The organism is Streptomyces sp. NBC_01508, from assembly GCF_045040315.1.
Taxonomy (GTDB): Bacteria; Actinomycetota; Actinomycetes; order Streptomycetales; family Streptomycetaceae; genus Streptomyces.
This window is the reverse complement of sequence record NZ_CP109419.1, coordinates 4741736-4796960: the sequence shown is the minus strand read 5'-3', so window position 1 is coordinate 4796960 and position 55225 is coordinate 4741736. Positions and strand designations below refer to the sequence as shown.

Annotated in this window: 58 protein-coding genes, 2 pseudogenes and 1 riboswitch (2 of these 61 cut by a window edge); of the genes and pseudogenes, 33 read left to right on the top strand and 27 right to left on the bottom strand. The window is 71.4% G+C overall.

Annotation, left to right across the window (positions count from 1 at the left end; genetic code table 11):
• Both OG700_RS22405 and OG700_RS22400 read left to right on the top strand, forming a co-directional pair.
• Window positions 1–198, top strand: the 3' portion of a protein-coding gene (locus OG700_RS22405; RefSeq protein WP_405616273.1) for a 1,4-dihydroxy-6-naphthoate synthase. It extends 660 nt beyond the left edge of the window; the window shows 198 of its 858 coding nt (coding positions 661–858); its start codon lies off the left edge, out of view; the stop codon is at window positions 196–198.
• A gap of 102 nt (window positions 199–300) precedes the next feature.
• Window positions 301–1320 (top strand): questin oxidase family protein, encoded by a 1020-nt coding sequence (locus OG700_RS22400; RefSeq protein WP_405616271.1) that lies wholly within the window; start codon window positions 301–303, stop codon window positions 1318–1320.
• A gap of 79 nt (window positions 1321–1399) precedes the next feature.
• Here OG700_RS22400 and OG700_RS22395 read toward each other — a convergent pair whose 3' ends face one another.
• From OG700_RS22395 to OG700_RS22385, 3 genes are all read right to left on the bottom strand, one after another.
• Window positions 1400–2032, bottom strand: coding sequence for a class I SAM-dependent methyltransferase (locus OG700_RS22395; protein WP_405616269.1), 633 nt, complete (start codon window positions 2030–2032; stop codon window positions 1400–1402).
• Window positions 2033–2140: 108 nt separating this feature from the next.
• Window positions 2141–2974 (bottom strand): SDR family NAD(P)-dependent oxidoreductase, encoded by an 834-nt coding sequence (locus tag OG700_RS22390; protein WP_405616267.1) that lies wholly within the window; start codon window positions 2972–2974, stop codon window positions 2141–2143.
• Between the two features lie 48 nt (window positions 2975–3022).
• Window positions 3023–3421, bottom strand: coding sequence for a PPOX class F420-dependent oxidoreductase (locus OG700_RS22385; RefSeq protein ID WP_405616265.1), 399 nt, complete (start codon window positions 3419–3421; stop codon window positions 3023–3025).
• A gap of 164 nt (window positions 3422–3585) precedes the next feature.
• Here OG700_RS22385 and OG700_RS22380 point away from each other — a divergent pair, with 164 nt between their 5' ends.
• The gene (locus OG700_RS22380) at window positions 3586–4125 is read left to right on the top strand and encodes a TetR/AcrR family transcriptional regulator (RefSeq protein ID WP_405616263.1); all 540 of its coding nucleotides are present in this window, start codon (window positions 3586–3588) and stop codon (window positions 4123–4125) included.
• Window positions 4126–4365: 240 nt separating this feature from the next.
• Here the strand turns inward: OG700_RS22380 and OG700_RS22375 are convergent, their stop codons facing one another.
• Entirely contained in the window at window positions 4366–4749 is a 384-nt protein-coding gene (locus OG700_RS22375; protein ID WP_405616261.1) for a cold-shock protein, read from the bottom strand.
• 236 nt (window positions 4750–4985) lie between these two features.
• On the opposite strand from OG700_RS22375, the gene OG700_RS22370 reads away from it, so the two are divergent.
• Window positions 4986–5234, top strand: coding sequence for a hypothetical protein (locus OG700_RS22370; RefSeq protein WP_405621886.1), 249 nt, complete (start codon window positions 4986–4988; stop codon window positions 5232–5234).
• Here the strand turns inward: OG700_RS22370 and OG700_RS22365 are convergent.
• Complete coding sequence (locus OG700_RS22365) at window positions 5189–5950, bottom strand: HAD family hydrolase (protein ID WP_405616259.1); 762 nt, start codon at window positions 5948–5950, stop codon at window positions 5189–5191. The two genes, OG700_RS22370 and OG700_RS22365, sit on opposite strands and share 46 nt — an antisense overlap.
• 126 nt (window positions 5951–6076) lie before the next feature.
• Between OG700_RS22365 and OG700_RS22360 the strand changes: the two genes are divergently transcribed.
• The 4 genes from OG700_RS22360 (at window position 6077) to OG700_RS22345 (ending at window position 9488) form a co-directional block, all read left to right on the top strand.
• Window positions 6077–7111, top strand: coding sequence for a FecCD family ABC transporter permease (locus OG700_RS22360; protein ID WP_405616257.1), 1035 nt, complete (start codon window positions 6077–6079; stop codon window positions 7109–7111).
• Window positions 7108–8208, top strand: coding sequence for a FecCD family ABC transporter permease (locus OG700_RS22355; protein ID WP_405616255.1), 1101 nt, complete (start codon window positions 7108–7110; stop codon window positions 8206–8208). Before OG700_RS22360 ends, OG700_RS22355 begins: the two co-directional genes overlap by 4 nt.
• A gap of 68 nt (window positions 8209–8276) precedes the next feature.
• Window positions 8277–9077 carry an ABC transporter ATP-binding protein gene (locus tag OG700_RS22350; RefSeq protein WP_405621884.1) on the top strand — a complete coding sequence of 267 codons (801 nt, stop codon included), beginning with the start codon at window positions 8277–8279 and terminating at the stop codon, window positions 9075–9077.
• 102 nt (window positions 9078–9179) lie between these two features.
• Entirely contained in the window at window positions 9180–9488 is a 309-nt protein-coding gene (locus OG700_RS22345; RefSeq protein WP_405616253.1) for a hypothetical protein, read from the top strand.
• Window positions 9489–9649: 161 nt separating this feature from the next.
• On the opposite strand, the gene OG700_RS22340 is transcribed toward OG700_RS22345, so the two are convergent.
• On the bottom strand, window positions 9650–10777 hold the full coding sequence (locus OG700_RS22340) for a hypothetical protein (RefSeq protein ID WP_405616251.1): 1128 nt from the start codon (window positions 10775–10777) through the stop codon (window positions 9650–9652).
• A 98-nt stretch (window positions 10778–10875) separates the two neighbouring features.
• A complete protein-coding gene (locus tag OG700_RS22335; protein ID WP_405616249.1) occupies window positions 10876–11784 on the bottom strand; it encodes a nitroreductase/quinone reductase family protein in 909 nt (302 codons plus the stop codon).
• A gap of 454 nt (window positions 11785–12238) precedes the next feature.
• Between OG700_RS22335 and OG700_RS22330 the strand changes: the two genes are divergently transcribed.
• Window positions 12239–14764 (top strand): helicase C-terminal domain-containing protein, encoded by a 2526-nt coding sequence (locus OG700_RS22330; protein ID WP_405616247.1) that lies wholly within the window; start codon window positions 12239–12241, stop codon window positions 14762–14764.
• 3 nt (window positions 14765–14767) lie between these two features.
• Here the strand turns inward: OG700_RS22330 and OG700_RS22325 are convergent, their stop codons facing one another.
• Both OG700_RS22325 and OG700_RS22320 read right to left on the bottom strand, forming a co-directional pair.
• Window positions 14768–14905, bottom strand: a complete 138-nt coding sequence (locus OG700_RS22325) for a hypothetical protein (RefSeq protein ID WP_405616246.1) — start codon at window positions 14903–14905, stop codon at window positions 14768–14770.
• Window positions 14902–15618, bottom strand: a complete 717-nt coding sequence (locus OG700_RS22320; RefSeq protein WP_405616244.1) for a VanZ family protein — start codon at window positions 15616–15618, stop codon at window positions 14902–14904. Before OG700_RS22320 ends, OG700_RS22325 begins: the two co-directional genes overlap by 4 nt.
• Window positions 15619–15961: 343 nt before the next feature.
• Between OG700_RS22320 and OG700_RS22315 the strand changes: the two genes are divergently transcribed.
• From OG700_RS22315 to OG700_RS22305, 3 genes are all read left to right on the top strand, one after another.
• Window positions 15962–16936, top strand: coding sequence for a WD40 repeat domain-containing protein (locus OG700_RS22315; RefSeq protein ID WP_405616242.1), 975 nt, complete (start codon window positions 15962–15964; stop codon window positions 16934–16936).
• Window positions 16937–17095: 159 nt separating this feature from the next.
• On the top strand, window positions 17096–17368 hold the full coding sequence (locus OG700_RS22310) for a hypothetical protein (protein WP_405616240.1): 273 nt from the start codon (window positions 17096–17098) through the stop codon (window positions 17366–17368).
• A gap of 118 nt (window positions 17369–17486) precedes the next feature.
• Window positions 17487–19130 carry a DNA repair helicase XPB gene (locus OG700_RS22305; protein ID WP_405616238.1) on the top strand — a complete coding sequence of 548 codons (1644 nt, stop codon included), beginning with the start codon at window positions 17487–17489 and terminating at the stop codon, window positions 19128–19130.
• Window positions 19131–19290: 160 nt separating this feature from the next.
• On the opposite strand, the gene OG700_RS22300 is transcribed toward OG700_RS22305, so the two are convergent.
• Complete coding sequence (locus tag OG700_RS22300; RefSeq protein ID WP_405616236.1) at window positions 19291–19500, bottom strand: hypothetical protein; 210 nt, start codon at window positions 19498–19500, stop codon at window positions 19291–19293.
• A gap of 482 nt (window positions 19501–19982) precedes the next feature.
• Between OG700_RS22300 and OG700_RS22295 the strand changes: the two genes are divergently transcribed.
• Both OG700_RS22295 and OG700_RS22290 read left to right on the top strand, forming a co-directional pair.
• Window positions 19983–21992 (top strand): HelD family protein, encoded by a 2010-nt coding sequence (locus OG700_RS22295; protein ID WP_405621882.1) that lies wholly within the window; start codon window positions 19983–19985, stop codon window positions 21990–21992.
• A 14-nt stretch (window positions 21993–22006) separates the two neighbouring features.
• Window positions 22007–22879 carry a signal peptidase II gene (locus tag OG700_RS22290; RefSeq protein WP_405616234.1) on the top strand — a complete coding sequence of 291 codons (873 nt, stop codon included), beginning with the start codon at window positions 22007–22009 and terminating at the stop codon, window positions 22877–22879.
• A gap of 61 nt (window positions 22880–22940) precedes the next feature.
• Here OG700_RS22290 and OG700_RS22285 read toward each other — a convergent pair whose 3' ends face one another.
• Both OG700_RS22285 and OG700_RS22280 read right to left on the bottom strand, forming a co-directional pair.
• The gene (locus OG700_RS22285) at window positions 22941–23645 is read right to left on the bottom strand and encodes a copper homeostasis protein CutC (RefSeq protein WP_405616232.1); all 705 of its coding nucleotides are present in this window, start codon (window positions 23643–23645) and stop codon (window positions 22941–22943) included.
• 154 nt (window positions 23646–23799) lie between these two features.
• Window positions 23800–24804 (bottom strand): hypothetical protein, encoded by a 1005-nt coding sequence (locus tag OG700_RS22280; protein ID WP_405621880.1) that lies wholly within the window; start codon window positions 24802–24804, stop codon window positions 23800–23802.
• Between the two features lie 166 nt (window positions 24805–24970).
• On the opposite strand from OG700_RS22280, the gene OG700_RS22275 reads away from it, so the two are divergent.
• Window positions 24971–27295, top strand: coding sequence for a heavy metal translocating P-type ATPase (locus OG700_RS22275; protein ID WP_405616230.1), 2325 nt, complete (start codon window positions 24971–24973; stop codon window positions 27293–27295).
• 215 nt (window positions 27296–27510) lie between these two features.
• A pseudogene (locus OG700_RS22270) lies at window positions 27511–28365 on the top strand (ThuA domain-containing protein); the annotation flags it as partial.
• Window positions 28366–28409: 44 nt separating this feature from the next.
• Here OG700_RS22270 and OG700_RS22265 read toward each other — a convergent pair.
• The 3 genes from OG700_RS22265 to OG700_RS22255 are packed head-to-tail and all read right to left on the bottom strand — an operon-like array spanning window position 28410 to window position 30045.
• Entirely contained in the window at window positions 28410–28796 is a 387-nt protein-coding gene (locus tag OG700_RS22265) for an Asp23/Gls24 family envelope stress response protein (protein ID WP_405616228.1), read from the bottom strand.
• Window positions 28793–29515 carry a hypothetical protein gene (locus OG700_RS22260; protein ID WP_405616226.1) on the bottom strand — a complete coding sequence of 241 codons (723 nt, stop codon included), beginning with the start codon at window positions 29513–29515 and terminating at the stop codon, window positions 28793–28795. The genes OG700_RS22265 and OG700_RS22260 overlap by 4 nt, the downstream gene beginning before the upstream one ends.
• The gene (locus tag OG700_RS22255) at window positions 29506–30045 is read right to left on the bottom strand and encodes an RNA polymerase sigma factor (RefSeq protein WP_405616224.1); all 540 of its coding nucleotides are present in this window, start codon (window positions 30043–30045) and stop codon (window positions 29506–29508) included. Before OG700_RS22255 ends, OG700_RS22260 begins: the two co-directional genes overlap by 10 nt.
• Window positions 30046–30320: 275 nt before the next feature.
• On the opposite strand from OG700_RS22255, the gene OG700_RS22250 reads away from it, so the two are divergent.
• The 7 genes and pseudogenes from OG700_RS22250 to OG700_RS22220 all read left to right on the top strand — a co-directional run bounded on the left by OG700_RS22250 (window position 30321) and on the right by OG700_RS22220 (window position 35904).
• A complete protein-coding gene (locus tag OG700_RS22250) occupies window positions 30321–30851 on the top strand; it encodes an Asp23/Gls24 family envelope stress response protein (protein ID WP_405616222.1) in 531 nt (176 codons plus the stop codon).
• Window positions 30852–30859: 8 nt separating this feature from the next.
• On the top strand, window positions 30860–31045 hold the full coding sequence (locus tag OG700_RS22245; protein ID WP_405616219.1) for a hypothetical protein: 186 nt from the start codon (window positions 30860–30862) through the stop codon (window positions 31043–31045).
• Window positions 31042–32073, top strand: a complete 1032-nt coding sequence (locus tag OG700_RS22240) for a DUF6286 domain-containing Asp23/Gls24 family envelope stress response protein (RefSeq protein ID WP_405616217.1) — start codon at window positions 31042–31044, stop codon at window positions 32071–32073. Before OG700_RS22245 ends, OG700_RS22240 begins: the two co-directional genes overlap by 4 nt.
• Window positions 32045–32695: a hypothetical protein gene (locus OG700_RS22235; protein WP_405616215.1), complete on the top strand. Its 651-nt coding sequence runs from the start codon at window positions 32045–32047 to the stop codon at window positions 32693–32695. Before OG700_RS22240 ends, OG700_RS22235 begins: the two co-directional genes overlap by 29 nt.
• Before the next feature lie 155 nt (window positions 32696–32850).
• Window positions 32851–33672: pseudogene (locus tag OG700_RS22230) on the top strand (YihY/virulence factor BrkB family protein); the annotation flags it as partial.
• 90 nt (window positions 33673–33762) lie between these two features.
• On the top strand, window positions 33763–34509 hold the full coding sequence (locus OG700_RS22225) for a hypothetical protein (protein WP_405621878.1): 747 nt from the start codon (window positions 33763–33765) through the stop codon (window positions 34507–34509).
• Between the two features lie 87 nt (window positions 34510–34596).
• Window positions 34597–35904 carry a Cmx/CmrA family chloramphenicol efflux MFS transporter gene (locus OG700_RS22220; protein WP_405621876.1) on the top strand — a complete coding sequence of 436 codons (1308 nt, stop codon included), beginning with the start codon at window positions 34597–34599 and terminating at the stop codon, window positions 35902–35904.
• A 271-nt stretch (window positions 35905–36175) separates the two neighbouring features.
• Here OG700_RS22220 and OG700_RS22215 read toward each other — a convergent pair whose 3' ends face one another.
• The gene (locus tag OG700_RS22215; protein WP_405616213.1) at window positions 36176–36445 is read right to left on the bottom strand and encodes a DUF4031 domain-containing protein; all 270 of its coding nucleotides are present in this window, start codon (window positions 36443–36445) and stop codon (window positions 36176–36178) included.
• Between the two features lie 7 nt (window positions 36446–36452).
• Window positions 36453–36851, bottom strand: a complete 399-nt coding sequence (locus OG700_RS22210; protein ID WP_405616211.1) for a hypothetical protein — start codon at window positions 36849–36851, stop codon at window positions 36453–36455.
• Between the two features lie 144 nt (window positions 36852–36995).
• Here OG700_RS22210 and OG700_RS22205 point away from each other — a divergent pair, with 144 nt between their 5' ends.
• From OG700_RS22205 to OG700_RS22195, 3 genes are all read left to right on the top strand, one after another.
• On the top strand, window positions 36996–37913 hold the full coding sequence (locus tag OG700_RS22205; RefSeq protein WP_405616209.1) for a MurR/RpiR family transcriptional regulator: 918 nt from the start codon (window positions 36996–36998) through the stop codon (window positions 37911–37913).
• 125 nt (window positions 37914–38038) lie between these two features.
• The gene (murQ, locus tag OG700_RS22200; RefSeq protein WP_405616207.1) at window positions 38039–38998 is read left to right on the top strand and encodes an N-acetylmuramic acid 6-phosphate etherase; all 960 of its coding nucleotides are present in this window, start codon (window positions 38039–38041) and stop codon (window positions 38996–38998) included.
• Between the two features lie 95 nt (window positions 38999–39093).
• Window positions 39094–39705, top strand: coding sequence for a hypothetical protein (locus tag OG700_RS22195; RefSeq protein WP_405616205.1), 612 nt, complete (start codon window positions 39094–39096; stop codon window positions 39703–39705).
• 69 nt (window positions 39706–39774) lie between these two features.
• On the opposite strand, the gene OG700_RS22190 is transcribed toward OG700_RS22195, so the two are convergent.
• From OG700_RS22190 to OG700_RS22170, 5 genes are all read right to left on the bottom strand, one after another.
• A complete protein-coding gene (locus OG700_RS22190) occupies window positions 39775–40380 on the bottom strand; it encodes a Uma2 family endonuclease (protein ID WP_405616203.1) in 606 nt (201 codons plus the stop codon).
• Between the two features lie 144 nt (window positions 40381–40524).
• On the bottom strand, window positions 40525–41025 hold the full coding sequence (locus tag OG700_RS22185; protein ID WP_405616201.1) for an RICIN domain-containing protein: 501 nt from the start codon (window positions 41023–41025) through the stop codon (window positions 40525–40527).
• A gap of 141 nt (window positions 41026–41166) precedes the next feature.
• Complete coding sequence (locus OG700_RS22180) at window positions 41167–41556, bottom strand: RidA family protein (RefSeq protein WP_405616199.1); 390 nt, start codon at window positions 41554–41556, stop codon at window positions 41167–41169.
• Window positions 41557–41707: 151 nt separating this feature from the next.
• Window positions 41708–42697 (bottom strand): superoxide dismutase, encoded by a 990-nt coding sequence (locus tag OG700_RS22175; protein WP_405616197.1) that lies wholly within the window; start codon window positions 42695–42697, stop codon window positions 41708–41710.
• Window positions 42698–42814: 117 nt separating this feature from the next.
• Window positions 42815–43852: an NADP-dependent oxidoreductase gene (locus tag OG700_RS22170; RefSeq protein WP_405616195.1), complete on the bottom strand. Its 1038-nt coding sequence runs from the start codon at window positions 43850–43852 to the stop codon at window positions 42815–42817.
• Between the two features lie 93 nt (window positions 43853–43945).
• On the opposite strand from OG700_RS22170, the gene OG700_RS22165 reads away from it, so the two are divergent.
• The 4 genes from OG700_RS22165 to OG700_RS22150 all read left to right on the top strand — a co-directional run bounded on the left by OG700_RS22165 (window position 43946) and on the right by OG700_RS22150 (window position 47233).
• Window positions 43946–45325, top strand: a complete 1380-nt coding sequence (locus OG700_RS22165; RefSeq protein ID WP_405616193.1) for an erythromycin esterase family protein — start codon at window positions 43946–43948, stop codon at window positions 45323–45325.
• A gap of 369 nt (window positions 45326–45694) precedes the next feature.
• Window positions 45695–46588: a hypothetical protein gene (locus OG700_RS22160; RefSeq protein ID WP_405616191.1), complete on the top strand. Its 894-nt coding sequence runs from the start codon at window positions 45695–45697 to the stop codon at window positions 46586–46588.
• Between the two features lie 55 nt (window positions 46589–46643).
• Window positions 46644–46991, top strand: a complete 348-nt coding sequence (locus tag OG700_RS22155; RefSeq protein WP_405616188.1) for a Uma2 family endonuclease — start codon at window positions 46644–46646, stop codon at window positions 46989–46991.
• A complete protein-coding gene (locus OG700_RS22150; protein ID WP_405616186.1) occupies window positions 46988–47233 on the top strand; it encodes a Uma2 family endonuclease in 246 nt (81 codons plus the stop codon). Before OG700_RS22155 ends, OG700_RS22150 begins: the two co-directional genes overlap by 4 nt.
• Window positions 47234–47317: 84 nt before the next feature.
• Here the strand turns inward: OG700_RS22150 and groL are convergent, their stop codons facing one another.
• The 4 genes from groL to thrC form a co-directional block, all read right to left on the bottom strand.
• Window positions 47318–48943, bottom strand: a complete 1626-nt coding sequence (groL, locus tag OG700_RS22145) for a chaperonin GroEL (RefSeq protein ID WP_405616184.1) — start codon at window positions 48941–48943, stop codon at window positions 47318–47320.
• Window positions 48944–49353: 410 nt separating this feature from the next.
• Window positions 49354–49557 (bottom strand): cold-shock protein, encoded by a 204-nt coding sequence (locus OG700_RS22140; protein ID WP_005315736.1) that lies wholly within the window; start codon window positions 49555–49557, stop codon window positions 49354–49356.
• Between the two features lie 359 nt (window positions 49558–49916).
• Window positions 49917–50192 (bottom strand): MoaD/ThiS family protein, encoded by a 276-nt coding sequence (locus tag OG700_RS22135; RefSeq protein ID WP_405616182.1) that lies wholly within the window; start codon window positions 50190–50192, stop codon window positions 49917–49919.
• A gap of 40 nt (window positions 50193–50232) precedes the next feature.
• On the bottom strand, window positions 50233–51531 hold the full coding sequence (thrC, locus tag OG700_RS22130) for a threonine synthase (protein WP_405616180.1): 1299 nt from the start codon (window positions 51529–51531) through the stop codon (window positions 50233–50235).
• 15 nt (window positions 51532–51546) lie between these two features.
• A riboswitch (SAM riboswitch) is annotated at window positions 51547–51674 on the bottom strand.
• A 117-nt stretch (window positions 51675–51791) separates the two neighbouring features.
• On the opposite strand from thrC, the gene OG700_RS22125 reads away from it, so the two are divergent.
• The 3 genes from OG700_RS22125 to OG700_RS22115 all read left to right on the top strand — a co-directional run bounded on the left by OG700_RS22125 (window position 51792) and on the right by OG700_RS22115 (window position 54403).
• Window positions 51792–52733: a glucosyl-3-phosphoglycerate synthase gene (locus tag OG700_RS22125; protein WP_405616178.1), complete on the top strand. Its 942-nt coding sequence runs from the start codon at window positions 51792–51794 to the stop codon at window positions 52731–52733.
• 63 nt (window positions 52734–52796) lie between these two features.
• The gene (locus tag OG700_RS22120; RefSeq protein WP_405616176.1) at window positions 52797–52919 is read left to right on the top strand and encodes a hypothetical protein; all 123 of its coding nucleotides are present in this window, start codon (window positions 52797–52799) and stop codon (window positions 52917–52919) included.
• 59 nt (window positions 52920–52978) lie between these two features.
• A complete protein-coding gene (locus tag OG700_RS22115) occupies window positions 52979–54403 on the top strand; it encodes a trehalose-6-phosphate synthase (protein ID WP_405616174.1) in 1425 nt (474 codons plus the stop codon).
• A gap of 25 nt (window positions 54404–54428) precedes the next feature.
• Here OG700_RS22115 and OG700_RS22110 read toward each other — a convergent pair whose 3' ends face one another.
• Window positions 54429–55225, bottom strand: partial view of an SDR family NAD(P)-dependent oxidoreductase gene (locus tag OG700_RS22110; protein ID WP_405616172.1) — the 3' portion only. The gene runs 610 nt beyond the window's last position; the window shows 797 of its 1407 coding nt (coding positions 611–1407); its start codon lies off the right edge, out of view; it ends in the stop codon at window positions 54429–54431.

Genomic DNA, 55225 nt, shown 5'->3' with positions numbered 1-55225 from the left:
GCGTCGCGCCCGTACGTCCGCGCCCACGCGCAGGAGATGGACCCGGCGGTCGCGGACCAGCACATCGGCCTGTACGTCAACGAGTTCACCGCCGACCTGGGCCCGGACGGCTACGCGGCGGTCCGCGGCCTCCTCACCCGCGCGGCGGCGGAGGGCCTGGTGCCCCCGCTCTCCCCGGACGCGCTGGCCTTCGGCTGACCGTGCCGGGACCCCTCGGTCCCCGGTCCTAGGACCGGGGCGTACGAGCCTGGTCCGCGCGGCCGATACGCGCCCCGAACGCACCGGCATAGCGTCGTGCCCATGACCAACGACACCGGTGTTCTGGAAGAAGCCCTGGAGCGGCTGCACGCCTCCGGTCCCGAGATCGACGAGTGGCGCCTCACCAACCACGCACCCATGGTGGTCGAGGCGCTCACCACGCACGGGCAGTCGGCCGCCGTACACCGCTGGCTGGACGCCTACCAGGTCAGGCTCGACGACTTCCCGGCCCTGGTCTCCCCCGTCACCGACGCCAACTGGCTTACGGCTCTGGGCGATCCGCGCCGCGGCGCCGACTGGATCGGGTACTTCCTGCGCGCGATCGAGGAGCGGCCCTGGCGGGACGTACTCGCCGAGTGGTGGCCCCGGCTGCTGCCCGGAATGTACGGCGGGTCCACCCACCCCGTGATCCGGGTCGGCCACGCCGTCCGCGTCATCACCGAAAGCGGCGAGACCGGACCGCGCCTGACCGAACTCGCCCACGGACTCGGCTACTGGGCCGCCCGGCACCATCCGGTCTCCGGGGTCGCCCCGCTCGGCGGCGCCTCCGACGCCGACGGCGCGCTGGACGCCGTGCCCCCGATCGGCGACCTCCAGGGCGGCTTCCAGGCCCGGCTCGCACAGGTCGGCGGGCTGCCGGTCTGGTCGGCCGACGTGACCGACCCGGACGAGGCACGGCGCCGGCTGACGGACCTGGTGGCCGCGGCCACGCACCGCTACGCCACCCACGGCCACGGCAACGAGACGATGCTGGTCCACGCGGCGACGGCACCCAACGCCGTACTGCGTGCGCTGCCCGCCCTGCCACGCGCCCTGTGGGTGCCGAGCCTGCACGCGGCGTGGACGGCCACGGCGGCGGTGACGGCGATGTACGCCCCGGCGGAGCCGGTCCCGTACACACCGGTCACCGGCACCACCCCCGAAGAGGTGCTGGAACGCGCCCTGGCCCACGGCGACGAACACGTCATCAAGTTCGCCGACACGGCGGTGGCCGTGGGCGGCGAACGGGCACTCACCGCGGCGCTGCGCGCGGTCGAGCTGAGCGAACCGCTGAGCTACTGAGGCGAGCTACTGAGGCGAACTGCTGGGGCAAACCGCTCAGGACGCAGGCCGATGGGGAGAGAAAGCAGCCGTGGTCCCGTCAGACCTCGTTACGGAAGACGAGCAGATAGCGCCAGAAGAGCAGCCTGCGGATGCCGCATCCGGGCAGCAGCACCGCGGCCTCCCGGCGGATCTGGGCCAGCGGCATCGTCGGCTGCCGCACCGGCGCCTTCACCCGTCCTCGGCCGGTCGCGGCAGAGGCGGGGCGGAGCTGGTCCCGCACGGCGACGGCGAGCCTGGCGGCGGCGTTGACGGGCACGGCTGCCAGGCTCCAAGCCCAGTCGAGCCGGGTCTTCGCCGGGTAGCAGCCCAGGATCACGAGGACCCCGCCGGGCGCGAGCGCGTCACGCAGCGCGGCGACAGTGTCGAAAGGCATGTGGTGGATGCCGGCCAGGCACGAGATGAAGTCGTAGCGCCCCTTGGGCAGTTCGACTCCGGTGACGTCCGCGTGCTCGAAGCGCGGGCTCCGGTCACCGGGTATCCGCCCGGACAGCGCGCGGGCCTCCGCGATGGCCTCCTGCGACGGGTCGATCGCATCGACCTCCATGCCCAGGTGGGCAAGCCGGCACGCGAACCGGCCGGTCCCACAACCGACGTCCAGTGCCGCACCCTGGTTTCGCGGCACCTGGCGCAGCAGCAGACGGTGGTAGTGGTCGTTGTGATCGAACGGCATGGCCCGACCCTGCCACAGCGGATGCGGATGCGGATGCCGCTGTCGATGGACACCGGACGGAACCGGGCCGGCCGGCCAACTCGGCGCAGCGGGACGAGGCCCGCCGACTCAGCCCTCCGGGTGGGCGGCGAGCAGCCGCTCGGTGTGCTCGCGCAGTCGCCGCGCTTCCTCGATCGCGAACGCGGGACCGTGCGGGCTGAGCGGCTCTCCCCGTACAACGGCGCTGAGTGACGCGGCGGGCGGGTCGTCCAGCAACGTGAGGATCGGAGCCGCGGCCTCCTCGACCGACCGGGCGGATCGGCGCATCGCTTCGATCTGTGCCATGACGTCCGGGGTGTACTGCCCGGAGAAGCTGGTGCTGACCGTTCCTGGATTGAGCAGTACGTACCGCACCGTCGTCTCCGGTCGACTGTCCGCGAAGCCGACGCCGAGCAGGTCGTTGAGCCGTCCTCCTTGCGCGAGCGCCCGTTGGCCTTCGTACTCCCGTGCCAACTGAAGGTCTTCCCAGTGGATCTCTCCTCCGCCGCCGGGGCCGGCGACGTTGAGGATGACCGGGGTGTCAGCGGCTTCGAGCAGATCGGCCAGCTCGTGGCTCAGCAGGAAGCGGCTCAAGTAGAAGTGCGCGAAGGTGTTTTCGAGACCTTCGGACGTCACCAGGCGGGTGGTCCTGAAGTGCCGGGCGCACAGCACCAGGGCATCGATTTTCGTACAGATCGACCGGATCTTGTCGATCGCCGCTCTGGTCTCGGCCACCAGGCCCAGGTCGGCCCGCACGAAGTGCGCCCGCCCGGCCGCGTCATGGCGTCGCGCGGCGTCGAGCCACGCCTCGCCCTTCTCGGCGCTGCGCCCGACGACTATCACCTCCTGCCCTCTGTCCAGGTAGGTGAGGGCGAGAGCCCTGCCGATGCCGTCGGTGCCACCGGTGATGACATAGGTGTTCATCGCTGTACTCCCTCGCTGTTCGTCCGGCTCAAGGTCACAGATCACAGGTCACAGGAACCGCGCCGCGATCTTCTCGGGGACGACGTGCACGGTGACCAGTTCCGGAAGGACGGCATACGACTCCGGGTGGTGCTCGGCGTAGGTCTTGTCGGTGTACTTGACGGCCAGTTCGTCCAGCCGCTCCCCGCTGCCCGCGCTCTCGAATCGCGCGATGCCGCTGATGACCGCGTACCCGTAGGGCTCGTCGGGCGGGTTGACCGTCACGCTCAACCGCGGATCGCGCCGCAGATTGCGGATCTTGAGCTTGTCGACACCGGTCACGAAGAACAGGGCGTCGCCGTCTCGCCCCACCCAGACCACCGACTGGTGCGGGCTGCCGTCGGGCTGGAGGGTCGCCACGGTGACGAAGACCCGGGAATCGAGGACATCTTTCAACTTCTCAGACATGTGAACCGGGCTCACGCATGACTCCTGGAGTGAGGAACGGCGCGACGACGGGCGCGCCAGACAGATCAACCGCCACAACTATGTGGCACTTAATCATGGAAGAGCAATAGCCATGAGGTATTTGCTGGCCGGTCGATCCCACTCCTGCGTATGCTCCGGTCACGATGAGAGCTGACGCGGCACGCAATCTGGACGCGGTCCTGGAGACCGGAGCACGCCTGCTCGCGCGGGACCCCCGTACGAGCATCGCGGCAATCGCCCAGGCGGCGGGCGTCGACCGCCGCACCGTCTACCGCCGCTTCGAGACCCGCGAGGCCCTGATGGCCGCGGTGCACGTGGCCAAGCTCGACGCCTGCGAGGAAGTCCTCTCCCAGGCGCGGCTGGACAAGGCGCCCGTGGTGGCGGCACTGCACCGGTACGCGGAAGGCATCATCACCGTCAGCAGGCGATGGCCGGTGGACGTGCGGCAAGTACAGGACCCGGCGGCGGCCGCCCGCCTTGGCCGGCTGATCGAGCAGCTCGACGCCTTCATGGCCCGCGCGGTGCGCGAGGGTTTCGTACGCCCGGGCCTTCCGGACCGCTGGGCCCGGTCCCTGCTGGTCCATCTCAGCAACATCGCTTCGCACGAGATGCCGGAGCTGACCCCCGCGCAGGGGGCCGACATGGTGGCGCAGTCCCTGTTCACCGGACTCGGCCCCACCTGACACGGTCGGCGCGGCGGCCTGGCGCCGCGCCGACAGAAACGGGGCACTGCGCCGACAGAAGTGGGGCAGAGCCTAGGGTCTTTCGTTTGGATCAGGCCGGATGAGGGAGCGGGGTCTGGTGCCGTGGATCGCGAGGCGGAGGAGGGAGGCATGGCGGGAGCCGTGCCTGCCCTTCCGCCGTCAACGCGGCGAGGCGCGGCACCAGGGACCGCGAGCCCGGCAAGATCCAAACGAGAGGCCCTAGACGTCGAGTTGGTCCGCCACCGCGCGCAGCAGGCCCGCGATGTTCGCGCCCTGGGTCTTGTCCGGGTAGCGGCCGCGCTCCAGCGTGGGGGTGATGCTCTCCAGGAGCGTCGTCAAGTCCTGGACGATCGAGGCCAGTTCGTCGGGCTTACGGCGCTGGGCCGCCGCCACCGAGGGGGTCGGGTCGAGGACCGTGACCGAGAGGGCCTGGTCGCCGCGCTGGCCCGCGACAACGCCGAACTCCACGCGCTGGCCCGGCTTCAGTGCGTCGACTCCGGCAGGGAGGACCGATGAGTGGACGAAGACGTCGCCGCCGTCGTCACGGGAGAGAAAGCCGAAGCCCTTCTCGCGGTTGAACCACTTGACCTGGCCGGTAGGCACGTCTGTCCTCGTCCTCATGTGTGTTGGGGGCGCTGGCGCGCACAAAAACGGCTCTGGATAGCACTACAGCGGGTCGGGCGACCCGCCATCCCCAAGGCTAATGGTCCAGGGGCTGGTGACAAGACGTCGCCGGTTGGTTCCTGTCCGCAGGGAACTACCCTGGTGGAGTGACTGCTACTCCTTCATCACCCACGGCTGACCCCACCGCTGATTTCACGGCTGATTCCACCGCCGACGTGGCCGGTCCCGGGGACCGGCTGGTCCGGGTCGGGGCGATCGTCTTCATCGCCGGCGCGGTGGCCACACTGGTCACCGTGGCCCCACTGTTCCTCGGGACGGACCCGTTCCCGACGGTCGCCTACGCGCTCTCCATGCTGATGGGCGTCGGCTTCGTCATCGCCGGCGCCGGGCTGCTCCGGTCGATCGCCGCGCAGCGCCGTCAGGCCAGGTCGGCCACCGACCCGGTGACGGGCTCCGCCGCGTAGGACGCCGCGCGGGACCGCAGCCACTCCGGGAACGCCAGCAGGTCCGGCAGCACCACGTCCGCGCCCGCCGCCCGCAGTTCCGCCTCGTCGCAGGGGCCCGTCGGCACCGCGACCGAGAGCGCGCCCGCCGTACGGGCGCCCCGTACATCGCCGGTGTGGTCGCCCACGTACACGCTCGCGCCGTGCTCGCGCAGCGCCTCCGCCTTCGCTTCCGCCCACAGCCCGCCGATGACCGCGTCCGGCTCCACGCCGAGGTGCGCCAGATGCAGCTTCGCGTTCGGCTCGTGCTTCGCCGTCACCACGATCGCCCGCCCGCCGAGCGCCTGAACTGCGGCGACGGCCTCGCGGGCACCGTCCATCAGCAGCGTCGGCGCGATGGCGTGTGTGGGATAGATCTCCCGGTACCGGTCACCCATCGCCGCGATGCGGTCGGCCGGGAACCAGTGCGCCAACTCCTGGTCCAGCGGCGGACCCAGCCTGGTCACGGCGAGGTCGGCGTCGATCGCGACACCCGTCTCGGCCGAAAGCGCGAGGAAGGCGGCGTGGATGCCGGGCCGTGAGTCGATGAGGGTCATGTCGAGGTCGAAGCCGACGGTCAGGGGTCGCGCGGCCGGGGCCGGGGCCGGGATCGGAGCCGGGGCCTGCGTCGGAATCGGGGCCTGTATCGGAGTCAGGATCGGGGCCGGGTCCGGAGTCGGGAGCGGGAGGGCAGTCATACAAACATTGTGCCTGCACCCCTCCGCCCGACTGTGGCTTGATCTCGGCACCTAGACTTAGCCAAGCCTTACCAAGCCACGCCGTCGTGCCCCCCAGAGCCGGCGCCCTGTCCCCGATTGGTCCCGATGCCAGCCGCCGCCCCGACGACCCACCGCACCAGACGTGCCCTCGTCGCCCGCCGCGCCGGCTGGACGGCCGCCGCGGCAGCTGCCCTGCTGCTCGCGGTGCTGCTCAGCCTCGCGGTCGGGGCCCGCGCCGTCGCGCCGAGCGCCGTGTTCGACGCCCTGCTCAACGGGGGTCACAGCGAGGACGCCGAGGTCGTACGGCAACTACGGGTCCCCCGTACCGTCATCGGCCTGATGGTCGGCGCCGCGCTCGCGCTCGCGGGTACGGTCCTCCAGGGCATCACCCGCAACCCCATCGCCGACCCCGGCATCCTCGGCATCAGCCAGGGCGCGGCGGTCGGCGTCGTGATGGCCATCGCCTTCGCCGGGGTGCACACGCTGACCGGATACGTGTGGTTCGCGTTCGCCGGGGCGGCCGTCGCCTCGGTCGCCGTGTACGCCATCGCCGCCCGTGGCAGGGGCGGCGCGACGCCGGTCAAACTCGCCCTCGGCGGCGCCGCGATCAACGCGCTCCTGGTGTCCGTGACGATGGGCATCCTGACGACGCGGGCCGCCGCGCTGGACGAGTTCCGCTTCTGGCAGGTGGGCTCGGTCGCGGGCCGGGACGCCGAACTCGTCGGCCAGGTCTGGCCGTTCCTCGTCGTCGGCACGGTCCTGGTGCTGAGCGTCGCCCGCGGCCTCGACGCGCTCGCGCTCGGCGAGGACGTCGCGAAGGGCCTCGGGCAGAACGTGGGAGCCGTCCGCGTCGTGGGCGGCGTCGGCGCGACCGTACTCGTCGGTGTCGGGGTCGCGGCGGCCGGGCCGATCGCGTTCGTCGGCCTCGCCGTCCCGCACATCGCCCGCGCGATCGTCGGCAACGACCACCGCTGGCTGATGCCGATGGCCGCGCTCGTCGGGCCGGTGATGCTGCTCGTCGCGGATGTGCTCGGCCGGATCCTGTTCCCGCCGGGCGAGGTGCCGGCGGGTGTGATGACGGCGCTGCTCGGTGTGCCGTTCCTGGTCGCTCTCGTACGCAGGAAGGCGGTACCGGCATGAGCGCGACGCTTGTCGACCGGAAGGTCACCGGAGCGCGCGCCGGCGTGCGGCCCGCCGGGTACTCCCTCATACGCACCCGGCTGGGCGCCCGGCGCGTGTCGTTCCTCGTGCACCGGCGCGCGGCCGTCGTCGCGGTCGCCCTCGTGCTGCTGCTCTGCCTCACCTGCGTCGCGTACCTCAGTGTCGGCGAGAGCTTCGTCGCGCCCGCCGAGGTCCTGAAGGTGCTCTTCGGGCAGCCGTCGCCGGACGAACTCGTCGTCGGCACCCTGCGGCTGCCCCGCATGGTGGTCGGTCTCCTCGTCGGCGCCGCCTTCGGCGTCTCCGGCGCGCTCATCCAGACCGTCGCCCGCAACCCGCTCGCCAGCCCGGACATCATCGGTGTCACGCAGGGCGCGAGCGCGCTGACGGTCTTCGCGATGACGTACGGAGTCACGTCGTTCACCGTGCTGCCGTACCTCTCGGTCACGGGCGGCATGCTGGCGGCCGTGCTCGTGTACGTCTTCGCCTGGCGCGGCGGGCTGCACGCCACCCGCTTCGTGCTCATCGGCATCGGTTTCGCGATCGCGCTGCGCTCGCTCACCACGCTCTTCATGACGAAGGGCGACTATCTCGTCGCCCAGCAGGCCCAGGTGTGGATGACCGGCTCGCTCAACGGCCGCGGCTGGGACGAGGCCACGCCGCTGGGCTGGGTGCTGCTGATCCTGCTGCCGGCGGTGGCGTGGGCGGCGTACGCCCAGCGCACGGTGTCGATGGACGACGGTACCGCCACCGCGCTCGGCGTGCGCCTGGGGCACATACGGCTCGGGCTCGTCCTGCTCGGTGTGGTGCTCGCCTCCGTCGCGACGGGCACGGCGGGGCCGGTGGACTTCGTGGCGCTGCTCGCGCCGCAGATCGCGCGGCGGATGACGCGTACGGCGCAGATTCCGCTGCTCTGCTCCGCGCTGCTCGGCGCGGTGATCGTCGTGCTCGCGGATCTCTTCGCGCGCAAGCTGTTCGCGCCCACCGAACTGCCCGTGGGGGTGCTCACGGCGGCGATCGGCGCGCCGTATCTGATCTGGCTGATCATTCGCAGCCGTACCGCGGGAGCTGGAAAGTGAGCAAGGGCATGGACAAGTCCATGAGCACGGCCATGAGCAAGGGCATGAGTTCGGGTATGAGCACGGGCATGAGCAGGCTCACGGCGCACGAGCTGACGCTCGCCTACGACGACCGCACGGTCGTCCACGACCTCGAACTGGCCATCCCCGACGGGCGGGTGACCGTGATCGTCGGCCCGAACGCCTGCGGCAAGTCGACCACGCTGCGCGCGCTCGGGCGGCTGCTGAAGCCGAAGAGCGGTTCGGTGCTGCTGGACGGGGCGGAGCTGGCGAGCATCCCGACGCGGAAGATCGCGCAGTCGATCGGCCTGCTGCCGCAGTCACCGTCCGCGCCCGAGGCGATCACCGTCGCCGACCTGGTCTCGCGCGGGCGCCAGCCGCACCAGCACTGGTGGCAGCAGTGGTCTCAGGAGGACGAGCGGGCCGTCACGGACGCGATGGCGCGTACGGACGTGACCGAGCTGGCCGAGCGGCCGGTCGACGAACTGTCCGGCGGGCAGCGGCAGCGCGTATGGATCGCGATGGCGCTGGCGCAGGAGACGGATCTGCTGCTGCTGGACGAGCCGACGACGTTCCTGGACATCGCGCACCAGGTGGAAGTCCTCGACCTGGTGCGCCGGCTCAACCACGACCAGGGGCGCACGGTCGTGATCGTGCTGCACGACCTCAACCAGGCGGCGCGGTACGCCGATCACCTGGTGGCGATGAAGGAGGGCCGGATCGTCGCGGAGGGCGGGCCGGGCGAGGTCGTCACGGCGGAGCTGGTACGGGAGGTGTTCGGCCTCGAATCGGTGGTGGTCCCGGACCCGGTGACGGGGTCGCCGCTGGTGGTGCCGGGGGCACCGTACCGGCCGGGGGGCGGGGCGTAGTTCTCCTGGTCGCCGCGTAGTCGTTGTCTGCCGGGGCAGCCGGAGAGGGAGCCGACGCGTGACGAGCGCGTCGACCGGCGACGGGAGATGACAGTCATGGCGATGGAGGAGCGGGGACGGGAGTACGCGAGGAACGGCGGGCCGGGTGACGGGCCGGCGGGCGAGCCGGAGCCGCTGTCGGAGCTGGAGCGCGGCACCGTCCAGCGGGCCCAACTCCGCACCCGTATCGCGGACATCGCCTGGACGGCGCTCATCGTCGTTCTCGGCGCGTGGGCGTTGTGGAGTGCGGTCGGCATCGCGCGGGAGACGGCGAACGCGTGGGTCTACTGCGTGATCGGCGCCGTCCTGTTCACCGTGGCGCTGTGGGCCCGGCTGTCGACCTTGAAGGCGCGTGCGCGCACACACTTGTAACGCGCTTGTCGTGGGGTGAAGCGGCGAACGGGGCGGCCCCCGAAACGCGGCCCGTTCGCCGCATGACGCCGCTCGACACCGCATGACGCCGCTCGACACCGCTTGTCATCGCTTGTCATCGCTTGTCATCGCTTGAGGGCACACCGGCGAAGCCGCAGGCGTCAGCGGACGGAGCGGGAGCGCCACACCAGGAACAGCGCCGAGCTGACCGCCGCCACCCGTACGACCAGCGGCCACGTCTCCGAGACCGCCGCGCCCATCGCGTCCTCCGGGATGGCCTCGCCCCAGCGCTTCGTCATACGGCCCCAGAGCCAGACCCCGCCACCGACGGCGGCCACGATCGGCAGCCCGAAGACCGCCAACTTCGCCTCGAAGACCGACAGTCGACGTGAGGCGTACGCGAGGACCCAGCCGCCGGCGAGCGCCAGCCAGGAACCGAGGACCGCGCCGACGACAAGAAGGGCGGCGGCCAGCAGCAGGAACGGGTTGGTGAGCCGGAGCCCGGGGCGGGCGGCGGTGTCGGCAGGCGCGGGCGCGGGCTTCTTGCCGCGGCGGAGCAGCCGTGGCAGCAGCCCGCCCCGGCCGGGCGGCGGCTCCGCCGCCTCCACCGCGTCGTCCTCGGCCGCCTCCTCCTCCGCGAGCCGGGCCGCCCTCTCGGCGCGTTCCTCGGGCGTGGGCGGCGGCTTCAGTATCTCGGGGATCTCGACGCCACCGACGAACCCGGAGACCCCGGTCGCCGCGCCCAGCGGCTCGGGGTCGACACGCCACCAGTCGGGTTCGCCGCCGGACGGCCCGAGTTCGTCCGTACCGGCCAAGTGGGGTGGGGACGCGGTGGGTCGGGCGGGCTGCTCGGGTACGGCCCGGCGTGTCTGCTTCGGCAGCGAGGGTTCGGCCCGCCCCTCTCGGGGACCACCGAGCCCGAGCCCCAACCCCAGCCCCAACCCCCGGCCGCGCTTGCCGCGTTGCTTCGGCAGCGTGCGCCCGGGCGAGGGGGCGGGCAACGGCTCGGGCGGAGGTTCCCGGTCGGCGTACGCATCGGCCGACCCACCACCGGCCCCACCGCCCGCCGCCGCCGCGCCCACCACCTGGTCCGGCGAACCGAGCCGCCCCAGGATGCGGCGGACGGCGGCGGGGCTGTCGGCGCCGAACTTCCCGCGCTGCTTGTCGATCTCGCCGCGCAGCGCCGAGACGAGTCTCATCCGTTCACCGGAGGGCAACTGCCGTTGCTGGGCCACGTCTCCGACCCGGCTCAGATAGTCGTAGACGAGCTGGTCGCTCTCGATCCCCACACTGCCCTCCGCACATGCGCGCCGTACCTGCGGCCGATGGTGTCGCGCTCGTCCCCGTACGTCCAGTACGGCACGGACGAGCGGACCCGGTCACGGCATCAGGCAGGAGGAGCCGGCGGCCACGGCACCTCCGCCACGAGGGGCAGGATCGTCTCCTCCTCGTAGTCGAGGTGCGCGGTCAGCTCCGCCGTCAACCGCGCCAACTCCCCACGGAAGTAGGGCGGATCGACGGCGCCGAGGTCGGCCGACAACGCCACCAGCCCGTTTTGGAGGCGCGCGACCGTACGGTGTTCGGCGCGGAGCCGGTCGAACACATCGGTCAACCGCGGGTGGTAGCGGGCGATCCCGGGGAACAGATGCCCGTCCTCGCTGGTGTGGTGGAACTCAAGCGCCTGACAGAACGCCAGGCAGCGCTGCCGGATCTGGAGCCCGAGGCCCGGTACCGGCGGCGCACCGGGACCCTCGTGCGCGGCGAGCGCCGCGAGGTGCGCGTCGACGTCCGCCGTCACCAGCCTTAGCTGGACACGGAGTTGGTCATGGACTTGAAGGATCTTGTCGGCGAGGGTCCGCACCTCGCGCGGGCTCTGTCCGTCGTCGGGCACGGCGGGCTCCAGCACCACGACCGGCAGGGTGCGGGCGGTCTCGGCCTGGTGGTCGCCGTAGCGGGGGGCCTCGCGTACGACACGCGCGAACAGCTCGTCGCGCCCGGCCCCTTCGGCCGGGACCGCGAGGGCCTGGTAGGCGCGGGTGCCGATCTCGACGTCCACCACGGGGTGGGCGAGCAGATTGCGGTACCAGTGGGGGTGGCCGGGGGCTCCGAGGTTGGACGCGACGATCAGGAGTGAGCCGCCGTGGCGGACGTACCCGAGGGGGGTGGTCCTGGCGGTTCCCGATGTCGCGCCGGTGGTGGTCAGCAGGAGGAGATTCCCGCCCTCGAAGGGGCCACCGACCTGTCCCCCGTTGGCGCGGAACTCCTCGATGACGGATTCATTGAACGACGTGGGCATGCGTTTCTGGTTCTCCGGAGGATGAAGGCAGCCGCGTCGGCGCACGGCAGAGCCGGGGCCGGGGACCGCGAAAGAGCGAAAGAGCGAAAGATGAGAAGCGCGAGGCGCGAGGCAAGAAGCGCGAGGTGAGAGGCGACGTGCGTGCGGTGGCGCTCGTGTGCGCCGGCTCGCTACGTCACGCGGTCACACGGTCACGTATCGGGTCGCGGAGTAGGTACTCATGGCGGATCCCTCGTATGAAGGGTGCTCGCCCGGTCACCGGCCCGCCCACTGCTCTTCGGCCGGCACCACGCGGCACCACTTCCATTACATGCAGCTGTCCAGCGCCTGTCAACAAACCCGGGACACCCCGGGGACGCCGCACGCCCCCTCGACGGCCGACACCCCGGTCAGGCGTCCCACAGGGGCTAACGTGGGGCGGATGGGAACCAGCTAGCCGCCCCTGGAGGCGCACGTGTCCGAACGAACCGGCGGAACGCCCCCGCGTACGCTCGCGGAGGCCCTGCGCACCCGCGACAACGACGCGCTGGCCGCCCTGCTGCGCACGCGTCCCGACCTGCTGAGCCCCGTACCGAACGACCTCAGCCAGCTCGCCACCCGGGCCGGCACCCGCGCCTCCGTCATGCGGGCGCTGGAGCGCCTCGACCGCTTCACGCTCCAGACCGCCGAGGCGCTGGCGGCCTCGACCGACCCCGCGCCGTACGACGCCGTACGCGCGCTGATGACCGGCGACGAGGGCGACCCGCGCGTCGAGGCGGCCCTGCCGCTCGCCGTCGCCGCGCTGCGCGAGCAGGCGCTGATCTGGGGCGCCGACGACCGGCTGCGGCTGGTCCGTACGGCCCGCGAGATCCTGGCCCCGTCCCCCAGCCACCCCTCCCCGACGGGGCTCGGCCCGACCGTCGCCGAGGCCACGGCGGGGATGTCGCCCGGCCGGATCCAGGAGATCATCACCACCGCCGGTCTGCCCTCCACGCACGACCCGGTCTCGGCGGTCACCGCGCTGGCCGCGCTGTTCACCGACCGCACCCGCATGGCGGCGCTGCTCGACACGGCCCCGCCCGACGCGCTGACCGTGCTCGACCGGCTGGTGTGGGGGCCGCCGTACGGAGAGATCACCTCCAAGCCCGCGCCGCCCGTGCAGTGGCTGCGTGACCACGGGCTGCTGCTGCCGACCTCCACGCGCACCGTCGTGCTGCCGCGTGAGGCCGCGCTGCATCTGCGCGGGGGCCGCGCGCACCGGCACGCCGAGCCCGAGCCGCCGGCGATCCTGCCGCACCCCTCCGCGTCGTTGCCGTCCGCGAGCCGTCCACAGGTTGTGGACAGCGCGGCGGCGGCGCAGGCGTACACCGCGCTGGAGACCATCGAGGAGCTGGCCAAGGAGTGGAACGAGGGCGGCCCGAACGTCCTGCGCGCCGGCGGCCTCTCCGTACGCGACCTCAAGCGCACCGCCGCCGCACTGGACGTCACCGAGCCCGTGGCCGCGTTCTGGGTCGAACTCACCTACGCGGCAGGGCTGTTGGCGGCGGACGGCGAGGCGGACGAGCGGTACGCGCCGACGCCCGCCTACGACCAGTGGCCCGACCTGCCGCCCGCCGAGCGGTGGGCCCGGCTGGCCACGGCCTGGCTGGGCGCCACCCGCACCGCTGGCCTCGTCGGCGGCCAGGACAGCAAGGGCCGTACGCTCGCCGCGCTCGGCCCCGACCTGGACCGGGGCGCCGCGCCGGAGGTACGGCGCCACGTACTGGACCTGCTCGCGAGCCTCCCGGAGGGCACCGCCCCCGACCCCGAGAGCGTGCTCGCCCGGCTGCGCTGGGAACGCCCGCTGCGCGGCGCGGTCGCCGGGCGGCCCGAGGATCTGCGGGCGCGTATCGCCGCGTGGACCCTGAACGAGGCGGAGATGCTGGGCGTGACCGGCCGCGGCGCGCTGTCGTCGCACGGCCGCGCGCTGATCGCGGCGGACGGCGGGGCGATGGGATCGTTCCCGAAGCCCGCCTCCCGCGCCGCCACGGGCGCGGAACTCCCGGCCACCGGCCTGCAAGCCGCCCGCGCCCTCGCGCCACACCTCCCCGAACCGCTGGACCACGTCCTCCTCCAGGCCGACCTCACCGCCGTCGCGCCCGGGCCGCTGCTGCGTCCGCTCGCCGAGACGCTGTCCGTGATCGCCGACATCGAGTCGCGCGGCGGCGCGACCGTCTACCGCTTCACGCCCGCGTCCGTACGCCGCGCGCTCGACGCCGGGCTGTCGGCGTCCGACCTGCACGCGTTCCTCGCGGCCCACAGCCGTACGCCGGTACCGCAGCCGCTCAGTTACCTCATCGACGACATGGCGCGGCGGCACGGACATCTGCGGATCGGCTCCGCGTCGGCGTACGTACGCTGCGACGACGAGGCCGTCCTGGACGAGATCCTGGCCGACCGGCGCTCCCACGGCCTGCGGCTGCGCCGCCTCGCCCCCACCGTCCTCGCGGCCCAGGCGGACCCCACGACGCTCCTGGACGGGCTGCGCGTGATGGGCCTCGCACCGGCCGCCGAGTCGGCGGAGGGTGACGTCCTGGTCACCCGCGCCCACGCGCACCGCACCCCGCCGCGTACGCCGCCGGCCCCCGTTCCCGACGGCCCGCCGGTGCCCGCGCCTTCGATGCTCGGCGCGGCGGTGCGGGCGATCCGGGCCGGGGACCGGGCGGCGACCGTCGTACACAAGACACTCCCCGAACCGGCGGCGGCAGCCGCGCCGGGCGGTGAGCTGCCCCGTACGACATCGGCCGAGACCCTGGCGACGGTCCAGGCCGCCGCGCTGACCGGGTCGGCGGTCTGGATCGGCTACGTCAACGCGGAGGGCGCGGCGAGCCAGCGCGTGATCGCGCCGGTACGGGTCGAGGGCGGCTTCGTGACGGCGTACGACCACACGGCGGACGAGGTCCGCACGTACCCGCTGCACCGCATCACGGGCGTCGCGGAACTGGCGGACGACCCGGCGTAACGCCTACTTCCGGGCCCGCCGGGACGCGTCTTCGGGTCCGGCGGGCTTCTTCTTCGCGGCGGGCTTCTTCTTGACTGTGGCCTTCTTGGCGGCGGCCTTCTTGGCGACGGGCTTGTCGGCGGCGGGTTTCTTCCTGCTCACGGCCGCCGCGTACTTCTTCGCCGCCACGGGCTCGCGCTTGACCGCCGCCCGCACGCGCTCGGCCCACGGCGCGCGACCGGTCGTATGCGTGACCACCCCGCACGCCGGGCCTTCCTCTCCGCCGCCCGCACGCGCTCCCGTTCCCGCTCGCGCTGGGCCTGCGCCTCCAGCGAGCGGAACCCCAGGGTGTGGAAGCGGTGGCTCAACCCGCGCCCCAGCAGCAGGTACGCGAGGAACGCACCGCTCGTGTTCATGATCACGTCGTCCACGTCGAAGGCCCGGCCCTCGACGATCGCGCCCTGCGCCAGTTCCACCACGGTCATCATGACCGCGGTCAGCACCACCACCCGCAACATCCGGAACCTGCGCGGCACCAGCACCGGCAGCAACAACCCGAACGGCGCGCCCATCAGCACGTTGCCGCCAACCTGCTTGCAGGCGGCGAGGAAGGTGTAGTCCTCGGCGTACTGCCGCAGCGAATGCCCCGGCCGGAGATTGGCCCCGGCGACGCCCGCGGAGGCGGGGGACGGCGTGAGCGTCAACTCCGCGAGGACAACGGCGAATCCGACGAGCAGGAGAAGCGCACCGGCGAGAATGACCACCCGCAGCACGGCTCCGCCCCACGACGTACTCCAGGTCGAGATCGCGTTCCCCGAACCATCCACGGCGCGCCCTGTCGCCCGCCCACCATTGCGTTCCGTCTCACCGGCCATACGCCCCGCTTTCCCCCGAAGGGGCCGCCTACGCAGCCGAGTCGGGCCGGTTGTCAGACCCCCCTGGAAGGATCACCGATGCCTGGGGAGAGGCAGGCGGTTCCGCCGGTGCCGGTTGTCTCCGCGAGTCACTTGATTGAGGGGGACGACGATGTCGACCGACATGTACGGCGTACGGGTTCTGGAAGTCGATCCTGACCAACTCCGCCTCAGGCTGAAGGTGTTCGTCGTCTATTACGAGGTGGAAGAATCTCCACGACTTCTACCACGAGCGTGATGGCGCCTGGCAGGACGAGGAGCTGCTGGTCCAGGGCGAGTACGAGATACGGGTCACGGACCGCGAGTGGTTGGCGCACCTGAGCGAGGGACAGTCCTGGGCCTCGGCCTTCTTCCCCCTGAACGGCGACAGCTGGACGGCCGAGGACGCGCCGCACATACCCGACCTGTCCGAACCCGCATATACACCCTGCGGCCGTTCGAGACGACAACGGGCAGCCTTGAGCACGACCACGTCGAGACCCTGGAGTTCTCGGACGACGGCATGTACCTGGCGGTGTGCAGCGATCAGGGGCGGGTGTGGGTGTACGACACCGCGGACTGGAGCGAGACCCTGCACGCCCACGCCGGTGACTGGATCGTGCCGGTGATGATGTGGGTGCCGGGCGAGCACGTCCTCGTGGTCAAGTGCTACCCCTCCGTGGACGAGCCCGAGGAGGAGTCGCAGTGGGCCTATGACGTGGACCGGGGCACGAAGGTCGAGGCACCCTTCCAGCGCGGGCTCCGCCGCTCCGGCGACGGCGCGTACCGGATCAGCCGGAACCTCGCGGGCGAGGGCGGTTTCGACCTGCACGAGGAGCGGCGTGAGCCCTACCGGCGGCTGTCCCACGCCGGTAAATGGGACCCGATCCAGTGCCACGCCTTCTCCGGCGACTCCTCCCAACTGTTCCTCGGCGCGCAGCGGAACCTGTACGTGGTCGACCCGGCGAAGGGTGAGGTGGTCGACAAGGTCATGGACGCCTCGGAGCGGTTGTTCAAGATCGCCGCCAGCCCGGACGGGAGCTACCTGGCGATCGGCAGCTTCACCCGGAAGCTGAGCTACCTGGTCCTCGGCGATGACCGGCCGCACGAGTTGTGCATCTGGCGGACGGCCGACAAGAAGATCATCCTGGGCCACCAGTTCCGCACGTACATCGACGCACTCGCCTGGTCCCCGAACGACGGCCGCTGCCTCGCGGTCGCCCTGGAGCCCCTGGGCGACGGCCAGTTCCACCAAGGCAAGACGGAGATCGCCGTCTTCCCGATGGATCCGGGCCGTTGAGCACCACTTCGTCCCACGCCGCGACCGCCGTCCGTTGTCGCGCCCCGTGGGGCGACCTGGACGAGGGCCTGCCGTCGCTCGTGGCCGACCCCGCGCTGGGTGAGGTGGACGAGGGCTACGGGATCAGGTACGTGGTGCGTCATCTGCTGGAGGCCGGGCGTGAACAGGACGTGCGGCATCTCCGAGCCGTACGACGGCGTGTGCGCGCCGGCGCTCGTCGCCGGGGCGATCCCCGCGACGGAAGGTGCGCCGGTCCTGCGCGAGGCATGGGAGATGGCGCGGGGTGTGGCCGGCGCGGCTGACCGCGCCGGGGCGCTGATCGAGTCGCGGCGGTACTTCCCCCGGCGGAGCGGGGATCTCCGCCGGCGGAGGCCGTCCGCGATCCGCAGGTTCCTCCAAGCGTTCCTGGACACGCACCGCTGGTGGCCGTGAGGACCAGGCCCCGGGCGCACTCGTACGCGGCCACCGCGGCCCCGAAACCCCCGGCGATGCGCGACACTGGACGTTTGGCCGTGTGAAGTGGCCGTACGAAGGACGAAAGGGCGCGGCTGTGAATGGACCTCTCATCGTCCAGAGCGACAAGACGTTGCTGCTGGAGGTCGACCACGAGCAGTCCGACGCCTGCCGGCGGGCCATCGCGCCGTTCGCCGAGCTGGAGCGGGCGCCCGAGCACATCCATACGTACCGGCTGACCCCGCTCGGGCTGTGGAACGCGCGGGCCGCCGGGCATGACGCCGAGCAGGTCATCGACGCGCTCGTGGCGTTCTCGCGCTATCCGGTGCCGCACGCGCTGCTCGTGGACGTCGCCGAGACCATGGCCAGGTACGGGCGGCTCACGCTGTCCAAGCACCCGACCCATGGGCTCGTGCTGACCAGTACCGACCGGCCGGTGCTTGAGGAGATCCTGCGGTCGAAGAAGGTGCAGCCGCTCGTCGGTGCGCGGCTCGATCCGGACACCGTCGCCGTGCATCCCTCCGAGCGCGGGCAGATCAAGCAGACGCTGCTGAAGCTGGGCTGGCCGGCGGAGGATCTGGCCGGGTATGTGGACGGCGAGGCGCACGCCATCGAGCTGGACGAGCGGGAGTGGTCGCTGCGGCCGTATCAGAAGCAGGCTGTCGAGGGCTTCTGGCACGGTGGCTCCGGGGTCGTGGTGCTGCCGTGCGGGGCGGGCAAGACGCTCGTCGGCGCGGGCGCGATGGCGCAGGCGAAGGCGACGACGCTGATCCTCGTCACGAACACCGTCTCCGCCCGGCAGTGGAAGCACGAGCTGATCCGGCGTACGTCGCTGACCGAGGAGGAGATCGGCGAGTACAGCGGTACGCGCAAGGAGATCCGCCCGGTCACGATCGCGACGTACCAGGTCCTCACGGTCCGGCGTAAGGGCGTCTATCCGCATCTGGAGCTGTTCGACTCCCGCGACTGGGGGCTGATCGTCTACGACGAGGTGCATCTGCTGCCCGCTCCCGTCTTCAAGTTCACCGCCGACCTCCAGGCGCGGCGCCGGCTCGGGCTGACGGCCACGCTGGTACGGGAGGACGGCCGCGAGTCGGACGTCTTCTCGCTCATCGGGCCGAAGCGCTTCGACGCGCCGTGGAAGGAGATCGAGGCGCAGGGCTACATCGCGCCGGCGGACTGTGTCGAGGTACGGGTCAATCTGACCGACAGCGAGCGTCTGGCGTACGCGACGGCCGAGCAGGAGGAGAAGTACCGCTACTGCGCGACGACGGCGACGAAGCGCAAGGTGACGGAGGCGCTGGTCCGTAAGCACATGGGCGAGCAGACGCTGGTCATCGGCCAGTACATCGACCAGCTCGACGAGCTGGGCGAGCATCTGGACGCCCCGGTGATCAAGGGCGAGACGAGCAACGCGCAGCGGGAGAAGCTGTTCGAGGCGTTCCGGCAGGGCGAGATCTCGGTGCTTGTCGTGTCGAAGGTCGCGAACTTCTCGATCGACCTGCCGGAGGCGACGGTCGCCATCCAGGTGTCGGGCACGTTCGGCTCCCGCCAGGAAGAGGCGCAGCGACTGGGCCGGGTGCTCCGTCCGAAGGCGGACGGGCACGAGGCGCGCTTCTACTCGGTGGTGGCCCGCGACACGATCGACCAGGACTTCGCGGCGCACCGCCAGCGCTTCCTCGCGGAGCAGGGATACGCCTACCGCATCGTGGACGCCGACGAGCTGCTGGCAGGCAACTGAGAGAGGGGGCGCGGTCGCCGGGAGGTACGGAGCCGGAGGGCGGTCGCGGATGCGCGGGCGGCCGCGGATGCGCAGGCGGCCGCGGATGCGCAGGCGGTCGCGGATGCGCAGGCGGTCGCGGACGGTGGCTCCCGGGCGGAGGAGCGCGAGAAGCAGCACGTCAGCGCATGATGCCCGCCTCCTCCCCGTACTCACCGAGGACGGCCACGCTGAACGCGGCGGCCACGAAGACCTTGACCGCCCGCAGCGCGTTACCGAACGGGTGCGGTGCGTGCGTGCCGGAGTGAGGGGCGGAACCGAGCGCCGTCGCCCCGCTGTGCGGCGGGCCGGCGTGCACGGAGGGGACCGGGGTGAACGTCGCTGTACTCATACATCAATGGTGCTTCTTCAGCGACCGCGGCACATCGCTCCGCAGAGGGAATCAGCGGGGTCGCTTCGTACGTCCCGGTAGAGGATGCGACATCCCCTACGAGGACTACGCCCCAGCCCCCGACCGCTACCAGGGGATGAGCGTCCCCCGAGAAACCCGTTCGCCCCGCCGCCGCCCGCTGACTACAATCGCCGTCTTCCCCCGCCTCCCTCCGAGGAGCGCCGCCGCCCGGTCGGAAACCGGCCGGCTGCCCTGACGTGATCCACCGCCGACACCCGGGCCGCCGCCACCCCGTCACCACCGGGTCGCGGCCCGTCGGCCTGCGTACATCCGGAGGCACCACCGTGTCCGCGCACGACCCCGCACCGACAAGCACCGGCACAAACACCGGCACAAACACCGATACAAGCACCGGCACCGGCACCGATCCGCTCGCCCGCGAGCGCGCCCACCTCGGCGCCTCCCGCGCCGCCCTGCGCTCCATGCGCGAGGACGTCCAGGCCCTCGACATCCGCGACGTGACGGCGAACTGGGTCAACGCCGCCGTCCTCGAATCGCAGATCGAGGACCGCGTCAAGGCGCTCGCCGACCTCTCCCACACCCCGCTCTTCTTCGGCCGCCTCGACTACGAACACGCCGTCGGCTCCGACGAGGCCGAGGGCGCCGAGGGCGAGCGCTTCTACATCGGCCGCCGGCACGTCCACGACTCCGACGGCGACCCGATGGTCATCGACTGGCGCGCGCCCGTCTCGCAGGCCTTCTACCAGGCCTCCAAGAAGAACCCGCTGGACGTCGGCCTGCGCCGCCGCTTCGGCTACACGGGCGGCGAGTTGACCGCGTACGAGGACGAACTCCTCTCCGACCCGACGCAGGAGGTCCACTCCAGCAAGCTCCTCCAGGCCGAGATCGAGCGCCCGCGCGTCGGCCCCATGCGCGACATCGTCGCGACGATCCAGCCCGAGCAGGACGACATCGTCCGCTCCGGGCTCGGCGGCTCCGTCTGCGTGCAGGGCGGCCCCGGCACCGGAAAGACGGCGGTGGGACTGCACCGGGTGGCGTATCTGCTGTACGCGCACCGCGACCGGCTGGCCCGTACCGGCACACTCGTCATCGGACCCAACGCCTCCTTCCTCCACTACATCGAGCAAGTGCTGCCCGCGCTGGGCGAGTTGGAGGTCAAGCAGGCGACCGTCGACGAGTTGGTGGCGTCGGGCACCGGCCAGGTGCGGGTGCAGGGCGTGGACAGCGCGGCGACGGCGGTCGTCAAGGGCGACGCCCGCATGGCGGGGGTGCTGCGCCGGGCGGTCCGTTCGCACGTCACGCTGCCGACCGAGCCGGTGATGGTGGTGCGCGGCTCCCGGCGCTGGCGGGTCCCGGCGTACGAACTCGAAGAGCTGGTACGGGAGCTGCTGGACCGCGACATCCGCTACGGCGCCGCGCACGACGCCCTGCCGCAGCGCATCGCGCACGCCGTACTCGTCCAGATGGAGAGATCCGGCGAGGCCCCCGACGACCGCGTGCAGGACGCGGTGGCCCGTAACCCCGCGGTGAAGGCCGCCGTGAAGGCGATGTGGCCCGCCGTCGACCCGGCGAAGCTCGTACTGCGGCTGCTCTCCGACGCGGACTTCCTCGCCGAGCACGCGCGGGGGCTGCTCACGGACGACGAGCAGAAGGCGCTGTTGTGGACGAAGCCGCCGCGGGGCCTGAAGACCGCGAAGTGGTCGTCGGCCGACGCGGTGCTGATCGACGAGGCGAACGACCTGGTGTCCCGCACGCACTCGCTCGGCCACGTCGTACTGGACGAGGCGCAGGACCTGTCGCCGATGCAGTACCGGGCGGTGGGCCGGCGTTGCTCGACCGGCTCGGCGACGGTGCTCGGGGACCTCGCGCAGGGCACCACTCCCTGGGCGACGGCGAGTTGGGCTCAGGCGCTGGCGCATCTGGGCAAGCCGGACGCGGTGGTCGAGGAACTGACGGCCGGTTTCCGCGTACCGCGCGAGGTGATCGCCTACGCGTCGCGCCTGCTGCCCGCGATCTCGCCGGGGCTGACGGAGGTGGCGTCGGTACGTGAGTCGCCCGGGTCGCTGGAGGTACGGGCGGTGGACGCGGACGCCTCGGCGGGTGCGGTGGTCGCGGCCTGCGTGGAGTCGCTGCGCCACGAGGGCTCGATCGGCCTGATCGCGGCGGACGCCCGTATCCCGGAGCTGGCCGCCGCGCTGTCGGCGGCGGACCTGCCGTACCTCGCCCCGGGCGAGGAGACGACGGCGGACTCCCGCCTGACGCTGGTGCCCGCGTCGCTGGCGAAGGGCCTTGAGTACGACTATGTGGTCCTGGACGAGCCGTCGGCGGTGGTCGCGGGCGAACCGGACGAGCGCACGGGCCTGCGCCGTCTGTACGTGGCGCTGACGCGAGCGGTGTCGGGCCTGACCGTGCTCCACGGCTCCCCGCTGCCGCACCAGCTGGACACCGCCTGGGCGGGGTCGGCCGGGTAGGCGACACTGTCCAGGTGAACTCGAACGATGCGCCCGAGGCGAAGACGGCGGCTGAGGCCGCAGAGGCAGCCGGTACGACCGCCGTCCCAGCCGCCCCGGCCGAGACGGCGCATCGGGCGAACGCCCCGGCCCGGGCCGAGGCGGACCGGGCCGACGCGGACCGGGCGATCGGCACGACCGCCTCCTCCGACACGAGCGACACGAGCGACGCTGTCGAGGCAGCGGGTGCGGGCGGTACGGCTGGCGACGGCGCGTCGGTGCGGGCGGCCAAGACGGCCACCGCCGAAGGCGGGAGCGAGGCCGGCATCAGCCCTGCCCCCAACCCCGCCCCCACCCGTCGGCTGTTCTGGTCCGCCATCGCCGTCGCCCTCACGCTGCTCCTTGTCGACCAGGCCACCAAGTGGTGGGCCGTCAGTGCGCTGGGGGATGCCAGGTCGATCGACGTCGTCGGCGACGTCATCCGCTTCTGGCTGGTCTACAACCCCGGCGCGGCCTTCTCCATGGGCACCGGCGTGACGTGGATCTTCACGGTCTTCGCCGGTGTCGCCGTGGTGGCCATCGCCTGGTACGCGTGGCGGGTGCTCTCCACCCCGTGGGCGTACGCGCTCGGGCTGCTCCTCGGTGGCGCCACGTCCCACTTCGGTGACCGGCTGTTCCGGGAGCCGGGTTTCGGGCGCGGGCATGTGGTCGACTTCATCGACTACGCGGGCTTTTTCGTCGGCAACGTCGCCGACATCGGGATCTTCGCGGGAGCGGTGACCATTGTGGTGCTCTCGTTCATGGGCATAGAACCGGTCCAGCGCGTGGAGCCCGCACAGCCGGGCGAGTCCGACGAGCCCGTGCAGTCCGCCGAGCCCGCGCAGTCCGCCGACAAATCGGCGGAGTGACCCCGGACGGGCTGCGGACGGGCTGCGCACGCAGCCCGTCCGCCGTGCAGGGCCTACGCGTCTACGCGTCGATCGCCTCGCGCCACTCCCGTACCGTCGCCTCGTCCACCGGCGCCCCCCAGCCGTTCGGCCGCGCCGCGCCGCCGATGTGGAAGGCGTGCAGGCCGCCCGCGCGCAGCCGCGGCAGGTGGTCCAGCCGCAGGCCGCCGCCGACGAGGAGTTCGGGTCCGTAGCCCGGTTCGCCACGGGCGGTGGACGCCGCCTCGGCCAGCAGGACCGGGATGCCTTCGTCGACCCCGTTCGCCGAACCCGCCGTGAGATACGTGTCCAGGCCGGGCAGCTCCGCGAGCTGCTTGCGCAGCGCGTCGCGGTCGGCCGCGCGGTCGATCGCCCGGTGGAACGTCCAGCGGCTGGGGTCCAGCTCCGCGACGAGCCGTTCGACTGTGACGAGGTCCGCGTTGCCGGCGGCGTCGAGGAAGCCGAGTACGAACTCGTCGGCGCCCTCGACCCGCATGGCGACCACGGATTCCACCAGCGCGTCCACGTCTTCCGGTGAGCCCGCCGAGAAACCGTCCTGGAGTCTCAGCATCACGCGCAGCGAGATGTCGACAGAGGCACGGATCTTGGCGAAGGTCTCGACCGTCGGGGTCAGACCGTCCGCCGCCATGTCGGTGACCAGCTCAAGGCGGTCCGCCCCGCCCGCCTGGGCCGCGACAGCGTCCTCGGCATTGAGGGCGATCACCTCCAGGACTGCACGCTTGCTCATGGGAACCCATTCCGTTCGGGAGGCTAGGAAGCCGGGCCAGGACCTGGGACGACCGGTCGGCAGTAGGCCCGCTTCGGATCTATAGGTCTAGTCCAATAGCCAGCCTACGACGCCGTACGGCGCGTCCGCATCATCAAACCTCCAGCACACCACATCAGTGACCCTGCGCCCGCACGGTGAAGGCCGCGGTACGGACCTTCCCCTCGTGCTGGAAGTCGAAGAACAGCCGGTACGCGCCGTCGCTGGGCGCCGTCGCCCCGAAGGACACCTTCGCGCCCGACCGGCCGTCCGGGTGGACATGCAGATAGGCGAGGTCCCCGGCGCGCAGGGCGACGAGGTGACCGTACGCCCCGAGGTAGGGCTGGAGGTCATTGACGGGCTCACCGTCCTTGCTGACGGTCAGCTTCAGGTCGCTCGCCTTGCCGGGGGTCAGGGCGCCGTCGAGGGCGACCTGGTAGCCGTCGACCTCGGCGGTGGCGCGGACGGGCGGGAGGGCGGACGGCTTGTACGGCCCCGATACAGCGAGGTCGGCGCCGAGTGTGAGGTTCGTCGCGGCAGCCGCGTGGCCGCCTTCCTCATGGGCTCCGCCCTTCTCGGCCGCCTCGCCCTTCTCGGCCACCTCGCCCTTCCCACCCTTCTCACCCGTCGCGCCCGGTGTGAAGTCGGCGAAGACCCGGTAGTCGCCCGCCTTGGGCAGGTCGACAGGGACGGACCAGACGCCGTCGGACGCCCGCGTCGGGTGCAGGTGACGGAAGACGGTCAGATCGCGCGAGGTGACGATGAAGTGCAGCTCCTTCTCGTGCTCGCGCTTGTACGAGGTGAGATTGCGGTCGTGCTCGTCCTTGATCGAGAACTTCACCTCCGTACGGGCCCCGGCCGCGATCGCCGAGTCTTCGAGGGCAAGGCTGTAACCGCCGTCGGAGATCTGGAGCCCGCCGGCGGGCAGCTTCGCCGCACCTTCCCCCGCACCGGCCCCCTCCTCCGCCTCCGCTTCCTTCTCCGCCCCCGCCCCCTCGCCCGCCTCGTGCCCCTTCCCATGCTGCGCGGGCGGCGGCTTCTCCCCGACGACGGGATCCGTCCCCGACCCCACGCCGTAGGCGACGCCGAACGTCACGGCGAGCGCGGCGGCGTACGCGGTAATCCTGACTCCGGTGTTCATGGTGATGTTCATACCTCCGAAGATACCCCTAGGGGGTATAAAGTCAAGCGAGGAACTACCCTTGCTTCCGATAGGGGCGAGGGGTATACATGGAATGAGAGCCAGATACCCCCCTAGGGTATTTATCAGAGGCGACGCGGATACGACGCAGAGGAGAAGGCCAGTCATGAGCACCACATCGGCAACCGACACACCCGCCGACGCCGCCCACACCCCCGGCGACCCGGCCACCGCCAGGGTCGACGTCGAGCTCGCCATCGGTGGCATGACCTGCGCCTCATGCGCGGCTCGTATCGAGAAGAAGCTCAACCGCATGGACGGCGTCGAGGCGACCGTCAACTACGCCACGGAGAAGGCCAAGGTCAGCTACGCGGGCGGCGATATCTCCGTACAGGACCTGATCGCCACCGTGGAGAAGACCGGTTACACCGCCGCCGAACCACCCCCGCCCCAACCGGCGGGCGGCGGCGGCCCGGATCCCGCGGCGGCAGCCACCACCCACGCCGACGACGAACTGCGCACCCTGCGCGAGCGGTTGATCACCGCCGTCGTCCTCGCCGTCCCCGTCATCGCGATGGCGATGATCCCGGCTCTCCAGTTCGAGTACTGGCAGTGGCTCTCCCTCACCCTCGCCGCTCCTGTCGTCGTCTACGCCGCGTGGCCCTTCCACCGGGCGGCGTGGACCAACGCGAAGCACGGCGCGGCGACGATGGACACGCTGATCTCGGTCGGTACGTCGGCCGCGTTCGCGTGGTCGTTGTGGGCGCTGTTCTTCGGTACGGCGGGCATGCCCGGTATGACCCACCCCTTCGAGCTGACCATCGCGCGCAGTGACGGCGCGGGGAACATCTATCTGGAGGCGGCGGCCGGTGTCACCGCGTTCATCCTGGCCGGGCGGTATTTCGAGGCCCGTTCCAAGCGGAAGGCGGGCGCCGCGCTCAAGGCGCTGATGGAGCTGGGCGCCAAGGAGGTCACCGTCCTGCGGGACGGCCGTGAAGTGACCATTCCCACCGGTGAGCTGCTCGTGGGCGACAGGTTCGTCGTACGGCCGGGGGAGAAGGTCGCCACCGACGGCACGGTGGTCGAGGGCACATCCGCCGTCGACGCCTCGATGCTGACGGGCGAATCCGTACCGGTCGAGGTCGGACCCGGTGACAGCGTCACCGGAGCGACCCTCAACGCGGGGGGCCGCCTCGTCGTCGAGGCCACCCGGATCGGCTCCGACACCCAACTCGCCCGGATGGCGCGCATGGTGGAGGACGCGCAGAACGGCAAGGCCGCGGCACAGCGTCTCGCCGACCGGATCTCGGCGGTGTTCGTGCCGGTGGTCATCGCGCTGGCGCTGGGCACCCTCGGCTTCTGGCTGGGCAACGGGTCGGGACTGACGGCCGCGTTCACGGCCGCCGTCGCCGTACTGATCATCGCCTGCCCCTGCGCCCTGGGGCTTGCCACGCCGACCGCCCTCATGGTCGGTACGGGGCGCGGCGCCCAGCTCGGCATCCTGATCAAGGGTCCCGAGGTGCTGGAGTCGACGCGCAAGGTCGACACGATCGTCCTGGACAAGACCGGCACTGTCACCACCGGCCGGATGACCCTCCTCGGCACGCACCCCGCACCCGGCACCGACGCCGACGAACTCCTGCGCCTCGCAGGCGCGCTGGAGCACGCCTCGGAGCACCCCATCGCCCGCGCGATCGCCGCCGGAGCCACCGAACGGACCGGCACCCTCCCCACTCCCGAGGACTTCGCGAACATCGCGGGCCTCGGAGTGCAGGGGGTCGTGGAGGGCCACGCCGTCCTCGTGGGCCGCACGAAGCTGCTGGCCGAGTGGGAGATCCGGCTCCCGGAGGAGCTGGAGGCCAAGAAGAAGTCGGCGGAGACGGCGGGCCGTACCGTCGTCGCGGTCGCCTGGGACGGTGAGGCGCGCGGCATCCTGGAGGTCGCCGACGCGGTCAAGGACAGCAGCGCCGAGGCGATCCGGCGGCTGCGTGGCCTGGGGCTCACGCCCATCCTGCTGACCGGGGACAACAGGGCCGTCGCCGAGACGGTGGCGAAGGAGGTCGGCATCGACGCGGCTGACGTCTTCGCGGAGGTCATGCCCGAGGACAAGGTCGATGTCGTCAAGCGCCTCCAGGCGCAGGGCAAGTCGGTCGCCATGGTCGGCGACGGGGTCAACGACGCCGCCGCGCTCGCCCAGGCCGACCTCGGCCTCGCCATGGGCACCGGCACGGACGCCGCCATCGAGGCCGGGGACCTCACCCTGGTCACCGGCGACCTCCGGGCCGCCGCCGACGCCATCCGCCTCTCCCGCCGCACGCTGGGCACCATCAAGGGCAACCTCTTCTGGGCCTTCGGCTACAACGTCGCGGCGCTTCCCCTCGCGGCGGCCGGACTGCTCAACCCGATGATCGCCGGGGCGGCCATGGCCTTCTCGTCGGTCTTCGTCGTCGGCAACTCCCTGCGGCTGCGGGGCTTCAAGGCGGCTGGCTGAGCGGTCGGGCGGGCCGGCCGGCCGGTCGACAGGCGTCGGCCGACCGGTCGGCGCCTGGTCCAGACCAGAACCTCGACAGGGTGGCGCTTCACTTCTCAGATCGAAGAAGTGAAGCGCTTTCTGCTGTTTCCCGCTTCTCACTTTCCACCTCCCGCTTCTCGGTCCACCTGTCTGTCATATGCATGGCAGTCCCCCACTCAGGAAGGGATCGTCACATGCTCCTCACCAGGACACGTTCCACGCACCACCCACTCCGCCCATTCCGCCTGTTCCTCCTGCTCGCCGTCCTCCTCGGCCTCGCCGCGACACCTGCCATCGGCCGCGTCGCGTCGGCCGCTGAACCGGCGCCGCAGCGGGCCGCGGACTTCAAGGTGCTCGCCTTCTACAGCGGCACCTGGGACGCCGCGCACATCAACTTCGTACAAGAGGCGAACAGGTGGTTCCCCCAGACCGCCACGGCGAACAACTTCTCGTACGAGTCGACCAACAACTGGAACCGGCTGACCGGTAGCGGCCTCCAGGGCGTGGACGTCGTCCTGTTCCTCGACGACCTGCCGCAGAACGCCGCGCAGCGATCGGCCTTCGAGCAGTACATGCGCGGTGGCGGCGGCTGGATGGGCTTCCATGTCGCCGCCTTCACGACGGGTGCCCAGCAGTGGCCCTGGTACCACAACGAGTTCCTGGGCAGCGGAAACTTCAAGTCCAACACCTGGGGCCCGACCACCGCCAAGCTGAAGACCGAGAACTCCTCACACCCGGCGCTCACGGGCACTCCCGCGACGTTCACCTCGTCGGTCAGCGAGTGGTACAGCTGATCGAACAACCTTCGGTCGAACCCCGCCGTCAAGATCCTGGCCTCGGTCGACCAGTCGAGCTTCCCGCTGGGCACGGACCCCAACCAGTCCTGGTACAGCGGGGATTACCCGATCCTGTGGACCAACTCCAACTACCGGATGCTGTACGCCGACTTCGGCCACAACGCCATGGACTACGACACCAACACGGGCCTGTCGTCCACGTTCGACAGCGAGACGCAGAACCGCTTCGTGGTCAACGGCCTGAAGTGGCTGGCCGCACGGTGACCCGCCGAACCGCTGACCCCGTCGAGTCGGTCTCAGACGAGGCCGGTGACCGTCACCGTGACAGCCGCCCGTATCCGTCCCGTGTCACCGGCCTCCCCCAAATCCGCCGTCACGCCGAGCACCGCGTCCCGCACGGCGCGCGTCACATCCAGCGTGCGGTACGTCCGCCGGGCGACGAACTGGACCTCGATGTGCCAGGAGGCGGCATCTCCGCCCGGCCGCACCCGGACGCCGGACTTCCGCCGGTCGCGCGACGCGTACGACGCCCGGACCAGGTCGGCCAGTCCGGGCCTTAGGAAGGCCACCCCCGGCACCCGCTCCACGGCGTCGACGGCGGCCAGCGCCAGCCGGTCCTTCGTCGCGCCGGCCGCGCCGACCGCGTTGGTCGCGCCGGTCGCACCGGTCTCGTTCCGTGTCATCGGCTCTCTCCCTCGTCTCCGTCGAAGAGATCGATCACGAGCACGTCGATGCTCTCCACCTCTATACCGATGGTGTCGCGCGCCGACTCCGCGACCCGCGTCCGGACCTCCTCGGCGAGTTCCGGCAGGCTGAGGTGGACCCCGGCCGCCACTTCCAGCCGTACGCGGACGGGGCCACGCTCGCGCGGACTGATGCGGCAGCTCCCCGCCCGTACCCCCGGCACGGACTCGGCGGCGGCCCGGAAGGCGCGCGCCGCCGCCGCCTCCACGATCCACAGGTCGTCATCGGGCTCGCCGAGCGGCAGCGGGCGGCCGGGCCGCAGCTCCAGCCGCACGATGTCCATGACGCGGGCGGTGAGGTCGGAGACCTCGGCCGGATCGGGCGGCTCGGCCCCCCGCGTCCGGTCCACGGCCTCGCCGAGGGCGGCGAGGTCGGCCAGCGCCGCGGAGCAGTACGGGCACTCCACCAGATGCGGGTCGCTGACATGCCAGCCGGCGATATCCGGGGCGCTGACCTGCGGGCCGGCGACGCCGGGCGAGCCCTCGACCGCGTCCCAGGCCTCCCAGACAACGCTCAACTCCCTTCCGCACGGCAGAAGTTCGGCACCGGCCTCGGCACCGGCCTCAATGCCGGTCCCGATGTCGGACTCGTCGGATTCCCCTTCGGCGCCCACGCCGTTTCCGGGGCCGGGGCGGCCGGGATGCGCGTTCAGCGCCATGCGCTCATCGCCTCCGTCAAATAGCGGCGTGCGCGGAAGACCCTGCCCCGGACCGCCACCAGGCTGATCCCGACCGTCTCCGCGATGTTCTCGTAACTCATCCCGTGCAGCTCGCGCAGCACCCAGCAGGCGCGCTGCTCGGGCGAGAGCCCGGCCATGGCCACCGCCAGCGCGCGCACGGCGGCGTGCGACTCGGCAACGCGCGCCGGGGAGGACTCGTGCTCGGGCGCGGCCGGTTCGGGCACGGAGTCGAGGTCCGTCGCCGGGCGCCGGGCGCGCAGTTGGTTGAGGCACCGGTTGGTGACGATCCGGTACATCCAGGTGCTGAACTCCGCGTCGCCCCGGAACTCGGGCAGCTTGCGCCAGGCGCTCACGAAGGCGTCCTGCACCGCGTCCTCGGCCTCGGTCCGGCTGCCGAGAAGCCGGGTGGCCAGTTGGAGCATGACCGGCCCATAGTCACGCACGAGTCTCTCGAACGCTTCGTCGTCGCCTTCGCCCGCACGTACGGCCAGCAGGTTGTCGCCGGGCACTCACCGACTCCTCTCGCCGACTCGTCGTATCTCTGTCCGTATATCTCTGTCCGTTCCGTGTCCGCGTTTCTCGATCGGACATATCACTTGGACACACGGCCTGGCCGATCGTCACGCGACGACATCGAAAATCTTGAGAAATCCGAGAATCCCGAAAACTTCGAGCTCCCGCGTAACGAATTCCGGGCACCCGTGTCGAACGAGTTGAGAGTCCGCAAGAACCGGCGAACTCGCGTAATGACAAACGACATACGACACACGAGGAGGGCTGTCCCATGGCAGCGACCCAGACCCAGGAAGTGTCCCCAGTCTCCGCGAAGGCCGCGACGGGCCAGGGCGTGAGCACGACGAGCCCCGGCACCGGCGGCTCCACCACCCTCGGCAGTGGTGCCACCGGCGCGTCCGAGCCCGCCGCGACGCGTGGCCGGACCTCCATCGCGGACGTCGTCGTCGTGAAGATCTCCGGCATGGCGGCGCGCGAGATCCCCGGTGTATACGACATGGGCGGCGGCCTGTCCCGGACGCTCGGCGCCGTGCGCGACCGTGTTCCGGGCGGACGCCCCAACGTCGGCCGCGGCGTCAAGGTCGAAGTCGGTGAGCGCCAGACCGCCATCGATCTGGACCTGGTGGTGGAGTACGGCGTACCGATCACCGATGTCGCCCGCGACGTACGCGAGAACGTCATCGCGGCCGTCGAGCGGATCACCGGCCTTGAGGTGGTCGAGGTGAACGTCACCGTCAATGACGTGCATCTGCCCGACGACGAGGACGAGTCGAGCAGCGGCACCGACACCCGCGTCGAGTGAGCGGCCCGATGAACACGTCGTTGGTGGGTCTTGTCGTCGGCATGGCCCTGGGCTTCGCGGGCTGGTTCGGCGGATTCGGGGCGTTCCTGGTGGTGGCCGCGCTGGGCGCGGTGGGGTTCGTGGCCGGCCGGCTGGTCGACCAGGGCATCGGCCTGCGTGAGTTCCTGGATCCGGACGAACGGAATCGCCGGTGAGCGCGGCCGCCGGGGAGCCCGTCCCCGTCCTTCCACCGGCGGACCGTGGCGCGACACGGATAGCGGACCGGGTGGTACGGCGGGTGGCGGGCCGGGCCGCCGAGGAGATTCTGCGACCAGGCGGGGGTGAGGTGATACGTGCGTCGGCCGACGTGCGCGGCAGCCGGGTCGACAGCATCCATCTCGACGTCGGCCTGGCCTACCCCACGCATCTTCAGACGTCCGGGGCCGAACTCCAGCGACGGGTGACGGAACGCACCGCGCATCTCACGGGCCTGACGGTCGGTCGTACGGCGGTCCGGATCACCCGCCTCGCCCAGTCCCCGGCACAGGCAGCAACCGAGTCGGTGTTGGTGGGCGCGGCCGAGTCCGCCGCGCACCGCGCCGGCCACCGACCCTGGTCGCAACGCCGCGCCCCGGCGGCCGTGTTCGCACTGATCGGCGCGGCCGTGTGCGGGACGCTGCTCGCCGGTGTCGTCGCGGTGGCACTGGGCCGCGAACCGTCCGGTGTGCGGCTGCGCACGCTGGACTGGCTGACGGCCCACGGTCCCGCCGACACGGCGGTGGCGGTCGGCGCCGCCGTGGCGACGGTGGCCGGCCTGTGGACGCTGTTCACGGCGGTCACACCCGGACTGCGCGGGCGCCTGGCGATGTCGGGTCCGGCGGCCACCGCTGCCTCGACCACTGCCGCCATCGACAGGTCGGCGGTGGCCGCCCTCGTACGTCATCGCGCGGCCGACGTGTCCGGCGTCTCGCGCGTACGGGTCACGGCCGGGCGGCGCCGGATCGCCGTACGCGCACGGATCAGTTTCGGCGACCCGGGCGAGACGCGCGGCGCCCTGACCCACGCCACGCAGGACGTGGTCGCCGGTCTCGGTCTGGCGAAGCGGTCGCGTGTGCGGGTCCGCGTCAGCCGCGACGCGTACTGGCAGCCACCCCGCGACCAGAGGCACCACCCGAACCCCGACCCGAACCACGAACAGAAGGAGGTCCCCGCCCATGCCCCGTCCCCGCCCCCGGCTCCGTAGCGCCGTCGACCGTACCCTGCTGGCGGTGATCGGCGCGGGTCTGACCGGTGCGGGCGCGTGGGTCCTGACCGGCGACGAGACCGTACGCGGGCACCTTCCCGGCTGGTGGCCGGCGGCGGCCACCGTCCGCCCCGACGCCGCCCTGGCCGACCGCAGCCTGCTGTCCAGGCTGCGCGACCACGGCTGGTGGACCCCCGCCGTCATCGCCGCACTCGCCGTCGCGTTCCTGCTGCTCATGTGGTGGCTGCTGGCCCAGCCCCGGACCGGGCAGCCGCGCACGCTTTGCCTCCCCCGCCCGGGACTCGGGCTGCGCACCCGTGCGCTGACGGCGGCCATGGAGGAGCGGACCGAGCGGATCCCCGGGGTGAACCGCGCCCGTGTGACCCTGTCGGGCCGGTCGCACCACCTGCGCGCGACGTTCTCCGTACGGCTGGAACCGGACGCCACCCCCGCCGATGTCATACGGCGGATCGACACGGGCCCTGTCGCCGACGCGCGCACGAGCAGCGAAGGCGCGCGGCGCATCGACGCGGTCATACGGCTCCGGGCCCCCGCCCGGGCCCCCGCCCGGTCGCGCGGCGTGCTCCGCCGGGCCGACACCACACGTGCGCCGCTGCTCTGAGCCGCGTCGCAGGCCCGCCACAGGGCACCCTGAGGTCAAGCACCACGGCAGGACGGCCGCACGGCCGTGCCCGACAACCGCCCGCCAACCCGCCAACCCCACCAACCGCCCGCCACCCATCGACCGACCTCCCACCTCCGAACGGGGAAACGAGAGTGCCCAAGTCCCGCCCGGCACACGCCTGGTGGCACCCGCATCCGCCGCGCCCCAAGCGTCCGCCACGCGACGGCCGCCGCTACGTCGTCGCGCTCCGTCGCACCCCGTTCGCCCTGTGGCGGGACGATGCCACCGACTCGGCCGCCGCCCTCACGTACTACACCGTCCTGGCGATCATCCCGGCCCTCCTGGTGACCGTGGCCTCCATCGGCCTCGCGGGATCCAAGGCGACCGGCGAACTGGCCGACCAGATCACGTCCCTCGTCCCGGCCCAGTCCCGGCAGCTGATCCACGGTGCGCTGACACAGATGACGCACCAGCGCACCGCGGCCTGGCTGCTGACGATCTTCGGCACGGTCGGCGCGCTCTGGTCCGCCTCCAGCTATCTCGGCGTCTTCCGCCGGGCGCTGCACCGCATGAACGGCGCCGTCGACCACCGTCCGCCGTGGCGTACGGCGCCGCGCATCGTGATCACGGCGTGCGCGCTGCTCGCGCTCCTCGTGGCGAGCGCGTTCACGCTGGTGCTGACGGGTGACGCGGTACACCGGATCGGTCCGCTGCTCGGCATCGGGAGCACGGCGTCCGTGCTCTGGACCGTCCTGAAGTGGCCGCTGCTGCTGGCGCTCGCGGCGGTCCTGGTCCTCATCGTGTTCCGTACGGGCCCGCCCGGCACCCGCCATCTGCGCAGAGCGCTGCCCGGCGGAGTGCTCGCCGTACTGCTGTGGCTGCTGATGTCGGCGGGATTCGCGCTGTACGCGGCCCACTCGGGGACGTACAGCCGGCTCTACGGCTCGCTCGCGGGCAGCATCGTCTTTCTCGTCTGGCTGTGGCTGTCGAACCTGTCGCTGGTGGCGGGCGCCCAGTTCAACGCGGAGTTGGCCGCCGGGTCGCGGGATCTAGGCTCACCCTCCATGGCAGCAGCTCACGACACCCCCGGCACCGGCCCCGAAGACAGCCGCCGTGACGACAACCCCAACGACAACCCTGACGACAACCCGGCCGTCAGCCCCGACGACGGCGCCGCCGACACCCTCCGGGTCCGCTGGCTGCGGGCCCTCACCGCCCTGCGGGGCCAGGTCACCACGCCCGACCCACTCCCCTACGCCGACAACCTCCTGACCCGCTGGGCCGAGCCCCAGCGCCGCTACCACACCACCGATCACCTCGTCGCCGTCCTGGACCACATCGACACCCTCGCCGCGCACGCGGCCGACCCCGAGTCCGTACGCCTCGCCGCCTGGTTCCACGACGCCGTCTACCGCCCCGACCGCTCCGAGAACGAGGAGCGCAGCGCCGTCCTCGCGATCCGCGCGCTCACCGAGGTGGGCGTCCCGGCCGCACGTACGGACGAGGTCGCCCGCCTCGTCCGCCTCACCGTCACCCACGACCCGGCGCCCGGCGACACCAACGGCGAGGTGCTGTGTGACGCGGATCTCGCGGTCCTGGCGGGCGAACCGGAGGCGTACGAGGCGTACACCCGCGCCGTACGGGAGGAGTACGGCTTCGTCCCGGACGACGCCTTCCGGGCGGGCCGGGCGGCCGTCGTTCGCCAACTCCTCGACCTGCCAAGGCTGTTCCGTACGCCGCACGGTGCGGCGGTCTGGGAGGAGCGGGCCCGTGCGAACCTCACCACCGAGCTGGAAACGCTCAGCCCCTGACCGGGCGCGGCGGGAATGGCGTGCCCGGGGGCCGTGGTTGTACGTGCCATGCCTGACTCCGCTCCCGTCGCGCCCAGCCGCGCCCGCATGCCCCTCGCCGTGTACATACTCGGGCTCTCCGTCTTCGCTCTCGGGACCAGCGAGTTCATGCTGTCCGGGCTGCTGCCGCCGATCGCCGACGACATGGATGTCACCATCCCGCAGGCCGGTCTGCTGATCTCGGCCTTCGCGATCGGCATGGTGGTCGGCGCCCCGCTGCTCGCCGTGGCGACGCTGCGGCTGCCGCGCCGTACGACGCTCATCGCGCTGATCTCCGTCTTCGGCCTCGGCCAGGTCGCGGGCGCGCTCGCGCCCACCTACGAGGTGCTCTTCGTCTCACGCGTGGTCAGCGCGTTCGCGTGCGCGGGCTTCTGGGCGGTCGGCGCGGCGGTCGCGATCGCGATGGTGCCGCAGACGTCACGCGCCCGCGCGATGGCCGTGATGATCGGCGGGCTGTCGATAGCGAACGTGCTCGGGGTGCCGGCGGGGGCGTTCCTCGGTACGCATCTGGGCTGGCGTTCCGCGTTCTGGGCGGTGGGCGCGGCGTCGGCGATCGCGCTGGTCGGTGTCGCGACGCTGATCCCGCGCATCCCGCTGCCGGAGCGGAAGCCGGAGCTGCGGCGCGAGCTGCTGATCTACCGCGACCGCCAGGTGTGGCTCGCCATCGCGATCACGGCGCTCGCGGCGGGCGGCGTCTTCTGCGCGTTCTCCTACCTGGCCCCGTTGCTGACGGACGTGGCCGGGCTGGACGAGGGCTGGGTCCCCTCGGTGCTCGGGCTGTTCGGCGTCGGCGCGCTGATCGGCACGGTGATCGGCGGCCGGGTCGCGGACGCGCATCTCTTCGGCGTGCTGCTGGGCGGGGTGGTGGCGTCGACGGTGTTCCTGGCCGCGCTTGCGCTCCTCGCGTCGAACGCGGTGGCGGTGGTGGTGCTGTCGCTGCTGCTCGGCTTCTCGGCGTTCTTCACGGCGCCGGCGCTGAACGCCCGGATGTTCAACGTGGCGGCGGCGGCCCCGATCCTGGCGGGCGCGACGGCGACGTCGGCGTTCAACCTGGGCAACACGGGCGGCCCCTGGCTGGGCGGCACGGTGATCGACGCGGACTTCGGCTTCGCCTCGACGGCGTGGGCGGGGGCGGCGATGACCCTGGTGGCGGTGGGCCTGGTGGCACTGGCGATGCGCCACCAACGCCCGGGCCGTACACGCGTGATCGCGACGGGTTCGACTACGACCGAGCCGCCTCACGCCCACCCGGCGAAGACCTCGAAGACCTCGAAGACCTCGAAGCCCTCGAAGAGCTCGACGATCTCGAAGCCCTCGAAGACCTCCCCCGCCGTCTCTGGCCCGTCCGGCGATTGAGGACACCCACCCACACCCCGGCGCGGTGAAGACGCCCCCGGCCACCTGGCGCCTGCCCGTCCGACTGCTCACGCGCACTCCGATGCGCACGCGCAGTCCGAATCGAAGCGTCTCTCCTTGCCGTCGGGCGACGGCAAGAGAAAGACCCGAGTGTTCCCGGCTGGTTCACCAGTGTGTCGTAACCCCTCGTGGTCACGCGGCGGGGAGGAGTTGAAGGATCACGCGGACAAGCCGGCCGCGGCAACCTCCACCGCCTGCCGCCGGAAAGGCCCTACCGCCCGCCCCACCGCTTCCGCCTTCGCAGCCCCGCCGCCGTCAGCCTCCGCACCAACTCCCGCGACCCCACCTCCACCGCACCCGCCCGCACCGCGTCCCCGTACCGGTGCGCCGGCACGTCGTAGTGGTCCCGCTCGAACGCCCGCGCCGGGCACCCGATCCCCGCCGCGAACGTGTGCAGTTCGTCGTACGACACGTCACTCACCAGGTGCGACCACAGCCGCCCGTGCCCCGGCCACGCGGGCGGATCGATGTACACGGTCACGTCAGCGTCACCCGGTTCCCAGGACCGCGCCCAGGGACCCCACCGGCGCCACCACCACGGCCGCCTTCCCGCACACCCAGTGCGGATCCGCGCCCAATTCCGGTTCCACCTCCAGCGCGTGCGGCCCGCCCTCCGCCGCCAGTTCCGTCCGGGACTCGCCGCAGACGGGGCAGAGCGGCCACCGCCCGTGCGTCTGAAGGAGGGCGTCCTGTACGTCCTGGGCGACCAGCCCGGCGACGTACTCGATCCCCTCCGGCCACTGCTCCACCCACCACCGCCGGTGCGACACGGCGTCCTCCACCAGTGAGACGATCTCGGCCCGCGCCACGTCACCCGCCGCGAGATCGGCGAGGACCAGGGCGCGTGCGGTGTGCAGCGCCTGTTCCAGGGGGTTCATGTCTTTCATGCCCCCATTGTCGTACGCACCCATGTACATCAAGCCCGTCCGGCGCTTGAGGGCACTCTTTCAGCCCGTACGGCGCCCGAGGACACCGCGCCCGCAGGCTCCCGCACCCTTGACGTCCTCATGCTATGAAATTATCTTTCAGTCGTGACCAGTGACGTGAAGGAAATTTCCAGCGGCGGCGCTCCACCCGCCCCCGCCGCCCTCGCGGCCAAGGTGCGCACCCTCGCACCCTCCATGACCCGCTCCATGCAGCGCGTCGCCGAAGCCGTGGCCGCCGACCCCGCGCGTACCGCCGCCCTCACCGTCACGGGTCTCGCCGAACTCACCGGTACGAGCGAGGCGACCGTCGTCAGGACCGCCCGCCTCCTCGGCTACCCCGGCTACCGCGATCTGCGTCTCGCCCTCGCCGGCCTCGCCGCCCACCAGGAGTCCGGCGCGGCCCCGGCGGTCACCGCCGACATCGCCGTCGACGACCCGATCGCCGATGTCGTCGCCAAGCTCGCGTACGACGAGCAGCAGACGCTCGCCGACACGGCCGCCGGGCTCGACACCGTCCAGCTCGGTGCCGTCGTCACCGCCGCCGCCTGCGCGCGCCGCATCGACATCTACGGCGTCGGCGCGAGCGGTCTCGTCGGCATGGACCTCGCGCAGAAGCTCCTGCGTATCGGCCTGATAGCCCACGCGCACAGCGATCCGCACCTCGCGGTCACCAACGCCGTCCAGCTCCGGCCGGGCGACGTGGCCATCGCGATCACGCACTCCGGCTCCACCGGGGACGTCATCGAGCCGCTGCGCGTCGCCTTCGACCGGGGCGCGACGACGGTCGCGATCACGGGCCGCCCGGGCGGCGCGGTGTCGCAGTACGCGGACCACGTACTCACCACCTCCACGGCCCGCGAGAGCGAGCTGCGGCCGGCGGCGATGTCCAGTCGTACGAGTCAACTCCTGGTCGTGGACTGCCTGTTCATCGGGGTCGCCCAGCGGACGTACGAGACGGCCGCACCCGCGCTCGCGGCGTCCTACGAGGCGCTGGCGCACCGCCACACACCGCGCACGCGCTGATCCGCACACCGCCGCACCAGCACACCCGCGCACTGCCGCACCGCGTCGCGTTCGCGTCGCACACGCATCACCACAACGGGGCTTCCTCAGGATTCCACCAGCTCGCGAGAAAGAGCCGCCTCTCCATGACCTCCAGCACCTCCCCCTCCTCGTACGGCGACCTCCGCGCCCAGCTCGCGACCCTCACCACCGAGGCGTTCCGCCCCGAACTCGCCGAGATCGACCGCCGGTCCACCGAGGACATCGCCCGTGTCATGAACGGCGAGGACCAGACCGTCCCCGCCGCCGTCGCCGCACAGCTCCCCCGTATCGCCGCCGCCATCGACGCCACCGCCGAGCGGATGGCCCGTGGCGGCAGGCTGATCTACTCGGGCGCGGGCACGGCCGGCCGCCTCGGCATTCTGGACGCCAGCGAGTGTCCGCCCACCTTCAACACCGATCCGTCGGAGGTCGTCGGCCTCATCGCGGGCGGCCCCGGCGCGATGATCAAGGCCGTCGAGGGCGCCGAGGACTCCAAGGAACTGGCGGCCACGGACCTGGACGAGCTGAAGGTCGGCCCGAACGACACGGTCGTCGGCATCTCGGCGTCCGGCCGCACGCCGTACGCGATCGGCTCGGTCGAGCACGCCCGCACGCTCGGCGCACTCACCGTCGGCCTCTCCTGCAACGCGGACAGCGCGCTCGCGGCCGCCGCCGAACACGGCCTGGAGATCGTCGTGGGTCCCGAACTGCTCACGGGATCAACCCGGTTGAAGGCCGGTACGGCGCAGAAGCTGGTCCTCAACATGATCTCGACGATCACGATGATCCGGCTGGGCAAGACGTACGGAAACCTGATGGTCGACGTCCGCGCGTCCAACGAGAAGCTGCGGGCCCGTTCCCGCCGCATCGTCGCGCTCGCGACGGGCGCGCCGGACGAGGAGATCGAGACGGCGCTGGCGGCGACCAACGGCGAGGTGAAGAACGCGATCCTCACCATCCTCGGCGCGGTCGACGGCCCCACGGCGGCGGGGCTGCTGGCGAACTCGCACGGTCATCTGCGGGCGGCGCTCCAGGCGTCGAAGGGCGCCGGCCCCACGTCATAGGACGGACGGCGTTGCGGCAGGCGCGGCGTACACTGCGACGCCGCGTCCGCCGCTCCCGCCCTCGCCCTCGCCCTCGCCCCCTAAGGACAACTCCCATGGCCATCGCCCCCTCCGACGACGCCGGCGCCGACGCCGGTACCGCGCCCCGCTCCGGCATATCGCGCGCCGAACTGCGCGGTCGCGCGACCGGCGTCGGCTTCATGGCCTTCTTCGGCCTCGGCTGGACGGCCTGCGGCGTCACGGACCTGCCGATCACGGTGGGCCGGGCGGTGTTCGCGGTCGCCGTACTCGTCTCGATCACCTTCGCGGTCCTCGGCTCCCGCATGAGCCGCGCGGCGGCAACCGCCCCGACGGACGGCGAGCCGACGCCGGCCCAAAAGAAGAAGGTGGGCCTGCGTTTCGGTCTGGTGGTCGTGGCGCAGTGGGTGGCGATCCTCGCGATCGCCCGCGTGCTGGTGGTGATGGACCGCACGGAGGCGATCCCGGCGTTCGTCGCGGTGGTGGTGGGCATCCACTTCTTCCCGCTGGCGCGCCTGTTCGGCGTCCGCGCGTACCACGTCACGGGCGCGGCGATGTGCGTGTCCGCGCCGGCGGCGGCCGTACTGGCTCCGCTGACCTCAACCACCGCCCTGTGGACGGCACTTCCGGGCTTCGGCTCGGCGGTGGCACTGTATGTGACGTGCGTACACCTGCTGCGCGTTCGGTGATCCGGTTTCGCCGCCCCTCCCGATGCCCTTGAGCTTCAGGAGGGACGAGCGATGACGTGAGGCACCAGGTCAGACCGGAAAGGCCGCGGTTTCCACGGTCGTACGGAACGGCTCGGGCAACTCGATCGGCTTGCCGAAGGGCACCTGCTCCGAGTGCTTGTACGTGCCGTCCTCATTGGGCTCGGTGAACAGCGTCACCAGCGGCCCACGTGTGTCGAACCGGTCGATGAGCAGATAGAGCGGCACCAGCGCGCGGGCATAGGCCCGGTACTTCTTCGTCCGGTCGTCCCGCGCGTTGCCCTTCGAGGTGATCTCCACGATCAGCAGGGCCTCTGTGGCGTCCACCGGGTCGTTGCTGTCCGGGTCGACCGCGTCGACCGCGTCGGACGGCATGATCACCAGGTCCGGTACGTACAGCTTGTCGAGCGGCGCGATGTGCACGCCGAGGGTCTGGTAGATCTCCAAGTCTTCGGGCAAATTCCGGTAGAGCGCGCGCTGCACTTTGGCTGCGATGCCGTTGTGGTGCGCGTGCGGCGGCGGTACCAAGACGATCTGCCCTTCGTCGATCTCGGCGCGCCACCCATCGGGCACGTCCAGTTCACGCCATGTCTCCAGCAGGTACTCCCACGGGCGGAACTCAGATGACGGGTCCTTCTCGACCATCGCGGCGGTCATCGCGGGTCCCTTCTCTGTGGCCTGAATACGGCGAGCGCAGATCGACAGATGGACAGCCTCCACCCACCTTCACCCAGCGTCCCACGATCGGGTGACGAACGCAGTGAGCTCGCGCCCCGGCGGCGCCCCGGGGACCGGACCGGCTCAGCTGACGCGCTCGAACCTCCACCACTGGGAGGGCGTACCGTTCTCCCGCTCCACGTGGAGCTGCTCGTCGCCCGCCGAGTTGAGAGTGGCGACGCGGTCCTCGTCGGGAACGCGGATCTTGAAGACCCGGTGCCCCACCCGCTCGATGGAGAACTCGCCGCGGTCGCCCTCGGACGCGACGATCGTGTCTCCCCGAAAGGCCAGGCTCGCTCTCGGGTGAGTGGTCGAGTTGATGGTGTACAGGCCGCCCTCGGTGGACGTCACCTTCCACTGTTCCTTGCGATCCTGCTTGTGCGAGCCGACGACGAAGTAGATCGGGGGCCAGATGGGGATCGTGTACGGCGCGAAGTCCAGATGTCCGGCCTCGGGGTTCTCGCTGACGATCTGGTATGTCCCTTCCGGGACCCGTGACTCGGCTGCCTGTGTGGCACCCGTCGGCACGGCCGCGCTCACCAGTAGGGCGGTGGCACCAGCGATCAGGGCAGTACGACGGCGCATGGGGGCTCCCAATGTCTTGCTTCTGGATGGACGAATCCGAACTGCCCACTTGAATCGCCCACAAGCACAGAAAGGAGATAGTTCACCCGCAGGAGCGTCCAACGGTCGTACGCGCCCGGCTCACGCGCCCGGCCCATACGCTCAGCCGATGGCGTCGATCTCCACCTCGACCAGCCACCGCGGGTCGATGAAGCGGGACACCTCGACGACGGTGCAGGCGGGCCGGATGTCCGCGAAGCGCTCACCGTGCGCGCGGGCGGCCTCCTTCCACCGCGTCACGTCCGTCAGCATGAGACGGGTGCGCACCACGCACTCCAGCCCGACTCCCGCCTCCCTCAACGCGCGTTCGGCGATGTCGAGGCACCGTACGGTCTGCGCGTAGACGTCGCCGGGTCCGACGGTGGAGCCGTCGTCCCCGAGGGGAGCCGTACCGGCGACGGCGACGTACGACCCCATCCGCACGGCCCGCGAGAAACCGATCTCCGGCTCCAGCGGTGACCCCGAGCCGACCACCTGCCGCGTGTCTTCCATACCGCTCCTTCCGATGTCGTGTCCGGCCCATGATGGCGGGTCGGCGGATCATCCGCCGAGGGCTTCCACCGTGCGGTCGAGGTGGAGCACACGCCTGGGAACCCGCACGGTTGCGCCGCCGAGCGGGCCGGACGGAGGAGCCCCCGCTCGCCTAACGCAGCGCTACGGAGACGGCGTTGTACGTCGTCTGCGGTGTCGGAGGCGTCGTGAAGCGGGCGTTGACGAGGTAGAGGCGGTCGCCGAAGCGGGCCGCCGTCGTGGGGACGTCGAAGCGCGGGTCGGTGATGCTCCGGCGCAGCGTCGCGGTCCGGGCACGGGAGTCGAGGTCGAAGACCGTGACGACGTTCAGGCGGTTCTGCACCACGTACAGCGTGTGGCCGACGCGCAGCAGGCCGTCGCCGTTGACGACGCCGACCGCGCCCCGGAGGGTGATGGCCGTGGCGTACCCGGTCCGGGGATCCACCCGGAACAGCGTGCCCGCCGGGCTGTTGACGACGATCAGCGCGCGGCCGTCGGGGGTCGTCTCGATGCCGTTGGCGCTGATGCCGGTGGGCGCCTGCTGCCAGTCGCCGCCGAGCGGGACCTCCCGGAGGTCGCCGCGCCTGCCGCCGCCCCGCGGGACGGTGTAGAGCACGGGGGCGTACGAGTCGGTGAACCAGGCCCGGTCGCCGTACGGGATCACGTCGTTGACGAAACCGTCCGTCGTCGGCCGGTACGTCGCGGTCAGCCGGTTCGTGCGGGTGTCGAGCACCCGGATCGAGCCGGTGATGCCGCCCGAGATGTAGAGCAGCCCGTCGCGGTCGAGCTTCAGGCCGGTGGCGGCGGCGCCGGTCGCGCCCGCCAGGACGGTCCGGCCCTCGCCGGTACGCAGGTCGGCGCGGCGGACGGAGCCGTCCGCGAGGGAGCCCATGTAGGCGTACGGGCCGCCGCCGATGGCGATGCCCTCGGGCCGGAACCCGTCTGGCAGCGGGAAGTCTGCGGGCCAGGTGGGGTGGGCGGGGTGCGTGGGGTGGGTGAGACGTTCGGGCCGGGTGTGTGCCGCGGCCGTACCCGCACCCGCCACCGTGGCGGCGAGCGCGAAGGTGGCCGCGGCGCCGCCGAGCACGGTACGGCGGGAGGGGCCGGGGGGTGTGAGTGACATGGCGTCGAGCCTCCGGGGCTTCGGGGGTGCCTGAGGACAGGGACAACTCCGGTGCGCTGTGCGCACGTAACGCGCCGCGCCCGCCGCCGAGTTCCCGGCCGCCCCCGCCCGCACCCCCTACACCCCGGCTCCCACCCGCACCACGGCCTTGCCGACGTTCCGGCCGCCCAGCATCCCCAGGAACGCCGTCACGATCCCGTCGAAGCCCTCGGTGACCGTCTGCTGGTCCACGACCCGCCCGGCCAGCAGATGCGGAATCAGGAAATCTTCCAACTCCCCCTGCACATCACGGTAGTTGCGGACCAGGAAGCCCTCCAGACGCAGGTTCTTCTCGACCAGGTCGTAGAGATTGCGCGGGGCCGCCGGGGGCTCGTGGCCGTCGTACTGGGAGATCGCCCCGCACCACGCGATCCGTCCGTGCTCGCGCAGCACGTCGATCGCCGCCGCCAGGTGTTCGCCGCCGACGTTGTCGACGCAGACGTCGACGCCGTCGGGCGCGGCCACCGCGAGCAGTTCGGCCATCGAACCGGAGCGGTAGTTGAACGCGGCGTCGAAGCCGAGCCGTTCCGTCAGCAACCGCGCCTTGTCGTCCGTCCCCGTACTGCCGACCACCCGCTTCGCGCCCAGCAGCCGGGCCAGTTGACCGGCCGCGCTGCCCACGCCGCCCGCCGCCGAGGTGATGAAGACGTCCTCGCCGGGCTGGAGCCGGGCGATCCGCGTCAGCGCCACGTACGCGGTCAGACCGGTCCCGCCGAGGACCCCGAGATAGGCCGCGGGATCGAGACCGGGCCGCTGCGGCAGTACGCGCGCCTCGTCCGCCGTGACCAGCGCGTGCGTCCGCCAGCTCTGCCGGTGGAACACGAGGTCGCCCTCCGCCAGGCCAGGGGCGCGCGAGGCGACGACCCGGCCGACGACGCGGCCCTCCAGCGGGGAGTTGAGGTCCCAGACGGCATCCATGTTCTCCCGCATGTACGGGTCGATGGAGAGCAACTTGTTCTCCACCAGGGCGGTTCCGGGCGCGGGGTCGGGGACCGGCTCCTGGACGAAGGCGAAGTCGGCGGCGGTGGGAGCGCCGTGCGGTCTGCGTACTTGATGGACGAGGGTGGCGTGAGTGGCGAAGGTGTCGTGAGTGGCGTGAGTGACGAGGCGAGGCATACGAGGCTCCCGTGGTGCGGACGAGACAAAGGGAGCAGCCTACAGACGCGCTCCCGCGCACCCCGTCACACGGCCCAGGTAGCCTCGGCGGACATGTCGGCGGCAGCAGATCGGAAGACCATGGCCAACGAGGCGACCGGCGGGGCGACCGGCCAAGCAGCCGATGGAGCGACCGGCGAGGCGACCGGCGAGGTGACGGCGTGGCTGGCACAGAACGCCGTACCTCTGAGCGGCGGCCTGACCGCCGGCGCGCCCACCGCCGACCTCCGGCCCCTGCGGGAAGTCCTCGACGGCGTACGGATCGTGGGCCTGGGCGAGTCCACCCACGGCACCCGTGAGTTCTTCCAGCTCAAGCACCGCCTGCTGGAGTACCTGGTGACCGAACTGGGCTTCACCGTCCTGGCCATGGAGGCGAGCGCGTCCGCCGGTCCGGCCGTCGACGCGTACGTACGCGACGGTGTCGGCGACCCCGCGCAGGTGCTGACCGGGCTGGGGTTCTGGACCTGGCGGACCGAAGAGGTCCTGGACATGATCGAGTGGATGCGCGCGTACAACGACGGGCGGCCGGAGGCCGAGAAGGTCCGTTTCGCCGGCATCGACCCGCAGCGGTCCGGGGACTCGCTCGCGGTGCTCGAAGCGTTCCTCACCAGCGTGGCGCCGGAGAGGCTGCCGGCTCTGCACTCCGCGCTCGGCGTGCTCACCACGGCGTATCCGGGCTCGCGCCCCGACCCGCGACAGAAGCTGATGCGCGAGGCGGAGAAGCTCCTGGAGTTCGTACGCGGCTACGACGAACCCGGCACCGCCACCGCCGCGGCCGTGGCGGTGCGGCACGCCCGGATCCTGGTCCGGGCCGCCGATCTGGTGACGCGCAGCGGGCACCACCCGGACCCGGAGCGGACGGTCCAGGCGGCGCGCGACCGGTACATGGCCGAGGCGGTCGGGGAGATCCTGGACGACCCGGCGGCCAAGGTGGTGCTCTGGGGCCACAACGGCCATGTCGCGAAGGGCCGTACGTCCGGCGCCGTCCCGCCGCTGGGCCTGCATCTGCGCGAGCGGTACGGCGACGCGTACTACGCCCTCGGGCTCCTCTTCGGCAAGGGCTCCTTCCGCGCCCACCGCATCTGGCCAGGCCCCTGGAGCGGCGTCGGCGGACTGACGGGCCGCGCCGCCGAGGGCAACCCCATCGGCGCCGCCCCCGAGACCTTCGTGGAGGCCCAACTCGCCGCCGCCACACCGCGGGACCACCTGCTGGACCTGCGCCCCGCCGGCGCCGAGGACGCGCCGCGGGCCGTACGGGAGTGGGTCGGCGCCACGCACGACACGCGGACCTTCGGCGCGCTGGTGACGCGCTGGTTCTACCGTCGCAACTTCACACCGGTCCGGCTGTCCGCCGAGTACGACGGCCTGGCGTACGTCGCACTCTCCACGGACTCGCGCCCGATCCCGCCGTACCGGCACCCCGTGAAGCCGTGAAGAACCGCAGAACGGATGCCACCCACCACGCCCGCCGAAGGTCATCACGGACGCCGAGGGCAACGCCCACACCTACCGGAGCGGCCTGCGCGCGGCCACACGAAGCGCCCCGAGGCTCAAGTCCCGCGCTCCGAGTCCTCTTTTCAACAAGGAACGGGAGGAGGTCCTCCCCACCTACCCACCGGGCGGCTCGCCACGGCCTCAACTGAGCCGCATACCAGGGAGGATGACTTTTCGTGATCGGCTTGCCACGCGACGTGTCGACGGTCTAGCGTCTCCGGATAACGAACACGTAGGACGGCCCCCGCCAGGTGCTACCAACACCTGCGAGGGCCTCGCCCACAGATCGAAAACCGAGAAAGCGATCCGATGGCTGAGCCACAGCTTAGTGCTGCCGCGCGCACCGCGCACATGACACCGCCCACCAATCACCCGTCGGCGAACCCCGGCTACGGCAAGCGTTCGACACCCGGCCAACAGCCCGCCGCTGTCGGCGACTTCGCGCATCTGCCGGACCGTGAGGCGGCGATCGCGCTCTACCTCGACCGGCTGCCGGACGGCGCCGACATCTCCGTCAAGACGCTGGCGACGATCCTCCCCTACGGCCAGTGCGCGCTGCGCACCGCGCTCCAGTGCCTGCGCCGCACAGGCCACATGCGGATCGGCCGCGAGCATCTGCGGGGCTCCGGCAGCGCGCGGTGGGTGACGCGTACGTGGTTCTCCCGTACGCCGCGCGACGACGCGTGGTGGGCGGCCTTCGTGTCGGGCGACGTACCGTCGTTATCGGCGGCACCCGCCCCTGGCCCGACGCGCTCACGCGCGTACATCCTGCTGGCGGCCCTGAGACGCACCGCGCCCACGCTGGCGCTCTCCGCGATCGACTGCGCGGCACTGGAGCCGCTGGCGGCGGAGTGGTTCACGCGCGAAGCGACGGAACGGGACGTGCTGCACGCCCTGACGTCGGGCCTGCCACCCGTGGTCCACAGCCCGGCAGCCTTCACCCGGGCCCGCCTGACCTCCAAGCTCCCGCCGGAACCGGTCCGGCTCCCCAAACCGGCACTCCGCGTCCTCGAATGCGCGAAGTGCGGCGCCCCGGCCCGCCCGGAAGCGCTCGCCTCCGGCGAATGCGCCGCCTGCCGTGGTGAACCCGTCCCGGTACGCCCGGCGAACGGTCCCGCCCCACTGCCCCCGCAGAGAGTCCGCGCCTTGGCAGCAGAGGCCCGCGCGGCGACATCCCGTCCACCGGAGAGGACTCACGTATGACCATTCAGCCCACCCGTGCCAGAGCAGGGCACGATGGAGGGGAGGAGGCGACGCCATGACCCCCAGCACCGCTGACCACTCCCAGATGTCCGTCGAGGAGTTCGAGCAGGTCGCTCACCGCACCCCCGAGACGGTGAAGCTCGAATTCATCAATGGAAAGTTGGAGGTCAAGCCCGTGCCGGACGGCGATCACGGAACCATCATCGTGTGGCTGATGCGGCAGTGCATGCGGCAACTCCCCGAGCTGGATGTGTACGGGGAGCAAGGACTCAAGATCGAGTCCTACCGTCAGGGGCGTGCACGTCCTGATGCCGTCCTGGTGCCGTCCTGGTGCCAAGACGGTACTTCGCAGGCAAGGGAGAGTGGTCCGACCCCGACGGCGTCCTCATGGTCGCCGAGGTGACCTCCCACGACGGCGACACCGACAGCCGCGACCGCGGAGAAAAGCGCGACGGCTACGCGGCGGCCCGCATCCCCGTCTACCTCCGCGTCGACCGCGACGCGGACGAACTCGTCGTCTACACCGACCCGCGCAACGGCGCTTACAAGGCCCGCACCACCCACCCCTACGGCGCCGCCGTGACGCTCCCCGATCCCGTAGCGATCACCCTCGACACCGAAGAGCTCAAGAACTACGCGGGCTGAACGCCCGAGGGCGGCACCCCCTCTCGGGAGTACCGCCCTCGGTTCGTCAATCCGTGCGGGACAGCCGATCAACCAGAAGGTCGATCAGAAGTCCATGTCACCGCCCGGCATGCCGCCCGGAGCGCCGGCGGCGCCGGCCTTCTCCGGCTTGTCGGCGATGACGGCCTCGGTGGTGAGGAACAGCGCCGCGATGGACGCCGCGTTCTGCAGCGCGGAACGCGTGACCTTCGCGGGGTCGAGAATGCCCTCGGCGATCATGTCCACGTACTCGCCGGTCGCGGCGTTCAGGCCGTGACCGATCGGCAGGTTGCGGACCTTCTCGACGATGACGCCACCCTCAAGACCCGCGTTGACCGCGATCTGCTTGAGCGGGGCCTCCAGCGCGAGCTTGACGGCAGCCGCGCCCGTCGCCTCGTCGCCTTCCAGCTCCAGCTTCTCGAACACCGAGGAAGCCTGGAGCAGAGCCACGCCACCACCGGCGACGATGCCCTCCTCGACGGCGGCCTTGGCGTTGCGCACCGCGTCCTCGATGCGGTGCTTGCGCTCCTTGAGCTCGACCTCGGTCGCGGCGCCGGCCTTGATGACGGCCACGCCGCCGGCCAGCTTCGCGAGGCGCTCCTGGAGCTTCTCGCGGTCGTAGTCCGAGTCCGAGTTCTCGATCTCGGCGCGGATCTGGCTCACGCGACCGGCGACCTGCTCGCTGTCACCGGCACCGTCGACGATGGTGGTCTCGTCCTTGGTGATGACGACCTTGCGGGCGCGGCCCAGCAGGTCGAGACCGGCGTTCTCCAGCTTGAGGCCGACCTCCTCGGAGATGACCGTGCCGCCCGTGAGGATGGCGATGTCGTTCAGCATCGCCTTGCGGCGGTCACCGAAGCCCGGGGCCTTGACGGCGACGGACTTGAAGGTGCCCTTGATCTTGTTGACGACGAGGGTGGAAAGCGCCTCGCCCTCGACGTCCTCGGCGATGATCAGCAGCGGCTTGCCCGACTGGATGACCTTCTCCAGGAGCGGCAGAACGTCCTTGACGCTGCCGATCTTGGAGTTGACGATCAGGATGTACGGGTCGTCGAGCGACGCCTCCATACGCTCCATGTCGGTGGCGAAGTACGCCGAGATGTAGCCCTTGTCGAAGCGCATGCCCTCGGTGAGCTCAAGCTCAAGACCGAAGGTCTGCGACTCCTCGACGGTGATGACGCCTTCCTTGCCGACCTTGTCCATCGCCTCGGCGATCAGCTCGCCGATCTGGATGTCGCCGGCGGAGATGGAGGCCGTCGAAGCGATCTGCTCCTTGGTCTCCACGTCCTTGGCCTGCTCAAGAAGCGCACCGGAGACGGCCTCGATGGCCTTCTCGATACCGCGCTTGAGGGCCATCGGGTTGGCGCCGGCGGCCACGTTGCGCAGGCCCTCGCGGACCAGGGCCTGGGCCAGGACGGTCGCGGTGGTCGTACCGTCACCGGCGACGTCGTCCGTCTTCTTGGCGACTTCCTTGACCAGCTCGGCGCCGATCTTCTCGTACGGGTCCTCGAGCTCGATCTCCTTGGCGATGGAGACACCATCGTTGGTGATCGTGGGGGCGCCCCACTTCTTCTCAAGGACGACGTTTCGGCCCTTGGGGCCAAGGGTGACCTTGACGGCGTCGGCGAGCTGGTTCATCCCGCGCTCGAGACCGCGCCGTGCCTCCTCGTCGAACGCGATGATCTTGGCCATGTGAAGTGGTCCTCCCGGACAGGGGGTCTCCCCAGGGCCTCCAGGCCCAAGGGGGCGGGTGGATCGGACCGTGTCGGCGCCCGCGACGGACGGCCTGAGAGCCGTGCGGTTCCTTGCCCCACCGGCTCTTCGGGCCTCGCTGACCCGGTCCATAAGTTGTCACTCTCACCTGCAGAGTGCTAACGCCAATGATTAGCACTCGACCCCCGAGAGTGCAAGCGGTTCCGGAGCGGCGGCAGACCCGCGCGGGGCGTGCGCGCGGCCCGCGCACGCCCCGCGCGCACGAACGCACGTGGGGCCCGTATCCCCTGCCGGGACACGAGCCCCACGTGTGTGAGTGCCTGCGAGTACGTGCGTGAATGCGTGCCTGAGTGCCTGTGTGAGTGCGTCGTTGGCCGATCGCGCCGGGATCAGACGGCGAGCTTGACCATGTCCGCCTGCGGACCCTTCTGGCCCTGCGAGATCTCGAACTCAACTCGCTGACCTTCTTCAAGGGTGCGGTAGCCGTCCATCTGGATCGCGCTGTAGTGGACGAAAACATCCGCACCACCGTCGACCGCGATGAAGCCGTAGCCCTTCTCCGCGTTGAACCACTTGACGGTGCCCTGAGCCATGCCCAACTCCCCTATTACTGGCCCCTGCGCGGGACCGCACTTCGCGCCGGAACGCGTCGACCGCGGCTGAATGTATCTGCCCAACTGCCCTCTGCAACAGGTCAATCGGACGAGAATTATGGGCATGGCGGAACACGCAAAGGGGTGAATTGCCGGGCTACCAGGGCAAGTCGGGCCGGGCAAAGCGCAAGGAACCGCGCAAACAGCGTCGGCACTTCGACCGCATCTTGTCGCGAACTCATATGCTCGGGGCACGGGCGACAGCCGGGGCTACCCCAACTGTACCGCGTTCAATCTCATGGAATTACCCCCTCCGCTTCTCTCGCGGAGGGGGTAACACCGTTCACCGTGCGTGCTGTTCAGCCGCCGGCGACGGCCGGGATGATCGAGATGCCGGCGCCGTCCGGGGTCGCGGTCTCCAGGCCCTGCTCGAAGCGGACGTCGTCGTCGTTCACGTACACGTTGACGAAGCGCCGGAGCTTGCCCTGGTCGTCCAGGACGCGGGCGGCGATGCCCGGGTGGTTCGTCTCCAGGGACTCGATGACCTGGGAGAGGGTCACCCCGTCGGCCGGAACCTCGGCCTTCCCACCGGTGTATGTACGGAGGATGGTGGGGATACGGACGTTCACGCTCATCGGATTCTGCCTTCCGGGAAGTAGCGGGTCGGTGAGATGCTCAACGCGCCAGACCCGCCGCGCGGAACGCGTCGAGACTCGGCGGGATCGTCGCGGTCGCCTGCGACGTCGCGGCCACGGCGTCCAGCGTCTTGAGCCCGTCACCGGTGTTCAGTACGACCGTCGTGAGCGCCGGGTCGAGCAGCCCCGCCTCGATGAGCTTGCGCGTCACGCCCACGGTCACCCCGCCCGCCGTCTCGGCGAAGATGCCCTCGGTCCGGGCGAGCAGCTTGATCGCGTCGACGACCTGCTCGTCGTTCACGTCCTCGACGGCGCCGCCCGTGCGGCGGGCGATGTCCAGGACGTACGGGCCGTCGGCCGGGTTGCCGATCGCCAGCGACTTGGCGATCGTGTTCGGCTTCTGCGGCCGTACGACGTCGTGGCCGGCCTTGAAGGCGACGGACACCGGCGAGCACCCCTCGGCCTGCGCGCCGAAGATCTTGTACGGCTTCTCCTCGACGAGGCCGAGCGCGATCAGCTCCTTCAGCCCCTTGTCGATCTTCGTCAGCTGCGAGCCGGACGCGACCGGGATGACGAGCTGGTCGGGCAGTTGCCAGCCGAGCTGCTCGCAGATCTCGTACGCGAGGGTCTTGGAGCCCTCGCCGTAGTACGGGCGGAGGTTGACGTTGACGAAGCCCCAGCCCTCGCCCAGCGGGTCGCCGATCAGCTCCGAGCAGAAGCGGTTGACGTCGTCGTAATTGCCCTCGATGCCGACGAGTTCGCCGCCGTAGATCGCGGCCATGACGACCTTGCCCTGCTCCAGGTCGTGCGGGATGAACACGCAGGAGCGGAAGCCGGCGCGGGCCGCGGCGGCGCCGACGGCGCCCGCGAGGTTGCCGGTGGAGGAGCAGGAGAGCGTGGTGAAGCCGAAGGCGCGGGCCGCCTCGACGGCGATGGCGACGACGCGGTCCTTGAAGGAGTGCGTCGGGTTGCCGGAGTCGTCCTTCACGTACAGGCCGCCGGTGACGCCCAGCTCGCGGGCGAGGTTGTCGGCCTTGACGAGCTTGGTGAAGCCGGGGTTGATGTTCGGCTTCGACGCCACGTCGGCGGGGACGGGCAGCAGCGGGGCGTAGCGCCAGATGTTGTCGGGACCGGCGGCGATGCGCCTCTTCAGCTCTTCGGGGCTGTCGGTCGGCAGGTCGTAGGCCACTTCGAGCGGGCCGAAACAGCTCTGACAGGCGAAGATCGGGCCGAGTTCGAAACGTTCCCCGCATTCGCGGCACGAGAGTGCGGCGGCGGGTCCGAGGTCCACGGGGGCGTCAGTGGCGTCGGAGTTGTGGTGAACAGTCTGCACAGCCATGAAGGCGAGGCCCTTTCCTCATCTTCCTCGCGACGCGTCTCGCCGCAAGACGGAATTGGCACCTTCCCCACCATGACCTCGCGGTCGGCGGGAGGGTTGCCGGGGCTTCAACGGGCCGTTCCCTCTGCCCCTCTGGATGAGCGGTATTCGATTGTCAGCCTGACGACCCCCGACATGCGACGGTCGTCCGCGTTGTTCAAGACTGTAACCGAACCCCTGGACGGTTGAGGCCTTCGTCCGATCCGCGAGATGGAGATCACGTGCTGGAAGAGGTGGAGCGCTGGCTGGCCCGGCGGTCCTGGTCGGCGGCCGACCGGCCGGTCGGCCCGCTGGCCGCGGCGAAGCAGGGTGCGCAGGTCAGCGTGGTGCTCCCAGCCCTGAACGAGGCGGCGACGGTCGGCCGGATCGTGTCGGTGATCCGGCGCGAGCTGATGGCGGGCCCGGTGCCGCTCGTCGACGAGCTGGTGGTGATCGACTCGGGCTCGACCGACCGTACGGGGGAGGTCGCGGCGGCGGCCGGGGCGCGGGTGGTGCACCGGGACGACATCCTGCCGAGGCTGCCGGCCGTGCCGGGCAAGGGCGAGGTGCTGTGGCGTTCGCTGCTGGTGACGAGCGGCGACATCGTCTGTTTCGTGGACGCGGATCTGAAGGACTTCTCGGCGGATTTCGTGTCGGGGATCGTGGGGCCGCTGCTCACCGAGCCGGACGTGATGTTCGTGAAGGCGATGTACGACCGTCCGCTCGGGGCCGAGCCGGGGCAGGGCGGCCGGGTGACGGAGCTGGTGGCGCGTCCGCTGCTGAATCTGCACTGGCCGCTGCTGGCGGGGTTCGTGCAGCCGCTGGGCGGCGAGTACGCGGTACGGCGCTCGTTGTTGGAGCGGCTGCCGTTCCCGGTGGGGTACGGGGTGGAGCTGGGGTTGCTGGTGGACGCGCTGCACACGGTGGGCCTGGACGCGCTGGGCCAGGTCGACGTCGGGGTGCGCAGGCACCGGCACCAGGACGGGCAGGCGCTGGGGCGGATGGCGGCGGCGATCTACCGGACGGCGCAACTGCGGCTGTCGCGGGGGCATCTGGTGCGGCCGGTGCTGACGCAGTTCGAGCGGGGCGAGGGCGGCTTCGAGCCGCGTACGCACGCGGTGGACACGGAGGAGCGACCGCCGATGCGGGAGATCGCGGAGTACGAGGCTCGGCGGGCGGCCTGATCCCGGCCCGGGAGCCGCGTGGCACAACCGGCCCATTCATACGATTTGTCTATATTGCCTGGCATGACGATGAACGCGGTGACCCTGACCACGGAACAGCTCTGGCTGCTGGGCGGCATGGCCCTCGCCCTCGTCGGCGCCGGGGTGGTCGCGCTGGCGGCGGCCCGCGGCCGGGGCCGTGGCTGATCCGCGCCAGGCCTGATCCGTACGTTTGAGCGTTTCCGTGACGGGCTAGATTTCGGCACATGGTCTCCGAGCAAGCCGCCCAAGTCCTTGTCGCGTCCAATCGCGGCCCCGTCTCGTACACGCTCGGTGAGGACGGCGGGCTGACCGCCGGGCGCGGCGGTGGAGGGCTCGTCTCGGGCCTCTCGGCCATCGGACCCGACACGAACGCCGTATGGGTCTGCGCGGCCCTCGGTGACGGCGACCGCGAGGCCGTACGGCGCACCGGCGGCCGGCTCGACACCGGCGACACGGGCGGGCAGCGGGTCAGGATGCTCGGCATCCCGCCGGAGATCTACGCGGACGCGTACAACGGCGTCGCGAACTCCACGCTCTGGTTCGTCCACCACCTGCTCTACCAGACCCCGCTGGAGCCGGCCTTCGGCACGGAGTTCCGGGAGCGGTGGGCGTCGTACGAGGCGTACAACCGCGCGTTCGCCGAGGCCCTGGCCGACGAGGCGGGCGACGGCGCGGCCGTCCTGATCCAGGACTACCACCTGGCGCTGGTGCCGGGCATGCTCCGGGCGCTCCGTCCCGATCTGCGGATCGGGCACTTCTCGCACACGCCGTGGGCCCCGGTCGACTACTTCCGGCTGCTGCCCGACGACGTCGCGCGCCAACTGCTGCGCGGCATCCTCGGCGCGGACCGCGCCGCGTTCCTGACCCACCGCTGGGCCGACGCCTTCACCGCCTGCTGTACGGAGCTGCTGGGCGGCACCGGCAAGACCCGGATCGGCGTGCACGGCCTGGGCGCCGACGCGGACTTCCTGCGGGAGCGCGCGCACCGGCCCGACGTGGACGAGCGGCTGGCCGAGCTGCGGGAGCAGATCGGCTCCTTCGACGGGGCGCCCCGCAAGGCGATCGTGCGGGTCGACCGCACGGAGCTGTCGAAGAACATCGTGCGCGGCATGCTCGCCTACCGGCAGTTGCTGACGGACCGTCCGGAGTGGCGGGAGCGGGTCACGCATGTGGCGTTCGCCTATCCGTCCCGGCAGGATCTCGCGGTCTACCGCGACTACACGGCGCGCGTCCAGGAAGTGGCCGACGAGATCAACTCCACGTACGGCACGCCCGGTTGGACGCCCGTGGTGCTGCACGTCAAGGACGACTTCGCTCGGTCGCTGGCCGCGTACCGCCTGGCGGACGTGGCGCTGGTCAACCCGATCCGCGACGGCATGAACCTGGTCGCGAAGGAGATCCCCGTCGTCTCGGAGGACGGCTGCGCGCTGGTGCTGTCGCGCGAGGCGGGCGCGTACGAGGAGCTGGGCGAGGACGCGCTGGTGGTGAACCCGTACGACGTGAGCGCCACGGCGGCGGCGCTGCACGAGGGCCTGACGATGGACGACGACGAGCGCGCGGCGCGCACCAAGCGCCTGGCCGCCGCCGCGACGGCGCTGCCGCCGCAGCGGTGGTTCCTGGACCAGCTGGACGCGCTGCGCGCCGTGTGAGGGCCTGTCGCCGTGTGAGGGCCTGTCACCAGGCGACGGGTCGGTAGTCCTTGAGCAGTACGCCGTGGACGGGGGTGCCCTCCTGCCCCTGCACGATCGGGTGGTAGATCCGCGCCGCGCCGTCCACGATGTCCAGCGGTGGGCGCCAGCCGGTGGCGGCGTGCCGCTCCCTGGCGGGCAGGGGTTTCTCGTCGGTGACCCAGCCGGTGTCGACGCTGCACACGTGGATGCCGCGCTTCGCCAGCTCGGCGGCGCTGGTGCGGGTGAGCATGTTGAGGGCGGCCTTCGCCATGTTGGTGTGCGGGTGGTCGCTCGTCTTCTTACGGACGGTGAACTGGCCCTCCACGGCTGACACGTTCAGCAGATACCGCCGGGGCCGGGGTGACGCCTCCAGCAGGGGCAGCAGCCGGTCGGCGAGCAGGAACGGGGCCACCGCGTTGACCAGTTGGACCTCCAGCATCTCGGCCGGGTCGATGTCGCCGAGCCGGGAGGTCCAGGAGTTCACGGCGGCGGTCTCGGTCAGCAGCCCGGCCTCGTCCACGGCCGGCAGCACGGCGGCCGTGGTTCTCGTACGCGGGACGAGCCCGGCGGCCCAGGACCGGGCCGCCAACTCGCCGTTCCCGGTGCCGGGGACGGCGAAGTCGGGGGCCGTCCAGACGGCGGGCGGGCCGGCGGGCGGCAGCGCCGGGCGCGGCGGTGCGGCCTCGGCGGCGGCCAGGGCGGAGTAGGCGCGCGGCGAACGGCGCAGCGTCTGGGCCGCGTTGTTGATCAGGATGTCCAACGGCCGTGCCTCGGCCAGCAGATGGTCGGTGAAGGCCAGCA

What these genes read in the sequence shown, in the direction of transcription:
- OG700_RS22320 (WP_405616244.1), bottom strand. Translation starts at nt 15,618, where the DNA reads ATGGCCGGTGAGACGGAACGCAATGGTGGGCGGGCGACAGGGCGCGCC.
- OG700_RS22400 (WP_405616271.1), top strand. Translation starts at nt 301, where the DNA reads ATGACCAACGACACCGGTGTTCTGGAAGAAGCCCTGGAGCGGCTGCAC.
- OG700_RS22275 (WP_405616230.1), top strand. Translation starts at nt 24,971, where the DNA reads ATGAGCACCACATCGGCAACCGACACACCCGCCGACGCCGCCCACACC.
- OG700_RS22345 (WP_405616253.1), top strand. Translation starts at nt 9,180, where the DNA reads ATGGAGGAGCGGGGACGGGAGTACGCGAGGAACGGCGGGCCGGGTGAC.
- OG700_RS22300 (WP_405616236.1), bottom strand. Translation starts at nt 19,500, where the DNA reads ATGAGTACAGCGACGTTCACCCCGGTCCCCTCCGTGCACGCCGGCCCG.
- OG700_RS22295 (WP_405621882.1), top strand. Translation starts at nt 19,983, where the DNA reads ATGCGCGAGGACGTCCAGGCCCTCGACATCCGCGACGTGACGGCGAAC.
- OG700_RS22355 (WP_405616255.1), top strand. Translation starts at nt 7,108, where the DNA reads ATGAGCGCGACGCTTGTCGACCGGAAGGTCACCGGAGCGCGCGCCGGC.
- OG700_RS22180 (WP_405616199.1), bottom strand. Translation starts at nt 41,556, where the DNA reads ATGGAAGACACGCGGCAGGTGGTCGGCTCGGGGTCACCGCTGGAGCCG.
- OG700_RS22350 (WP_405621884.1), top strand. Translation starts at nt 8,277, where the DNA reads ATGAGCAGGCTCACGGCGCACGAGCTGACGCTCGCCTACGACGACCGC.
- OG700_RS22140 (WP_005315736.1), bottom strand. Translation starts at nt 49,557, where the DNA reads ATGGCTCAGGGCACCGTCAAGTGGTTCAACGCGGAGAAGGGCTACGGC.
- OG700_RS22185 (WP_405616201.1), bottom strand. Translation starts at nt 41,025, where the DNA reads ATGCGCCGTCGTACTGCCCTGATCGCTGGTGCCACCGCCCTACTGGTG.
- OG700_RS22220 (WP_405621876.1), top strand. Translation starts at nt 34,597, where the DNA reads ATGCCCCTCGCCGTGTACATACTCGGGCTCTCCGTCTTCGCTCTCGGG.
- OG700_RS22365 (WP_405616259.1), bottom strand. Translation starts at nt 5,950, where the DNA reads ATGACTGCCCTCCCGCTCCCGACTCCGGACCCGGCCCCGATCCTGACT.
- OG700_RS22335 (WP_405616249.1), bottom strand. Translation starts at nt 11,784, where the DNA reads ATGCCCACGTCGTTCAATGAATCCGTCATCGAGGAGTTCCGCGCCAAC.
- OG700_RS22120 (WP_405616176.1), top strand. Translation starts at nt 52,797, where the DNA reads ATGACGATGAACGCGGTGACCCTGACCACGGAACAGCTCTGGCTGCTG.
- OG700_RS22380 (WP_405616263.1), top strand. Translation starts at nt 3,586, where the DNA reads ATGAGAGCTGACGCGGCACGCAATCTGGACGCGGTCCTGGAGACCGGA.
- OG700_RS22280 (WP_405621880.1), bottom strand. Translation starts at nt 24,804, where the DNA reads ATGAACACCGGAGTCAGGATTACCGCGTACGCCGCCGCGCTCGCCGTG.
- OG700_RS22285 (WP_405616232.1), bottom strand. Translation starts at nt 23,645, where the DNA reads ATGAGCAAGCGTGCAGTCCTGGAGGTGATCGCCCTCAATGCCGAGGAC.
- OG700_RS22395 (WP_405616269.1), bottom strand. Translation starts at nt 2,032, where the DNA reads ATGCCGTTCGATCACAACGACCACTACCACCGTCTGCTGCTGCGCCAG.
- OG700_RS22165 (WP_405616193.1), top strand. Translation starts at nt 43,946, where the DNA reads ATGTCGGCGGCAGCAGATCGGAAGACCATGGCCAACGAGGCGACCGGC.
- OG700_RS22210 (WP_405616211.1), bottom strand. Translation starts at nt 36,851, where the DNA reads ATGAAAGACATGAACCCCCTGGAACAGGCGCTGCACACCGCACGCGCC.
- OG700_RS22155 (WP_405616188.1), top strand. Translation starts at nt 46,644, where the DNA reads ATGACCCCCAGCACCGCTGACCACTCCCAGATGTCCGTCGAGGAGTTC.
- OG700_RS22160 (WP_405616191.1), top strand. Translation starts at nt 45,695, where the DNA reads ATGGCTGAGCCACAGCTTAGTGCTGCCGCGCGCACCGCGCACATGACA.
- OG700_RS22115 (WP_405616174.1), top strand. Translation starts at nt 52,979, where the DNA reads ATGGTCTCCGAGCAAGCCGCCCAAGTCCTTGTCGCGTCCAATCGCGGC.
- OG700_RS22390 (WP_405616267.1), bottom strand. Translation starts at nt 2,974, where the DNA reads ATGAACACCTATGTCATCACCGGTGGCACCGACGGCATCGGCAGGGCT.
- OG700_RS22235 (WP_405616215.1), top strand. Translation starts at nt 32,045, where the DNA reads ATGCCCCGTCCCCGCCCCCGGCTCCGTAGCGCCGTCGACCGTACCCTG.
- OG700_RS22265 (WP_405616228.1), bottom strand. Translation starts at nt 28,796, where the DNA reads ATGACACGGAACGAGACCGGTGCGACCGGCGCGACCAACGCGGTCGGC.
- OG700_RS22385 (WP_405616265.1), bottom strand. Translation starts at nt 3,421, where the DNA reads ATGTCTGAGAAGTTGAAAGATGTCCTCGATTCCCGGGTCTTCGTCACC.
- murQ (WP_405616207.1), top strand. Translation starts at nt 38,039, where the DNA reads ATGACCTCCAGCACCTCCCCCTCCTCGTACGGCGACCTCCGCGCCCAG.
- OG700_RS22190 (WP_405616203.1), bottom strand. Translation starts at nt 40,380, where the DNA reads ATGACCGCCGCGATGGTCGAGAAGGACCCGTCATCTGAGTTCCGCCCG.
- OG700_RS22135 (WP_405616182.1), bottom strand. Translation starts at nt 50,192, where the DNA reads ATGAGCGTGAACGTCCGTATCCCCACCATCCTCCGTACATACACCGGT.
- OG700_RS22170 (WP_405616195.1), bottom strand. Translation starts at nt 43,852, where the DNA reads ATGCCTCGCCTCGTCACTCACGCCACTCACGACACCTTCGCCACTCAC.
- OG700_RS22360 (WP_405616257.1), top strand. Translation starts at nt 6,077, where the DNA reads ATGCCAGCCGCCGCCCCGACGACCCACCGCACCAGACGTGCCCTCGTC.
- thrC (WP_405616180.1), bottom strand. Translation starts at nt 51,531, where the DNA reads ATGGCTGTGCAGACTGTTCACCACAACTCCGACGCCACTGACGCCCCC.
- OG700_RS22195 (WP_405616205.1), top strand. Translation starts at nt 39,094, where the DNA reads ATGGCCATCGCCCCCTCCGACGACGCCGGCGCCGACGCCGGTACCGCG.
- groL (WP_405616184.1), bottom strand. Translation starts at nt 48,943, where the DNA reads ATGGCCAAGATCATCGCGTTCGACGAGGAGGCACGGCGCGGTCTCGAG.
- OG700_RS22250 (WP_405616222.1), top strand. Translation starts at nt 30,321, where the DNA reads ATGGCAGCGACCCAGACCCAGGAAGTGTCCCCAGTCTCCGCGAAGGCC.
- OG700_RS22225 (WP_405621878.1), top strand. Translation starts at nt 33,763, where the DNA reads ATGGCAGCAGCTCACGACACCCCCGGCACCGGCCCCGAAGACAGCCGC.
- OG700_RS22260 (WP_405616226.1), bottom strand. Translation starts at nt 29,515, where the DNA reads ATGGCGCTGAACGCGCATCCCGGCCGCCCCGGCCCCGGAAACGGCGTG.
- OG700_RS22175 (WP_405616197.1), bottom strand. Translation starts at nt 42,697, where the DNA reads ATGTCACTCACACCCCCCGGCCCCTCCCGCCGTACCGTGCTCGGCGGC.
- OG700_RS22245 (WP_405616219.1), top strand. Translation starts at nt 30,860, where the DNA reads ATGAACACGTCGTTGGTGGGTCTTGTCGTCGGCATGGCCCTGGGCTTC.